Annotated in this window: 49 protein-coding genes, 1 other RNA gene and 1 pseudogene (1 of these 51 running past the window's edge); 19 read left to right on the top strand and 32 right to left on the bottom strand. The window is 42.1% G+C overall.

All coding sequences use genetic code 11. From position 1 onward, the window contains the following. From HWQ23_RS21620 to HWQ23_RS21600, 5 genes are all read right to left on the bottom strand, one after another. Positions 1 to 3,548, bottom strand: partial view of a DUF4912 domain-containing protein gene (locus tag HWQ23_RS21620; RefSeq protein ID WP_365742232.1) — the 5' portion only. Its footprint begins 793 nt before the window's first position; only the first 3,548 of its 4,341 coding nucleotides appear in the window; the start codon lies at positions 3,546 to 3,548; its stop codon lies beyond the left edge, outside the window. Positions 3,549 to 3,898: 350 nt separating this feature from the next. Next, positions 3,899 to 5,020 carry a precorrin-8X methylmutase gene (locus tag HWQ23_RS21615; RefSeq protein WP_292832734.1) on the bottom strand — a complete coding sequence of 374 codons (1,122 nt, stop codon included), beginning with the start codon at positions 5,018 to 5,020 and terminating at the stop codon, positions 3,899 to 3,901. Positions 5,021 to 5,133: 113 nt separating this feature from the next. After that, on the bottom strand, positions 5,134 to 5,757 hold the full coding sequence (locus HWQ23_RS21610; protein WP_292832567.1) for a hypothetical protein: 624 nt from the start codon (positions 5,755 to 5,757) through the stop codon (positions 5,134 to 5,136). 3 nt (positions 5,758 to 5,760) lie between these two features. Then, entirely contained in the window at positions 5,761 to 6,108 is a 348-nt protein-coding gene (locus HWQ23_RS21605; protein ID WP_292832564.1) for an STAS-like domain-containing protein, read from the bottom strand. Positions 6,109 to 6,123: 15 nt separating this feature from the next. Continuing rightward, a complete protein-coding gene (locus HWQ23_RS21600; RefSeq protein ID WP_292832561.1) occupies positions 6,124 to 7,035 on the bottom strand; it encodes an ATP-binding protein in 912 nt (303 codons plus the stop codon). A 198-nt stretch (positions 7,036 to 7,233) separates the two neighbouring features. Between HWQ23_RS21600 and HWQ23_RS21595 the strand changes: the two genes are divergently transcribed. The 3 genes from HWQ23_RS21595 to tnpB all read left to right on the top strand — a co-directional run bounded on the left by HWQ23_RS21595 (position 7,234) and on the right by tnpB (position 11,623). Further along, a complete protein-coding gene (locus HWQ23_RS21595; RefSeq protein ID WP_292832558.1) occupies positions 7,234 to 9,165 on the top strand; it encodes a heavy metal translocating P-type ATPase in 1,932 nt (643 codons plus the stop codon). Between the two features lie 669 nt (positions 9,166 to 9,834). Then, on the top strand, positions 9,835 to 10,161 hold the full coding sequence (locus HWQ23_RS21590) for a hypothetical protein (protein WP_292832555.1): 327 nt from the start codon (positions 9,835 to 9,837) through the stop codon (positions 10,159 to 10,161). A 232-nt stretch (positions 10,162 to 10,393) separates the two neighbouring features. Beyond that, entirely contained in the window at positions 10,394 to 11,623 is a 1,230-nt protein-coding gene (gene tnpB, locus HWQ23_RS21585) for an IS200/IS605 family element RNA-guided endonuclease TnpB (RefSeq protein ID WP_292832552.1), read from the top strand. 41 nt (positions 11,624 to 11,664) lie between these two features. Here tnpB and HWQ23_RS21580 read toward each other — a convergent pair whose 3' ends face one another. From HWQ23_RS21580 to HWQ23_RS21560, 5 genes are all read right to left on the bottom strand, one after another. Continuing rightward, positions 11,665 to 13,278, bottom strand: coding sequence for an efflux RND transporter periplasmic adaptor subunit (locus HWQ23_RS21580; RefSeq protein ID WP_334886157.1), 1,614 nt, complete (start codon positions 13,276 to 13,278; stop codon positions 11,665 to 11,667). A gap of 284 nt (positions 13,279 to 13,562) precedes the next feature. Next, positions 13,563 to 14,210, bottom strand: coding sequence for a TetR/AcrR family transcriptional regulator (locus tag HWQ23_RS21575; RefSeq protein WP_292832549.1), 648 nt, complete (start codon positions 14,208 to 14,210; stop codon positions 13,563 to 13,565). Positions 14,211 to 14,300: 90 nt separating this feature from the next. Next, positions 14,301 to 14,483, bottom strand: a complete 183-nt coding sequence (locus HWQ23_RS21570; RefSeq protein ID WP_292832546.1) for a hypothetical protein — start codon at positions 14,481 to 14,483, stop codon at positions 14,301 to 14,303. A gap of 345 nt (positions 14,484 to 14,828) precedes the next feature. Continuing rightward, complete coding sequence (locus HWQ23_RS21565) at positions 14,829 to 16,118, bottom strand: glycosyltransferase family 4 protein (RefSeq protein ID WP_292832543.1); 1,290 nt, start codon at positions 16,116 to 16,118, stop codon at positions 14,829 to 14,831. Positions 16,119 to 16,820: 702 nt separating this feature from the next. Next, the gene (locus tag HWQ23_RS21560; protein WP_292832540.1) at positions 16,821 to 17,411 is read right to left on the bottom strand and encodes a PEP-CTERM sorting domain-containing protein; all 591 of its coding nucleotides are present in this window, start codon (positions 17,409 to 17,411) and stop codon (positions 16,821 to 16,823) included. Between the two features lie 296 nt (positions 17,412 to 17,707). Here HWQ23_RS21560 and glyS point away from each other — a divergent pair, with 296 nt between their 5' ends. From glyS to HWQ23_RS21545, 3 genes are all read left to right on the top strand, one after another. Continuing rightward, on the top strand, positions 17,708 to 19,861 hold the full coding sequence (gene glyS / locus HWQ23_RS21555) for a glycine--tRNA ligase subunit beta (RefSeq protein WP_292832537.1): 2,154 nt from the start codon (positions 17,708 to 17,710) through the stop codon (positions 19,859 to 19,861). An 84-nt stretch (positions 19,862 to 19,945) separates the two neighbouring features. Next, positions 19,946 to 21,427: a UDP-N-acetylmuramoyl-L-alanine--D-glutamate ligase gene (murD, locus tag HWQ23_RS21550; protein ID WP_292832534.1), complete on the top strand. Its 1,482-nt coding sequence runs from the start codon at positions 19,946 to 19,948 to the stop codon at positions 21,425 to 21,427. Positions 21,428 to 21,552: 125 nt separating this feature from the next. Further along, complete coding sequence (locus HWQ23_RS21545; RefSeq protein WP_292832531.1) at positions 21,553 to 21,966, top strand: PAN domain-containing protein; 414 nt, start codon at positions 21,553 to 21,555, stop codon at positions 21,964 to 21,966. Positions 21,967 to 22,042: 76 nt separating this feature from the next. Here HWQ23_RS21545 and HWQ23_RS21540 read toward each other — a convergent pair whose 3' ends face one another. Further along, on the bottom strand, positions 22,043 to 22,267 hold the full coding sequence (locus HWQ23_RS21540) for a type II toxin-antitoxin system HicB family antitoxin (protein WP_292832528.1): 225 nt from the start codon (positions 22,265 to 22,267) through the stop codon (positions 22,043 to 22,045). Next, on the bottom strand, positions 22,267 to 22,458 hold the full coding sequence (locus HWQ23_RS21535; protein WP_229468885.1) for a type II toxin-antitoxin system HicA family toxin: 192 nt from the start codon (positions 22,456 to 22,458) through the stop codon (positions 22,267 to 22,269). The genes HWQ23_RS21540 and HWQ23_RS21535 overlap by 1 nt, the downstream gene beginning before the upstream one ends. Before the next feature lie 185 nt (positions 22,459 to 22,643). Here HWQ23_RS21535 and argS point away from each other — a divergent pair, with 185 nt between their 5' ends. From argS to HWQ23_RS21520, 3 genes are all read left to right on the top strand, one after another. After that, positions 22,644 to 24,407, top strand: a complete 1,764-nt coding sequence (argS, locus tag HWQ23_RS21530) for an arginine--tRNA ligase (RefSeq protein WP_292832521.1) — start codon at positions 22,644 to 22,646, stop codon at positions 24,405 to 24,407. Positions 24,408 to 24,553: 146 nt separating this feature from the next. Further along, positions 24,554 to 25,117 carry a Uma2 family endonuclease gene (locus HWQ23_RS21525; protein WP_196511181.1) on the top strand — a complete coding sequence of 188 codons (564 nt, stop codon included), beginning with the start codon at positions 24,554 to 24,556 and terminating at the stop codon, positions 25,115 to 25,117. A gap of 37 nt (positions 25,118 to 25,154) precedes the next feature. Then, entirely contained in the window at positions 25,155 to 25,622 is a 468-nt protein-coding gene (locus HWQ23_RS21520) for a cobalamin biosynthesis protein (RefSeq protein WP_292832518.1), read from the top strand. Positions 25,623 to 25,627: 5 nt separating this feature from the next. Here HWQ23_RS21520 and HWQ23_RS21515 read toward each other — a convergent pair whose 3' ends face one another. Further along, positions 25,628 to 25,981 carry a phage holin family protein gene (locus tag HWQ23_RS21515; protein WP_292832515.1) on the bottom strand — a complete coding sequence of 118 codons (354 nt, stop codon included), beginning with the start codon at positions 25,979 to 25,981 and terminating at the stop codon, positions 25,628 to 25,630. A 105-nt stretch (positions 25,982 to 26,086) separates the two neighbouring features. Here HWQ23_RS21515 and HWQ23_RS21510 point away from each other — a divergent pair, with 105 nt between their 5' ends. Further along, positions 26,087 to 26,317, top strand: coding sequence for a hypothetical protein (locus tag HWQ23_RS21510; protein WP_292832512.1), 231 nt, complete (start codon positions 26,087 to 26,089; stop codon positions 26,315 to 26,317). 23 nt (positions 26,318 to 26,340) lie between these two features. Here HWQ23_RS21510 and HWQ23_RS21505 read toward each other — a convergent pair whose 3' ends face one another. From HWQ23_RS21505 to HWQ23_RS21470, 8 genes are all read right to left on the bottom strand, one after another. After that, positions 26,341 to 27,435, bottom strand: a complete 1,095-nt coding sequence (locus HWQ23_RS21505) for a peptidoglycan-binding protein (protein ID WP_292832509.1) — start codon at positions 27,433 to 27,435, stop codon at positions 26,341 to 26,343. Positions 27,436 to 27,605: 170 nt separating this feature from the next. Continuing rightward, positions 27,606 to 28,877, bottom strand: a complete 1,272-nt coding sequence (locus tag HWQ23_RS21500) for a M16 family metallopeptidase (RefSeq protein ID WP_292832506.1) — start codon at positions 28,875 to 28,877, stop codon at positions 27,606 to 27,608. 358 nt (positions 28,878 to 29,235) lie between these two features. Then, positions 29,236 to 30,501, bottom strand: coding sequence for a M16 family metallopeptidase (locus HWQ23_RS21495; protein ID WP_292832503.1), 1,266 nt, complete (start codon positions 30,499 to 30,501; stop codon positions 29,236 to 29,238). Positions 30,502 to 31,039: 538 nt separating this feature from the next. Next, positions 31,040 to 31,223, bottom strand: a non-coding RNA gene (gene ssrS / locus HWQ23_RS21490) — 6S RNA. A 60-nt stretch (positions 31,224 to 31,283) separates the two neighbouring features. Then, complete coding sequence (locus HWQ23_RS21485; RefSeq protein ID WP_292832728.1) at positions 31,284 to 32,441, bottom strand: 5-(carboxyamino)imidazole ribonucleotide synthase; 1,158 nt, start codon at positions 32,439 to 32,441, stop codon at positions 31,284 to 31,286. Continuing rightward, positions 32,438 to 32,929, bottom strand: a complete 492-nt coding sequence (locus HWQ23_RS21480) for a pentapeptide repeat-containing protein (RefSeq protein ID WP_292832725.1) — start codon at positions 32,927 to 32,929, stop codon at positions 32,438 to 32,440. The genes HWQ23_RS21485 and HWQ23_RS21480 overlap by 4 nt, the downstream gene beginning before the upstream one ends. 332 nt (positions 32,930 to 33,261) lie before the next feature. Further along, complete coding sequence (locus tag HWQ23_RS21475; protein ID WP_292832500.1) at positions 33,262 to 33,414, bottom strand: lmo0937 family membrane protein; 153 nt, start codon at positions 33,412 to 33,414, stop codon at positions 33,262 to 33,264. Between the two features lie 95 nt (positions 33,415 to 33,509). Continuing rightward, positions 33,510 to 33,695 (bottom strand): hypothetical protein, encoded by a 186-nt coding sequence (locus HWQ23_RS21470; RefSeq protein ID WP_292832497.1) that lies wholly within the window; start codon positions 33,693 to 33,695, stop codon positions 33,510 to 33,512. A gap of 313 nt (positions 33,696 to 34,008) precedes the next feature. On the opposite strand from HWQ23_RS21470, the gene HWQ23_RS21465 reads away from it, so the two are divergent. Next, positions 34,009 to 34,332, top strand: coding sequence for a slr1957 family protein (locus HWQ23_RS21465; protein ID WP_229462178.1), 324 nt, complete (start codon positions 34,009 to 34,011; stop codon positions 34,330 to 34,332). Positions 34,333 to 34,494: 162 nt separating this feature from the next. Here HWQ23_RS21465 and HWQ23_RS21460 read toward each other — a convergent pair whose 3' ends face one another. The 3 genes from HWQ23_RS21460 to HWQ23_RS21450 are packed head-to-tail and all read right to left on the bottom strand — an operon-like array spanning position 34,495 to position 36,226. Beyond that, positions 34,495 to 35,040 (bottom strand): ImmA/IrrE family metallo-endopeptidase, encoded by a 546-nt coding sequence (locus HWQ23_RS21460; protein ID WP_292832494.1) that lies wholly within the window; start codon positions 35,038 to 35,040, stop codon positions 34,495 to 34,497. Positions 35,041 to 35,044: 4 nt separating this feature from the next. After that, positions 35,045 to 35,188, bottom strand: a complete 144-nt coding sequence (locus HWQ23_RS21455; RefSeq protein WP_292832491.1) for a hypothetical protein — start codon at positions 35,186 to 35,188, stop codon at positions 35,045 to 35,047. 42 nt (positions 35,189 to 35,230) lie between these two features. Next, positions 35,231 to 36,226, bottom strand: a complete 996-nt coding sequence (locus tag HWQ23_RS21450; protein WP_292832488.1) for a DEAD/DEAH box helicase family protein — start codon at positions 36,224 to 36,226, stop codon at positions 35,231 to 35,233. 219 nt (positions 36,227 to 36,445) lie between these two features. Here HWQ23_RS21450 and HWQ23_RS21445 point away from each other — a divergent pair, with 219 nt between their 5' ends. The 5 genes from HWQ23_RS21445 to HWQ23_RS21425 all read left to right on the top strand — a co-directional run bounded on the left by HWQ23_RS21445 (position 36,446) and on the right by HWQ23_RS21425 (position 43,583). Then, complete coding sequence (locus HWQ23_RS21445; RefSeq protein ID WP_292832485.1) at positions 36,446 to 37,522, top strand: hypothetical protein; 1,077 nt, start codon at positions 36,446 to 36,448, stop codon at positions 37,520 to 37,522. A gap of 24 nt (positions 37,523 to 37,546) precedes the next feature. Continuing rightward, positions 37,547 to 40,516, top strand: coding sequence for an RNaseH domain-containing protein (locus HWQ23_RS21440; RefSeq protein ID WP_292832482.1), 2,970 nt, complete (start codon positions 37,547 to 37,549; stop codon positions 40,514 to 40,516). Between the two features lie 212 nt (positions 40,517 to 40,728). Then, a complete protein-coding gene (locus tag HWQ23_RS21435; RefSeq protein ID WP_292832479.1) occupies positions 40,729 to 42,759 on the top strand; it encodes an FAD-dependent oxidoreductase in 2,031 nt (676 codons plus the stop codon). A 168-nt stretch (positions 42,760 to 42,927) separates the two neighbouring features. Next, a complete protein-coding gene (gene clpS / locus HWQ23_RS21430) occupies positions 42,928 to 43,254 on the top strand; it encodes an ATP-dependent Clp protease adapter ClpS (RefSeq protein ID WP_292832476.1) in 327 nt (108 codons plus the stop codon). Between the two features lie 5 nt (positions 43,255 to 43,259). After that, on the top strand, positions 43,260 to 43,583 hold the full coding sequence (locus HWQ23_RS21425) for a DUF2103 domain-containing protein (protein ID WP_292832473.1): 324 nt from the start codon (positions 43,260 to 43,262) through the stop codon (positions 43,581 to 43,583). A gap of 26 nt (positions 43,584 to 43,609) precedes the next feature. On the opposite strand, the gene HWQ23_RS21420 is transcribed toward HWQ23_RS21425, so the two are convergent. Together HWQ23_RS21420 and HWQ23_RS21415 are read right to left on the bottom strand one after the other, a co-directional pair. Further along, a complete protein-coding gene (locus HWQ23_RS21420) occupies positions 43,610 to 43,933 on the bottom strand; it encodes a hypothetical protein (protein WP_292832470.1) in 324 nt (107 codons plus the stop codon). A gap of 903 nt (positions 43,934 to 44,836) precedes the next feature. Continuing rightward, positions 44,837 to 45,322, bottom strand: a complete 486-nt coding sequence (locus HWQ23_RS21415) for a molybdenum cofactor biosynthesis protein MoaE (protein WP_292832467.1) — start codon at positions 45,320 to 45,322, stop codon at positions 44,837 to 44,839. A gap of 568 nt (positions 45,323 to 45,890) precedes the next feature. On the opposite strand from HWQ23_RS21415, the gene HWQ23_RS21410 reads away from it, so the two are divergent. After that, positions 45,891 to 48,335: a hybrid sensor histidine kinase/response regulator gene (locus HWQ23_RS21410; RefSeq protein ID WP_292832464.1), complete on the top strand. Its 2,445-nt coding sequence runs from the start codon at positions 45,891 to 45,893 to the stop codon at positions 48,333 to 48,335. Between the two features lie 206 nt (positions 48,336 to 48,541). Then, positions 48,542 to 49,141, top strand: a complete 600-nt coding sequence (locus tag HWQ23_RS21405; RefSeq protein WP_292832461.1) for a DUF1003 domain-containing protein — start codon at positions 48,542 to 48,544, stop codon at positions 49,139 to 49,141. A 444-nt stretch (positions 49,142 to 49,585) separates the two neighbouring features. On the opposite strand, the gene HWQ23_RS21400 is transcribed toward HWQ23_RS21405, so the two are convergent. The 6 genes from HWQ23_RS21400 to HWQ23_RS21375 form a co-directional block, all read right to left on the bottom strand. Then, positions 49,586 to 49,888, bottom strand: a complete 303-nt coding sequence (locus HWQ23_RS21400) for a hypothetical protein (RefSeq protein WP_292832458.1) — start codon at positions 49,886 to 49,888, stop codon at positions 49,586 to 49,588. A gap of 662 nt (positions 49,889 to 50,550) precedes the next feature. After that, complete coding sequence (locus HWQ23_RS21395; protein ID WP_292832456.1) at positions 50,551 to 52,230, bottom strand: alpha/beta hydrolase; 1,680 nt, start codon at positions 52,228 to 52,230, stop codon at positions 50,551 to 50,553. A gap of 153 nt (positions 52,231 to 52,383) precedes the next feature. Then, positions 52,384 to 52,941: a hypothetical protein gene (locus HWQ23_RS21390; protein ID WP_292832453.1), complete on the bottom strand. Its 558-nt coding sequence runs from the start codon at positions 52,939 to 52,941 to the stop codon at positions 52,384 to 52,386. 125 nt (positions 52,942 to 53,066) lie between these two features. Then, the gene (locus tag HWQ23_RS21385; protein ID WP_292832450.1) at positions 53,067 to 54,416 is read right to left on the bottom strand and encodes a cytochrome P450; all 1,350 of its coding nucleotides are present in this window, start codon (positions 54,414 to 54,416) and stop codon (positions 53,067 to 53,069) included. Positions 54,417 to 54,517: 101 nt separating this feature from the next. Beyond that, positions 54,518 to 56,410, bottom strand: a complete 1,893-nt coding sequence (locus HWQ23_RS21380) for a lipoxygenase family protein (RefSeq protein ID WP_292832447.1) — start codon at positions 56,408 to 56,410, stop codon at positions 54,518 to 54,520. A 177-nt stretch (positions 56,411 to 56,587) separates the two neighbouring features. Then, complete coding sequence (locus tag HWQ23_RS21375; protein ID WP_292832443.1) at positions 56,588 to 56,773, bottom strand: hypothetical protein; 186 nt, start codon at positions 56,771 to 56,773, stop codon at positions 56,588 to 56,590. 356 nt (positions 56,774 to 57,129) lie between these two features. Here HWQ23_RS21375 and HWQ23_RS21370 point away from each other — a divergent pair. Next, positions 57,130 to 57,671, top strand: a pseudogene (locus HWQ23_RS21370) (hypothetical protein); the annotation flags it as partial.

Raw genomic sequence — 57,671 nt, 5'->3', positions numbered from 1 at the left:
TGTACAAGCTGGGGACTTTGATAACTCAGGTCTATCCCAGTCACATCGTAGAGCCGCACTACCAATTGGGAGCCGCCTTGTTGGCGCAGCGCTGCTTTCTTGGTTTCGGAAATCTCCCAATAGACATGAGCCGATGTATAAGTATGCGGTGTCAGCACAATACTGCTCACTTCATCTGCATCTACCGAGCCAATATCTGTTTCATCCCGAATCGGCAAATGATCAACTGTCGGATCTGGATGCACAGGACTGAAGACACGAACCAGCGCTGAACGGGCAATAAATAACCAGTGTTCGCCATCAGCAATATAGCCAATTTCAGCGATGTAATCGCGATCGCTGACGGGAATATCCACAAAGCGATCGTCTGCTGTCTCTTGACATTCATACTGCTGTACAAGCTGGGGACTTTGATAACTCAGGTCTATCCCAGTCACATCGTAGAGCCGCACTACCAATTGGGAGCCGCCTTGTTGGCGCAGCGCTGCTTTCTTGGTTTCGGAAATCTCCCAATAGACATGAGCCGATGTATAAGTATGCGGTGTCAGCACAATACTGCTCACTTCATCTGCATCTACCAAGCCAATATCTGTTTCGGCTGCAATCGGCAAATGATCAACTGTGGGATCTGGATGCACAGGACTGAAGACACGAACGCTCGCTGAACGGGCAATAAATAACCAGTGTTCGCCATCAGCAATATAGCCAATTTCAGCGATGTAATCGCGATCGCTGACGGGAATATCCACAAAGCGATCGTCTGCTGTCTCTTGACATTCATACTGCTGTACAAGCTGGGGACTTTGATAACTCAGGTCTATCCCAGTCACATCGTAGAGCCGCACTACCAATTGGGAGCCGCCTTGTTGGCGCAGCGCTGCTTTCTTGGTTTCGGAAATCTCCCAATAGACATGAGCCGATGTATAAGTATGCGGTGTCAGCACAATACTGCTCACTTCATCTGCATCTACCGAGCCAATATCTGTTTCATCCCGAATCGGCAAATGATCAACTGTCGGATCTGGATGCACAGGACTGAAGACACGAACCAGCGCTGAACGGGCAATAAATAACCAGTGTTCGCCATCAGCAATATAGCCAATTTCAGCGATGTAATCGCGATCGCTGACGGGAATATCCACAAAGCGATCGTCTGCTGTCTCTTGACATTCATACTGCTGTACAAGCTGGGGACTTTGATAACTCAGGTCTATCCCAGTCACATCGTAGAGCCGCACTACCAATTGGGAGCCGCCTTGTTGGCGCAGCGCTGCTTTCTTGGTTTCGGAAATCTCCCAATAGACATGAGCCGATGTATAAGTATGCGGTGTCAGCACAATACTGCTCACTTCATCTGCATCTACCAAGCCAATATCTGTTTCATCCCCAATCGGCACATTGTCAATCGTAGTATCAGCTTGTCCTTGGGTATCTGATCCCAAAGTTGTAGCCCAGGCTCCAATCCCTGCGCCTGCTGTTAAAGCCGCAGCAGCAATGGAGTCAGCTTCAGCAACACCTTCCCCAACAGTCGGCTCTGCTTGAGATTGCAAATTTACGCTGGGTTCGGCCCCGTCCGCCACCAGATTCAATGCATCTTCTGGTAATTCGACCAGTGAGGCTGTTTGTGCCTCTGACGGTTCCACGTCGCCTGCCAGTTCGCCATCTGGTAAGGGAAATTCATCTATTGAGGCTGTATCTTCGGTTGAGGTGATACTATCTAGCCAGTTCAACTCTGCCTGAAGTTGCTCATCTATCTGCTCTTCACTGGCTTCTGTGTCCCAATATCCAAAATCAGATGTTACTTCTGGCACATCTGATAATTCCAGGAGTGGATCTGTCACGTCAGATGAAGGCAGTTCCAGATCAGATGCCTCATCTGGAATATTAGCCCGGTGAGGATATGAAGTATTTACTACAGCTGCTGGGGCTTCTATGTCCCATGCAACTTGATCTGACTCAGGAGGGTCTGCGTCCGTATAATTACTAAACCCGTTTGTCTCATCAATCGCATCTGTTTCTGTTTCTTTGTTGCTAAAGGCAGACCAGGTAGCCGTCCCGATGCCCGTTGCTAGAGACGCACCATTAGTTAAAGCTGCGGCTCCCAAGTTGCTATTTTCCGATCCATTAGCTACGCCTGAGGTTGTGCCTTCATAGATGCTAGAGCCGCCATTAGTTAACTCTTGTAGTAAATTTGCTGTCCCCTGAGTAGCGTTCTGGGTCAGGTCAGATTCTGTTTGAGCATAGATGTTGAAAGGAGTGCGATCGCGGGTTTCTTGCTCTTGGAAGTGCGGCACTGGCTGCTCCTCTACCGCTCCGTTGACGGAGGGATCTGTGCTGGCATTGAGCACTGCCGTTTCTCCATCTTCTCTGCTGGGTGGACGGGGATTTGATTCTGGTAAGTCGTCTGTTTTCTCAGTGGGCAATGGGCGTTTTATCAGAACCCACCATAGTAACCCTCCAGCTAGACTAATAAAAAACAAAGGTAGCAGCAACCACAATGGTGTTTGCTCGTCTACAATTGGACTCTTTTGTGGAGGAGCAGCCACAAACGGCTCTTTGCCAAATACAGAAGTAGTGGCACTAGGGGAAGGCGTAGCAGCAGGTGTCCTCTGGGCACTGGGGGAAGGTGTAGCAGGTTGTAATACGCTGGCTGCGATCGCCTCTGCTTCAGCAGTTCTAGCTTGTTCTATAGCTTGCTGTCCTGGGGGTGCCAGGGTAAAGCCGAGAAAATCTACTGTGGTTAAGCTGGGATTTTTTTTGTAAACGTAAACTAAAGGTTGGGAGAAAGGATATTTAGGATCATTTGGCAAGGTTTGATGTAATTGCAGAACTCGCACACCTTTCAACTTCGACACCTGATTAGCTAACACATAGCTGATGCCGTCTTTGCCCAGTTGTTTGATGATTTCTGCGCTATTATCCTCACTTACTTGGGTAGCATTAGAGCCTGTAGCAAAGTTAGCACCCTTGAAGGCTGGATAAGCACGGAAAGTATCACGAGTATCGCTGGTGTTAGGGCGATCGATGACCCGAATCTTCCCTGGAGGCCCTCCCAGTTGTGACCAATTTGTAATTGTTCCCCGGAAAATGCGGGCGAATTGCTTACTAGTCAAGCTTTGCTTGAAAGGATTATCTGCACCAACCACGATCGCAATCTTCTCACGGCGCAAGCGAACTTGCTCTAGCCCTTGAGCTTTTTCTGCTGGTGTCAACCCACGCCCGATTGCTGCTATGTCAATTTTGCCATCTAGCAAATCTTTCAGTGCCGTACCAGTGCCGTTAGCAGCAATTTCAACCTTTGTACCGGAAAACTGTTTTTCAAAACTGTTTTTCAGACTTTGGTTGATTGCAGCCAAGCTACTTGAACCGTCAATCCGCACTGTCGCCCCATTCTGCACTGTTTGCGGCAGTGGAAAAGAGGAAGTTTCAGGTCTAGATTCTGCCAGCATCGGTGCAGATACTACCATTGCTGCCATAGGTGTCGTAGCTAAAGCAACCCATAATACCAGCCTGACTATCGAAGTATCTTTTTTTTCTTGTTGCCACATATGCCCTTTATTAAAGTAAAAAATAGAAAGCCTGCCAATCCTAAATCGCAATCTTTTTAGAAATTATGGAGGAGACGCGCTAATTATACATCTGAGTTATCTTTACTTCTAATTCTTTCAGTACACTAGTATTTATTTATACTTATTATTGAGCGGATAGTATGATAATTTATACTCGAAATTGCCAAAGTCTGCTTCCGAGAAATTTTTAGGAGTTATGTTGTAATTTATACCAAATTAGTTCCTTATGGCCATAATTATGAATTATTGAATTACTAAAACTGGTAAAGTGTACCAAATTCAATATTATTTAACAATATTATTTTCAGAAACGTAGCACTACTACGTCTCTAAAAGGGTTCTACATCTTTGAGATAACAATGACAATCTGGCTTATCAATCAGTGACTCCACCAAGGCATTTAGGGCAGTTGCAGCTAAAGCGCCACCTCCCAAAGTCCCTTCAACTGTAATAAAAGGTATCCCTTGTTGCATCAGTTGTCGCTTGGCTGCGGGAGCATGGCTAAAGCCAATGGGCATTCCAATTACCAGTGCAGGCTGAATTTTCTGGTTAGATATCGCCTCACAAACTTCCAGAAGTACTGAGGGAGCATAACCAACTACTAGCACACAACCCTGACTTACTTGCTGCAATTTTTCTCGCCATTCTCGATGTTGCCAAAAGGCAAGTTCTGCTTCTGTAGCGGTGGTAATATGAGGATTATCAATCAAGGTTTCGATGTGGCATCCCAAGTGAAGTAATCGGGTTTGATCCAAAGCAGCAGCAACCGTTTGGGTATCGACAACAATTTGACAGCTTGAAGATAGGGCTTCTCGACTAGCTTTGATCGCATCTGGACTCAATTTAATAAAGGACACCAAACTGACATCGCCAGAAGCCAAAACCAGCTGAGATATTAAGTGTTGTTCAATTTCCGAACGGTTAGACAAATCAGGTAGTAAGCGTTGTAGCGATTCTGTAAAAGCTTCCGAGTGGGTATGAATTTCGGCATCCAAGCCACTCCAGAGATTTTCCAATCCCCCCAATCCGGCTTGAGTTTCGACATCGAGTAACTTGAGTTGTGCCAAAACTTCCGCCTGGATAATTTGACAATGGCGATCGCGCCCCAATAATCCTTCTAATGCTGATGCAGTTTGCCGCAATTGGGAAATTTGTTGCATCACCGCGCGATATTGCTGCTGGAGTTGTCCCATCAGGTTAATAGTTGTGTCGGCTTCTGGTTCCACTTCCAAAATATTGCGGATATGGTTTAGCTGAAACCCTTGCTGCTTGAGCGCTACAATCCGTTGCAAGCGGAGGACATCTTTTTTGGTATAGAGACGGTAATTGCTACGCGATCGCACTGGTTGCGGTAGCAGTCCTAATTGATGGTAATGGCGCACCATCCGCGGAGTTAAACCGCCACCTACCAAGTGCGTTAACTGCTTAATTGTCAACTCGCTACTTTTGATTTCCACGAATTACGTCTTAATAAAGGTTAATTATTATCGAGGGGGCGTTTATAAAAGGCGATGTCTGACGACAAGCCACTGCGTGTCTACGCTTTTAACCTAGCTTAGTTAAACTATCTGCTAACCAATAATTTTTTCTGTCTATTAGCTTGTTGGATAACGTTGTTGTTGCTCGTAAATACCTGAATATCTGGAACAACAGCATAATCCATGTCATGTGTAATAATTTTAATTTTTCCTGCTCCTGCTCTGCTAATAGCTTCGAGAAGTAGTAAGTCATAGCCATCAACAGCTTGAGTTTGTAATCTGTTTAGTGCTGCATCGGTTGTTGCGTCATCTACTGTCAGATCAACAGGAACAGCAAGCGCCTTAACCTGACTCCAAGCTGAGTGAACTTCGGCAACAACATTCATCCGTTCATTTGGATAATTATGACGGTATTCTTTAAGTGGCAAAAACCCATGCAATTTTTTATAAATCTCATATTCAGTTTTTTCAATGATATGAGCCAGTTCAGCTAAAATTAGCCCAGAGTAGGTCAGCGTGGCTCCATTTAAAAGAGCTTGATTAATATATTTGAGATAATTGCTGAATTTGGAGGTTTTAGTACCAAAACCAGCATTTGTATAAGTCTGCCAAAACCAGACGTTGGTATCTACAAGGAAAATATCACCCTGCTGAGGATTATCAGTTTTGATGTCGATGATATCAGCTTGAATGCTAAGGTTGACCGCCATGCTTTAAAAAGTTGCAGCCTGCTGTGCGATCGCTGCATCAACCGCATTACGAAATTGCTCATCGGAATAGTAATGCTTCGCATTGGCAATCACACGCTCAAGAACATTCCACCCTTCAGAACTTATAGCGCTGAACTCAACCAGCTGATTAAGGTTATCTGCTGGAATATCCTTTAAGAGATGACCGATCGCAAAGTTGAAAAAGGGAGATGCAAAGACCTGAACTCCTGTAAAATCCAATTCTACAGGGTTGCCAGAAAGCAGAACTGGATGAATCTGGTCATATACCTTCTGTCCACTCTCAGCGCTGATGGCGTATTTACCGACAACATCAAAAATTTTGTATGCCATTCCCTATCTCCCTCTTTAAAATAACCGCTTCTTAAGTTGATGAGCTTCAGTTGCTAGGCAGTAGCAAGATTCATCACACCGAATTGCAATATTAATCAGGGTTCCTCTAAAATTAGTACATTTGTTCTCATATATAATATTATCGCCTATATTGACATATCCGTCATTACTAAAGATTGTAAGGTTTCCATGATTTTTTACGATGAACTCCTGCAATAAATTTAAGCCTGCCCCACGGGAGATACTGTCTTGCTTAGTGCTATTTCCAGGCTCGAACGCCCACTGTAGAGCCTCATTAGCAGTCTTGTCTGAGTTCTGAGGTAGAGAGCGAACACTACTAGGGATACCAATACCAAAGTCGATGACTGTTAAATGAAGAAAACCAAGCTTGGGGTAGTGCTGACCGCAGCTGAACACCCCCACAGCAGATTGACTATGATCAAATGCATTGAAATATATCTCTAAGACTCGCCCTGTAATTGCATCTTGTAGTCTTGGACTGATGTTGACCCAACCTTTGCCCAGCCAATTATATTTTAGATAGTCTGCAATAGCACTCATATCCTGCTGAAGATCATTCCGGTAAGGTATTGAGTTGCCATCCCACGGTTTCGTGTTAAAACCGAAATTATACAAGAAGCCATTCTGAGCTAAGTTCATTCGAATTTTGTCTGGAAGTGTATTCCAATCGAAAGCGAGAGAGCCGCCACGAGCTTCGACAAGACGGAATAGTCCCCCCAAAAAAGCAACGCCGTAGTGTCCCAAGAATTCGCAGTAATGAAAATCTACCTTGATATTTAAGCAATCTTGGGGTAACTGCTCAATTTCATTTCTAAGTTTGAATAACTTATTAAAATGATGGGGATTGTCATCAATCTTGGTTACATAAAGAATTAAATTTGGCTGGTTTTTAGTCTCTAAGAGCAAGATAACTCCGACTATTACAGATATTTATTAGTTATTTATATCTTGAACTTTAACACTGGTATCAACAAGATTTAGCATTTTTTGCGATCGTGGAGCGTGCCAGAGGCGATTGGTGTCAGAGCATTTTTCAGGCTAAACCTTGACATTAACATCAATGTCAAGGTTTAGCCTGAGAGAGTCCCTGTTAATTCACCTCTGATGCTCTACCCCCAACGTTTCACCCAATTCACCAGAGAACACGCAGATAGTGTAGCAGCCCTTTTGTGTGGCTTACTGCTATTTCTCGGATGGTTCGCCTTACATCTTGGCGCTTTGGGATTGGCATTCCTGCTGCTACCTGCTGCTTATGTAATTGGTGGTTACGAAAGTGCGCGGGAGGGATTGACTACTCTCTTCAAAGAAAAAGAACTCGATGTAGATTTGCTGATGATTGTGGCGGCGATTGGTGCTGCTAGTCTCGGCTTATGGCGAGGAGAATATCATCTAATTATTGATGGGGCAATTTTGATTCTGATCTTTGCCATCAGTGGGGCATTAGAAGGCTATGCAATGGCGCGAACTGAACGGAGTATCCGCAGTTTGATGAGTTTGACACCCGATAGAGCAAGGGTTTGGCATCAGGGAAGAGAAGAGGAAGTTTCCATCAGTCAGTTAAAAGTGGGTGATGAGATTGTCGTCAAACCCGGAGAGCTAATTCCTACTGATGGGATAATTTTATCTGGTTACAGCACCCTGAATCAAGCTGCGATTACAGGCGAGTCTTTACCTGTAGAGAAAACAATCGGTGCAGAAGTATTTGCCGGCACACTTAACGGCTATGGTGCATTGCAAATTAAGGTACACAAACCAGCCCAAAGCAGTTTAATTGTGCGTGTGATTCGCTTGGTAGAACAGGCGCAAACAGAAGCACCTCCTTCGCAAGAGTTTATCGATCGCTTTGAAAAAGGATATGCCAAAGTCATTGTAGTAGCTGGAATATTACTGGCAACTTTACCGCCATTTCTTTGGGGTTGGGATTGGGAAACGACGATTTATCGCGCCCTTACCTTCCTAGTGGTGGCTTCTCCCTGTGCGTTGATGGCGGCAATTATGCCCACGCTGCTGTCAGGAATCGCCAATGGTGCAAGACAGGGGATTTTGTTTAAGAATGGGGCGCAGTTGGAGAAGATTGGTAAAGTCCGAGCGATCGCATTTGATAAAACTGGTACTCTAACAACAGGACAGGTACAGGTATTCCAGGTATTTCCAGCTAGTGAATACACTCAAAAAGATGTATTAAAAGCTGCTTCTAGTGTGGAATCATCTTCCGAACATCCCATTGGTAAGGCAATTGTGCAGGCGGCTGGTGATTTGGATTGGGTTGGTGCAATCCAAGTGCAAGCTATACCTGGACAGGGAATTGTCGGGATTGCCCAAGAACAACAGGTAATTGTGGGGAATGCCGTTTTTGTGCAACAGCATGTCACAAATTTACCTGAAGAATTGCGACAAATGGCTCAATCTTTGGAGCAACAAGGTAAAACTGTGGTTTGGGTAGCGAAGAACCCCATCCCGCTAGCAAACAGAGGAGGCGAGGTGATGGGTGTAATTGCGATCGCAGATGAAGTAAGAGCGCAAGCAGCCGCAACTATTACCCGGTTAAAGAAACTGGGAATTGAGCAAATTGTCATGTTAACTGGGGATAACGAGGAAACTGCTCACAGTGTCGCCAAAGCAGTCGGAATTGATCGGGTGTATGCTCAACTTCTACCAGAAGATAAGCTGGATGTGATCCGCCGTCTACAGCAACAATATCAAACTGTGGCAATGGTAGGCGATGGGATCAATGATGCACCAGCCTTAGCGCAAGCATCTGTAGGTATAGCGATGGGAATATCTGGTAGTGATGTGGCATTGGAAACCGCAGATATAGTACTGATGGCAGACAGGTTAGAAAAAATTGCCGTGGCGATGCATTTGGGTAGGCGATCGCAAGCCATAGTCAAACAGAATATAGTCGTAGCGTTGGGTTTCATTATGTTGCTTTTAGTGGGCAACTTTCTGGGAAATATTAACCTACCTATTGGCGTTATTGGACATGAAGGTTCCACAGTGTTAGTTACCCTCAGTGGTCTAAGATTGCTCAAATAAACCACTCACCGAATTTTAGATTTTAAATTTTGGAAAATGGAATTGTTGGGCGAAGCCTCTCGAAGAGAAGATTCTTGCGTTCCATTATTTAAAAAAGTCCCAGAGCAAGCTTTCTTTAAGCGTGAGAATAATTCTTTAATCCGTCTTGGAAAGTTTGCTCAAGTCAAGCCACTCCGTTGCGGTGAATCCAGCGCTGTAGTGAGGCAGTCGCTCAGAGGGGGTCTCCCCCATGAGGAACTGCCGAAAGGGTTTCCCGCCGTAGGCGACTGGTGTTAGCGTAGCGGTAGCGACTGTGCGTAGCGTCACCCGAAGGGGGGTTCCAATTGTAGGAAGTGGCGCGCCACAGCCGCAAGAGCAACTTTGGGCAAAATCTAAAATTAAATGACTTGCCCCTGGCGAGAGCGCTCTTTTCAATTCTTTAATCTAAAATCTAAAATCCAAAATCCAAAATTGATTGACGGGATGTGGAAAGTCAAAAAGTATCACAGACAACAAAACTTTTCTCAATCACCGCACCCAAGAAAACTTTTCGAGTTATTCAGCACTGATAGGATTGATTCAAAGATTTGTGGAATCTGCTCTTCCTAAACAGATTGGACTTGCATAAATTACTATCAACAACTTTCGACTCACATCATGAACCGCTTTACCTCTATTTTTCTGGCCGGCTTGATAGCATCTGCTTCAGCTTTGGCTATTTCTCCAAAAGCTGATGCGAAAGCACCAGTGTCTTATCTTGCCCAGTTAGATAGCTACGGCTATCATCGCAACGATTATGAGAACCACGAACGTGGGAGTCGTTACCACAGAGATGGTAATTATGACCGCGAGAACGACCTTCGCAACATTGGTGACAATAACCGCCGCTATGAGCGCGAAAATAACCGCCGCTATGAGCGCGAAAATAACCGCCGCTATGAGCGCGAAAATAATCGCCGCTATGAGCGCGAAAATAACCGCCGCTATGAGCGTGAGCGCGACTGGGGTCGTGGCTAACCCTCCGCTTTCATTTATAATGCTTGGTTCCAAGTGAACTGAGCATTGAGCTTCATTAATGAGTATCAAAGACTCATTAATGGAGTTTTTAGCCCCATTAAAATAATTCCTAATTGATTTCTGCAAGCCGCACACTCGTGACTTTTAGTCATGAGTTAGGCGCAAATAATTTCTATATTTAGATGCTTGGATATTATGGTAAAATCATCATAGCAAAATATCTCTTAGAGAAATGCAAAAAGCGTTTAAACTTACACTTATACCTAACCATAGCCAACAAGTCTTAATTAATAAGACTATTGGTTGTGCAAGGTTTGTGTATAACCGCTTTCTAGCATTAAAGCAAGAGTTATACCTCACCGAGCAGAAAACGTTAAACTATAATGCTTGTAGTCAGCGATTAACTCTACTCAAGAAAGAAGTTGAATGGCTCCAAGAGGTAGATAAGTTTGCCTTACAAAACTCACTTAGGAATTTAGAGACAGCGTACAAAAACTTTTTTGCTGACTTCAAGAAAATTAAAGGTAGAAAAAACGTAGGCTTTCCTAAATTCAAAAAGAAGCATGGGTGCAAGCAGTCTTACAAAACTAACCTGACTAACGATAACATTCAAGTAATCGAGAATTGTTTAAAGCTTCCCAAGCTAGGATGGGTGAAGTTTCATAAATCTCAGGAAATTACTGGAAAACTTGTAAATGTTACTGTAACTCGTACTTCCAGAGGTAAATATGTTGCTAGTATTCTGTGTGAAACAGAGATAGAGAAACACTTTCAAGTTGCTCAAAATATTGGTTTAGACTTGGGAATTAAATCTTATCTTGTTACAAGCGTTGGTGAAGTTGTAGATAATCCGAAGTATTATAAAACTCAAACTCGTAAGTTACGCGCATCTCATAAGAAACTATCCCGCACTGTAAAAGGTAGTAGTAATCGAGTCAAAGCGAAAATCAAGCTAGCTCGTACCTACGAACGGATTACGAATTTGAGAGATGACTTTTTGCATAAGTTGTCAACTCGCTTAATCAAAGAAAACAGCATTATCTGTATTGTTCGCGGAGCGTGTCGTAGACAAGATTTGCACGTTGCCAACATGGTGAAAAATCACAAACTAGCATTGAGCCTGGCTGATGCTAGTTGGTCAAAATTTGTCACCATGCTCGAATATAAAGCTTTGTGGCATGATAGAATTGTGCAAAAAGTTGGTACATTTTATCCTTCGTCTCAGAATTGCAATTGTTGTGGTTCTATGAATCCACTAGTCAAGGATTTAAAGTTACGTGAATGGTCTTGTCCTAATTGTAATAACTACAATTTGAGAGACATCAACGCTTCTTTTAATATTTTGAGTGAGGGGTTAAGACTAATAGCCGCCGTGGGTATCCCGGAGGCTCTAAACGCTTGTGGAGAACTTGTAAGACCTGGAGCAATTCAGGCTCAGATCGTTGAAGCAGGAATCGCGTGACTTCTAGTCATGCGAGGTTCAAAATGAGTATTAAAGACTCGTCAAAACTTCCCACTACCCACTTGATCAGGTGCAGGAGCGATGGGAGCGCCATTGGTGAGGCTGAGAATACCGGAAATAACAATTTTTTCCCCAGCTTTTAGTCCTTCGAGAACTTGATAATTATTTCCCTCAATTACTCCCAATTTCACGAGCTTTTGTTGAGCTACTAAAGATGGCGCTTCAGCTTTAGGTTTTTCCTGCGGCGCTTCAGCTTGAGGCTTTTGTGCTGGCGCTCCAGCTACAAACACAAAAGTCTCCCCACCCAAGCGAGTTACTGATGTAACTGGAATTAAGATTCCTGGACGTTCATTCCAGATTACTTTGGTTTGCACTGACTGAAGATTAAGCAGTCGATTTCTCAAATTGCCAAAGTTGGCTTTTACCAAAACTGTCTGCGAATCTAAACTGGCATTTGGAGAGATAAAACTGACCTTACCCCTTGCTATGGTTTGGCCTTGGGCATCCAGCATTTGCATAGGTAATCCCAAGCGCAACTTTCTGGCTTGATTTAGCGGAATGGATATATTTAGCTCTAAAGAGTCGTTTTTGGTCAATGTGGTCAGCTGATCCCCTTGTGCCACATACTGTCCTACTTTCACTGGGATGTCACCAACAATACCTGTGAAAGGAGCTAGGACTTTTGTGTATTGCAGTTGGACTTGAGCCGACTGGACTTGGGCGGCTGCTTGGCTTACTTGCGATCGCCCTTGGGCAATATCTTCTGGGCGGTTGCCATTCACCTGCTGCCTATAGTTTTGTCTCTGTTGTTCTAAGGCAGCACCTAGCTGCTGGATATTAGCAGTCCTGCTTTTGCGGAGTTGCTCTAAGTTTTTCTGGGCTGCAACCAGCGCCGCTTCAGCACTACCTTTGTTTTTAAGGTATTCATCTAGGGCATCTTGGGAAGTTGCCCCTTCTTTTGTTAATTGTTCGTATCGCCTTGCTCGTGCTTGTGCTAGTACTAAATCGGATTGGGCGGAATTAACTTGAGCTTCAGCCTGCTGAATTTGCTGTGGTAGCGATCCAGATACGGCATCTTGATATTTTGCTTCGGCTTGATCTAACTGGGCTTTGGCTTGCAAAACTACTTCTCTTCGAGTCCCGGCTTTGAGTTCGGCAAGATTTGCCTGTGCTTGTTCTAGCGCTGCTTGTTTTTGTTGTAGCTGGGCTTGGGCATCATCAATTTGTAGGCTAATAATTACTTGCCCTTGTTTAACAGAGGTACCCTCTTTGATGTAAATCTGGGTAATTCGCCCTCCAACCTGTGGCTTGATTGGTACAGACAGTGGTGCCTCTAAGGAGCCAATAAACACCGAACTATCCTGCACAGTTTCAGTTTTCACAGTTGCTAGCTTCACGGGAACTGGCGGTTGAGCAGCACCTGCTCCAGCACCCGATTCTGCATTGCTAGCATGACTAGTTTGCCACCAGCGCCAACCAAAACCAACACCTGCAATTAACAGGATGATTCCTAAGATTAGAGGCCAACGCCGCTTTTGAGGTGGCTTAGGCGATCGCTCTGGCAATGGTTGCGGCTCTTGACTAGAATCAGTAACAGCAGGCTGTTCTATTTCAACGGGAACGCGAGAGTCAGGGAGATCAGAATGGGCCATCATTTTCTCGTTTTGTGGATTTAAACTTGGGCAATCTATTTTTTTTTCGCTAAAAAAGCATTTGAATAGTTTTTTAGCCTTTTTTCTCTATGTTGGTGACAAATATGTATGTTTGGGTATTTCGGCGATCGCTCACAATGTCTAGCACCTAAAACGCACACATATTATTCAGCAGATTATGGTTGATTTATACATTTGTTAACTCCGAGCAATTTTTTAAAGTGTAATTTATAAAACCTTTTCAGTCAGTAGGAACCCAGTGCCTTAGCTCCGAGAGAAGGCACGGTTCATCTAGTTGCAGGCGAATCAACTGAATCTGCTGCCTCCTGCAATGGCAAAGTGCTAATACCGCGCACAAATAAATTGACGCAAGTTTCCATGTAGCATTCACGACTGTAGCCTAGTGTGGTAGGGATATCGCTAAAACGCAACATCCCGTGAAGCAACATACCTGTGAAACTATCCACAGATGCTTCCAAATTTATATCTGAAGACACTGTACCCTTCTGTTGGCTGTTCTGCAAGTAGACAACCAGCTTGGAGCGCCGCGATTTGTCAGTTTCGTATAACATCAGACGAGCGGCCTGGGGATGTCGCTTCGCTTCCCCAATAAATATCCGAATCAGGTCTTGATGCTCCTCTATCATCTGGTTGCAAAGCCTTGCATAATTCTTGAGGTCAATGTATAGGTTTTGGCTCCACTCGTCGTGATCGGTTAAAGCTTGCGACTGTAAAGCGATCGCTTCGGTAATCACAGCAGCTAATAGTTGCTCTTTGTTCTGGAAATGACGAAATAATGTCACCTCATTCACCGCAGCAACACGAGCAATTTCTCGCGTTGTCGCTCCGGTTAAACCTGCCGTTGCAAACACCTTAGTTGCTGACTTTATCAAGCGGGCACGAGTTTGTGCCGTCCTTGATGCTAAGTTTTCCATGAGCGTTTGCAAGCGCTTGCTTGCACATGTAAGTGCTTGCTTGCATTATAACCACATAAAATATCAGATTGGTATAAGTTACAGATGAGTTTATCGCTCTTGAATGGTAGTGAATACATATCTTAAGGAAGAGAAGGGTATGGAGCGATCGCTGATTAATTCAGATGAATAGCGGTTCTCAATTGCATGGAATACAGGAGGCAGTCGCGTGGGCGGGTTTGGGCAAACTGGCGTACCACTCGTAAATGTGCCCCTAGCATGTATTGCATCCATAGAGGCGTAGCAGCTACTCTACAAGTTCTCTAACGGAGTACCCGCAAGCTACAAGAACTGTTTTAAGCTGTTCCACATTTAACTTGCATAATTAGGGCGGGCATCTTGCCCACCCCACAAGATTTTAATTAAATTTAGATATGTAAACTAGATGTGGAACAGCTTATTAATCAAAGTTGCGAGTTTGATCAATCAGTATTCTCTATAGTCCTATTTTTCAGCAGTCTCAACTTCCTACACTTAGGTCACCCGATCGGCTGATTTTTAACTCACCCGAATGGGTGATTTAATTTATCCCAATCAGGGTTTTATCTGTGCCGCCGAGTCAGCAATCCCCAATCCCCTTCAACCATCCACAACTGATTTTTTAGAATTCAATTTCCGTAAAATACCCACAGTTGATTTTCGATTAGCACCAATATGAGAAAAGAGCCACTCATACCGATCAAGTGCTTGCTCCAAAGAATAGTTTTCTTCGGCAAATTGTCTTCCTGAGTTACCTAGCCTCGCCCCTAGAGTCGGATTAGCATATAAATCATGCACCGCAGCGGCCATTGCATTGGGTGATTCTGGCTCAACAACTATCCCACCACCACTGAGTTGGATTGCTTTAGCAGCAGTACCAGTGGCGGGAACTGAACCCACAATTGGGCGACCACTCGCCAACAGCAGTGGTATTTTTGAAGGCATATTGAAGGAAATCACATTCCGCTTTTGCACAATCAGCCCTACATCAGATGCTGCTAGCATTTCGGGTAGTTTTTCTCTCGGCTGCAACGGTAGCAGCAAAACATTATCTGCTCCATTTAATAGACAATATTCATGCAACCTTTGCAATGCTATTGATTCGCCAACGATGACAAAGACAATATCTTTGATATGACGTAAGCAAACTGCTGCTTCTATTACTGTCTCTAAACCTTGGGTTAGAGCAATATTGCCCGAATAAAGTACTACAAATTTTCCATCCAGCTGATGGCTAGATTTCCAAGAGTTCTTCTCTTTCGGTAAGGGGCGGATGAAATTTAAATTTACCCAATTGGGAATACAAACGATTTTATTAGCAGGTACTCCTTTATTCACTAAATTCTCACGAAACCCATCGGCGATGACGCTAATAGTGTGTGCAGTCCGATATGCAAATTTCTCTAGGGCTGCAAGAGTTTGAATCATCCACTTATTTTTCAATAGCCCAATACGCACGGCAGCATCTGGTAGAATATCTTGCACATTCAGAACTACTGGACAGTTATATAACCAACCAAACATTGTTGCTGGTAACGTACCTAAAAGAGGCGGAATTGTTAAGAGAATCACATCTGGACGTCTGCCTTTAAAAGCTTGGGGTAAGCTCGTGAAAACAAAGCTCAATTCCAATAAAAGCCGATCCACGAGGTTGGGTTTAGACTGAATCCGCAGGTAACTTCGTTGAATGGTGACGCCATTTTTTTGTTCATTAACGTACAATTTACCCCGATATCCATCGTAAATCTGACGCTGAGGATAGTTGGGCATTCCGGTAATCACCCGCACTTGGTGACCTCGCTTTACTAGCCCTTCTGCCAATTCAGTCATTAAGGGAGCAATTCCAATCGGCTCTGGATGATAGTTGTAGGAATAGATCAGAATGTGCATGAGCTATTTATGAATTTCGTGAAGACAGCATGATATGAGCCGATTTATTAGTAATTTAAGTAGGCGCTCTACTTTTATTATTTAATTTAGGTTGTGAGCAATTTATGATTCTTTGAAATCACAATTGCAATCAAGGCTGTTTAGGACTTTTCTAAGTGGATCTTAACAGTTAATCAGTTATTAATTATTTAGCTATCCAGTTATCAATTACCAGTGTTCACTGATAATTGATAAATAATTTAAGGTTCCTATCATCCGCATGATAAGTTTTCATTAATTTAAAAGGTAATCTAATGCTTAAATTTACACTTAGTGGATTGTAACATCATATTTAATCTCCTGCATGAAACCCACATTCCAGCTTGTAAAGTGGCACATGAAGTATTTTTAACCAAGTCATCAGTATTAGGTTCAATGGTGAGCATCTTACTTTTTAGACTAGTTAAAAGGCACGAACTTTTTAACACTAGCGTCCTACGCAACAGTAAAAGTAGCACTGGTTGCTGTGCTCAGGGTGATTTTGGCGAAAATCTTTTTCATTGTTATCACTCGAATACTTATTGACACAAGTATTCGAGCGATCGCGAGCCGATAAGACCGATAAGGTTCAATGATCAACTCACCAGTTCAGTGAACTATTGAGGCTAGAATAGAGATTCATTAAACTAAATTTGGCAACCTCTGACTAGGAAGCCCTACTTTCTAGCAAGAGGCTTGCTTTTTCTTCAGAGTTGAACCTAAACCCAACATCCCAAGTGCCACTAAACCCACGATAGAAGCAGGTTCAGGGACTTTGGATACCTGAATAGAGCCAGAATTCTGATCTAGTGTTATTGACGTTCCGTTTTGATTGACATCCTGACGTAAGAACAAAGAATCGCCAACCGTTCCCTGAAGGAAATATTCTCCAATTACACCTGTTCCTCCTGCTATATCAAAGGGGCCAAACAATTTCTGAGTGGAAGTATCAAAGTTGAAAGCGAAGAAATCAGATTGTGACACCCCACCACTAACGGTGTTATAAGTTCCAAGAGGATTATTAGATGGGTCTAAGAAGGAGACATTCAAGGATTGTAAAAATTTGGTCGCTCCACTACCACTTTCGGAAATAATTGTCGGTGCTGTAGCCTCGTCGTAGCTGAATGAACCTACTGCTGAATAACCGCCATTACCTAGCCAGTTAAAGTTGAAATCAACAGCTTGAGCTGAGTTGTTAGCACCAGCAGCGATCGCAACACTAAGAGCAGTACTGGTTGCTGCGATAGTGGCAATTTTGGCGAAAATATTTGTCATTGTGATCACTCCAAAGTTGATTGAAATCATGCAGATATCAATCTATAAACAACACTAACTTTATGATATAAATATGTATAAGTAAATACTGCATGAAATTACGGGAGTGAGTGTAAAAACTCAATGAAGAAAAACACTTTTTTGTGAAGTTTTGGATAAAATGTCAAATCTATCTAACAAACCTCAGCTCGACTTTATCGATAAAGATGTATCTGGCAAAGCTGACTAAAAATCACGAGCGATCGCCTGAGAATAACTGATAAAGTTGAGCTACGCAAAGTTGAAAACAGTATTTTATGCCTGGGTTTCTATTAGAAGTTGGTACAGAAGAACTACCTGCAAGTTTTCTCAGTCATGCTTTAGTGCAATGGCAAGAGCGCATTCCCCAAAGCTTGGAAGCAAACAGCCTCAAGGGCGAAAGTGTGGAAGTATACGGTACTCCCCGGCGTTTGGCGGTAGTGATTAAAGGTCTACCATCTGTGCAAGCAGACAGAGAAGAAGAAATTAAAGGGCCCCCTGCCCAAGCCGCCTTTAAAAATGGTCAGCCGACACCAGCAGCAGCAGGCTTTGCCAAAAAGCAAGGTGTGGAACTGGATGCGCTGTTTGTTCGCCCCACTGACAAAGGGGAATTTGTATTTGTGCAAAAAAGAATTCTTGGTCGTTCTGCGGCGGAAATTTTGACAGAACTTGTTCCCCAGTGGATTTGGGGTTTGGAAGGTAAGCGGTTGATGCGTTGGGGGAATGGGGATGCAAGGTTTTCCCGACCAATTCGCTGGCTGGTAGCTTTATTAGATGATACGGTGCTGCCTTTAGAATTAGTTAATGGTTCTAAAACGATTCAGAGCGATCGCATTTCCCAAGGTCATCGTGTCTTGCATCCTAAACCTGTGACAATTGCCCAAGCTACTGATTATGTTACCGCCCTCAAGTCTGCTTATGTCAACGTTGACCCAGAAGAACGGGCAAATATTATCAAAGAGCAAGTAAATGCAGTAGCAGAGAATTTAGGCGGGTATACAGTAATTTACCCCGATTTGTTAGCGGAAGTAACCAACCTTGTAGAATATCCCTCCGCAGTTGCCGGTAAATTTGAACCAGAATTTTTGGAATTGCCAGTTGAGGTAATTACTGAAGTCATGGTAACTCATCAGCGTTATTTCCCTGTATTCAAACCGGATAGTTCTCAGCAAGAATTATTGCCCAATTTCATCACCATTTCTAACGGTGATCCCCAAAAATCAGATATTGTTGCCGTCGGGAATGAAAGGGTAATTCGTGCCAGATTAGCTGATGGCAGATTTTTCTACGAAGCTGATTTAACTAAGCCTTTAGAAAACTTTTTACCACAATTAGAAAAAGTTACTTTCCAAGAAGAATTGGGTTCGTTGCGTGCCAAGGTAGATAGAATAGTTAAAATTGCCGAGCAAATTACTAGCCAATTAAAATTAGAGGAAAGTCAAAGCCAAAAAATCCAACGTGCAGCTTTATTATGTAAAGCAGACTTGGTTACACAAATGGTGTATGAATTTCCCGAATTGCAAGGGATCATGGGAGAAAAATATGCCTTAGCCAGTGGTGAAGATGCGGAAGTAGCCAAGGCAATTTTTCAACATTATTTGCCAACCGGAGCAGGTGATATTTTACCTGGAACGCTCACGGGAAAAATTGTCGGTTTGGCAGATAGATTAGATACCTTGGTGAGTATCTTTGGTTTAGGTTTAATTCCCTCTGGTTCCTCTGATCCCTTTGCCTTACGCCGTGCTGCTAATGCTGTAGTAAAAATCACTTGGTTTGATAATTTACCGATAAATTTAGATGATTTATTGGCACAAATAGGGACAGATTTTGCAGCAAAATATCACAAAGATCAGGGATCATTAACCGCAGCATTACAAGAGTTTTTCTTACAACGCATCCGCACTTTACTACAAGAAGATAAGCAGATTGATTACGACTTAGTAAATGCAGTTTTGGGAGAAAATGACCCAGAATACACAGAACGGACGTTAAAGGATTTATTGGATGTCCGCGATCGCGCCTTATACTTACAACAAATCCGCAACGATAGTACCTTAGATAACATCTACGAAACCGTTAACCGTTCCACACGATTAGCCGCACAAGGTGATTTGGATACAAAACAGCTAGAACCAACAACCGTAGTTCGTCAAGAATTATTTCAAAAGCCCTCTGAAGTAGCTTTGTATAATGCGCTAATCGAATCAGTGCCTCAAACTCAAGCAGCACAGCAGACACGAAATTATCAACTGTTAGTAGTAGCACTAACAAAAATTGCTCCAGCAGTTAGTAACTTCTTTGATGGGCCAGATAGCGTTTTAGTTATGGACTCCGATCCAGAAGTCAAACGTAATCGATTACATTTACTTGGACTAGTTCGCAATCATGCCCGTGTTTTAGCTGACTTTGGTGCGATCGTCAAAAATCTGTAGCGTAAGTTAGTAAAAACTTGTGTAATTTTTGCCAAGAAACGCTACTATAGGGAGTGCTTAACCAGGGACACTCTGCTGCAATCTATGCCTAGAGCTACTGTTATTGGATTGGGAAAGTCCGGTGTTGCTGCGGCGAGATTGTTGAAACGGGAAGGTTGGGAGGTAGAGCTAAGTGATAGCAACACCTCCCAAGCCCTCCTACAACAACAACAAGAACTCGCTGCCGAGCAAATAACCGTAAAACTAGGCCAATCCCTAGAATTGAATGGTGCTAATTTACCCCAATTAATAGTCGTTAGTCCTGGCGTACCTTGGGATATTCCCGTATTAATCAAGGCACGCCAATTAGGTATTGAAACCATTGGGGAAATGGAACTGGCTTGGCGAAATTTGCGCTTGCTACCTTGGGTAGGAATTACTGGCACTAACGGCAAAACTACTACCACAGCTTTAATTGCTGCCATTTTCCAAGCAGCAGGCTTAAATGCACCCGCCTGCGGTAACATTGGCTACGCCGCTTGTGATGTTGCCCTATCTTGGAGAGGACAGGAGGGTAGGATAAGAACAGAGGAAACTCAAATCCAAAATCCAAAATCTAAAATCCAAAATTGTATTGATTGGGTGATTGCGGAAATTAGCAGCTATCAAGTAGAATCTTCGAGTTCTCTTGCACCCCGTATCGGTGTTTGGACGACTTTCACGCCGGATCATCTTAGTCGCCATAAGACTTTAGAAAACTATTACAACATCAAAGCCAAGCTGTTGCGTCAGTCCGAGTTGCAAGTGTTCAATGGCGATGATGCCTACTTGAGGCAGCAAGGTTTAAGTGCTTGGCCTGATGCCTATTGGACAAGTGTAAGAGGAAAAGATTTCCTGATTAGCGAAAAAGGCTTTTACATCGAAGACGACTGGGTTGTGGAAAAATTGACTGCAACCTCTGCACCAAAAGCGATTGTGAAAGTATCTACCTTGCGGATGGTGGGAGAACATAACCAACAAAATCTCTTGATGGCAGTAGCAACGGCACGGTTAGCGGGAATTAATTGTGATGCGATCGCGCGTGCTATTGTTGAATTCCCAGGTGTTGCCCATCGTTTGGAGCATATCTGCACATGGGAAGGTATTGATTTCATTAACGACAGCAAAGCCACTAACTATGATGCTGCTGAAGTTGGTTTAGCATCTGTAAAAAGTCCAGCGATTTTAATTGCTGGTGGAGAAGCTAAAGCAGGTGATGATACCGCTTGGCTAGCAAAAATTCACTCCCAAGCTGCTGCTGTGTTATTGATTGGCTCTGCTGCACCCACATTTGCCAAACGTCTGCAAGAGGTGGGGTATTATTCTTACCAGATTGTGGAAACGATGGAAAGGGCAGTTCCCAAGTCGGCGGAATTAGCCAAGCAGTATCAAGCGCGTGTGGTGTTGCTATCTCCGGCTTGTGCGAGTTTCGATCAGTACCCGAATTTTGAGGTGCGGGGCGAGCGTTTCCGTCAGTTGTGCCTTGATTGGGCGGAAGTAGAGAAGCTTCAATACAACTCAATTCTTTCATCTCCTCTGCCTAATTAATTCAGGTGTAACTTGCAGCCACACAGTGAATTAATTATGTAAAATTATTAACAATTTTTGTATTTGGTAGCAAATAACTGTAGTGTATACAGCTATTAATAATACTGTGTACCCAAGAGAGATTTATGAAATTCAAAATGGTCGCAGCTTGGCAATATGCAAAGAAAAATTTTGTTTTACCAAAAAATATTATATTTTTTGGGTTGGCACTTTTACTGATTTTAGGTTTTAGTACGGCTGTAAACTTGATCCCATTGGCTCAACCTGCCATAGCTCAAGAGGCTCCACTCTCAACCACTATTCCACGTTATGCCGTAACTGCTGAATTTGGTAGAGATAGAGGAGGTAGCGATTACATATCTTATTTTACCTTACCATCCGCTTCCATTTGCCAGCAGTATTGTATTAATGATAATAAGTGTAGTGCTTATACCTATGTTAGACCAGGAGTACAAGGTGGTAGTGCTGTTTGTTATTTAAAATCTGTAGCACCACCATTAACACCAAATGACTGCTGTGTATCCGGTGTGAAATTGTAAGCTAAAAGTGCGGTGCGAACTTCCGCCAATCTGTACTAGAAGGATTGTTTAGAGCTAATTTAGTGGTTTCCTATAATTATGTTTTGGTGTAGTTTGCAACTTCAACCTCATGAGCGATGCTTGTAGGTTGAGGAATAGGTAAACCATCTTCTAGCATTCCTTCTAGATGAAATTCAATAGCTTCTGTAATCATCTGCTTGACTTCTTCTAAAGTTTCACCCACAGCTACACAACCGGGTAAATCAGGGACATAAGCACCGTAGCTAGTTTCTCCCTTTTCAATCACAACTGTATAATGCATTAGTCTTCCTCCAATTGAGCTTGTCTCCAAATATTTTTAAGAGTACCAATTGGCACATCTACATTTGGTTTACCAGACACTGTTACAGTACTGGATTTATCTGGATGTTTGAACTGTCGATGACTACCTTTAGTTCTAGCAAGATACCAACCATCAGCTTCTAGTCGTTTGATAACTTCGCGTACTTTCATGCTAGCGCTTATCTGTATAGGTGAAATTTATATTACAGATAGAGTGCCTTATTGACAATTCTTAAAGCAATCACTCAATATAGTCAAAATCGCTTCATGAATCGAGTGGCTCAAAATGAAATGCTAAAGTTAATAATCAAGCTTTTCCAGAGCTACATTCTCTCTCTCTCAGATAATATTTATATATGAACGCTACACAAGAAAAACTAAAAGTTCAGCTTGAGCAGGCTTTAGTCGCGGCTTTTGGCACTGACTTCGCTGGAGTAGATCCCATTTTGGTTTCTGCTAGCAATCCTAAATTTGGTGATTATCAGGCGAATGTGGCTTTATCCCTGAGTAAAAAATTAGGAAAGCAACCAAGAGCGATCGCAGGTGCGATCGTTGAGAAATTAGATGTATCCGAAATCTGCGAACCGCCAGAAATCGCTGGGCCAGGATTTATCAATCTGAAATTGAAAACGGCATACTTAGAAGCACAACTTAACGCGATTCAAGCTGATCCCAGACTAGGAGTTCCAGCCGCAAAAACGCCCAAGCGGGAAATTGTGGATTTTTCCAGTCCGAATATTGCCAAAGAAATGCACGTTGGACACTTGCGTTCTACGATTATTGGTGATTCCATCGCCCGGATTTTAGAATTTCAAGGACACGATGTCTTGCGGTTAAATCATGTAGGTGATTGGGGTACGCAGTTTGGCATGTTAATCGCCTATCTGCGGGAAGTTTACCCAGACGCGCTTACCACCGCTAATGCTTTAGATATTGGTGATTTAGTCTCTTTTTACCGCAAAGCCAAACAACGCTTTGATACAGATGCAGGTTTTCAAGAAACAGCGCGGCAAGAAGTTGTCAGATTACAAGCAGGTGCAGAAGATACACTTCATGCTTGGAAACTGCTGTGTGAACAATCACGCCAAGAGTTTCAAGTAATTTATGAGTTGCTGGATGTCCAAATAATTGAACGCGGAGAATCTTTCTACAACCCTTTACTACCAAAAGTTGTAGAAGATTTAGATAAATCTGGGTTACTGGTAGAAAACCAGGGGGCAAAATGCGTTTTCTTGGAAGGGTTTACAAATAGAGAAGGTGAACCTTTGCCTTTAATTGTGCAGAAATCAGATGGCGGCTATAACTACGCCACAACTGATTTAGCATCCCTCCGCTACCGGATTCAGCAGGATCAAGCAAAGCGGATAATTTATGTAACAGATGCTGGACAAGGAAACCACTTTGCTCAATTTTTCCAAGTTGCACGCAAAGCTGGATGGATTCCCGATGATGTGGAATTAGTGCATGTGCCCTTTGGGTTAGTGTTAGGAGAAGATGGTAAGAAAATCAAAACTCGTTTTGGGGATAGTGTGCGGTTACGGGATTTATTAGATGAAGCTGTTTCTCGTGCCCAGGCTGACCTAAAAACAAGATTACAAGAAGAAGAACGTCAAGAAACTGAAGAATTTATTAATGAAGTTGCTAGGGTAGTTGGGATCAGTGCAGTTAAGTATGCAGACTTAAGCCAAAATCGCACCAGTAGCTACATTTTCAGCTACGACAAAATGCTGGATTTCAAAGGTAATACTGCGCCCTATATGCTGTATGCTTATGCACGCATTCAGGGGATTAGCCGCAAGGGTGATATTAACTTTAAGGAGTTGGGAAACAATGCTGTTTTGTTGGAGCATGAAACAGAATTAGCGCTGGCGAAATATTTACTTCAACTGGATGAAGTTATTAGTAGTGTAGAGCAAGACTTGCTGCCCAATCGTTTATGTGAGTATTTGTACGAACTGAGTAAAAAGTTTAATCAGTTTTATGACCGCAATCAGGGAGTTCAGGTGTTGGAAGCCGAGGAACCGCAGCGAACATCTCGCTTGATTCTCTGTGATTTGACTGCTAGAACTTTGAAGCTAGGATTGTCTTTATTGGGAATTGAGGTATTGGAGAGGATGTAATTTTTTTAACGCAAAGGAACGCTGAGGTAGCGCAAAGGTACGCAGAGTAAGAGTTAAGCTGATTTTTTCTTTGTGTACTTCTCTAACGAGACGCTGCGCGAATGCGGTTTTTTAATCAGAATTGCTGGACTTGGAGGCGATCGCAAATGGTACGTACACCATCAAAAAGCATAACTTTGGCAGAGTTTCTGAAGCTACCAGAAACTAAGCCTGCTAGTGAATACATCGATGGTCAAATTATTCAAAAACCTATGCCACAGGGAAAGCACAGTATAATTCAAGGTGAAATGGTTAGCACAGTCAACTTAACGGTCAAGCCCAAGCGAATTGCTCGTGCTTTTCCAGAATTGCGGTGTACTTTTGGTGGAAGGTCAATAGTGCCAGATGTTTCTGTGTTTACTTGGCAAAGAATTCCTCGTGATGAAAATGGTGAAGTTGCCAACGTATTCCAAGCAGCTCCCGATTGGACTATTGAGATTCTATCACCTGACCAAAGACAAACGAAAGTTACAAAAAATATTCTGCATTGCCTGAATTATGAAACACAAATGGGTTGGCTGATTGATCCAGAAGAACAAACGGTATTTGTGTACATCCGCAATCAACAGCCTGTCATGTTGGATGAATTAGAAGCTTTACTCCCTGTGCCAGATTTTGCAAGTGAGTTGAGGCTGACAGTTGGAGATTTATTTGGTTGGCTGTTGGAGTAAACTAAACCCTGACGAATTGAATCAGGAAATACACCAAGTGCAACAGGTTTTATGGGTAGGAATCGGTTGTAAACGGGGAACCTTATGGCAGTTGATTGATCAAGCAATTGAGCAAGTATTTCGAGAAAATCAACTTTTTCAAAGTGCGATCGCGGGGATTGCTACGATTGACACCAAAGCCTCGGAAGTTGGCTTAGTAGAATTTTGCCACCTCCGCAATTTCCCCCTAAAAACTTTTTCTGGGGAAATGCTTCGCTGTGTCTGTGTCCCCAACCCTGCCACAATTACCGACCAGAAAGTGGGTACACCTAGCGTAGCAGAGGCAGCTGCTATTCTTGCAGCTACTCAAACCCCCTTATTGACTGCTTCCCCTTTTACCAGCACAGAAGCATTGGGAGTGAGGTTTTTAGTTCCTAAACGAATTTTTCAGTTACAAGGGCAAGCAGGAGCGGTAACGCTAGCTGTTGCCCAAGCCTCAAATATTATGAGTATTACAATTTACTAATTTTTCTAGTCAACAACTCTCAACAAATAGTTAATTATGCTAGAAACTATTGCTAGCACAATTGAACCTAACAAAGCAGGTAAAAAGCCCTGAATCTCAAAACCATAACCAGGAGTTAGGGCACTTGCCAACCAAAGGGTTAAGGCGTTGATCACTAATGTAAATAAACCAAAGGTGAGTAAGGTAATCGGAAATGTCAAAATCTGCAAAATTGGTCTAATAAATGCATTAACCAGACCAACAACTAAAGCAGCGATCAAGGCAGTCACAAAATTCTTGATAAAGAATCCCGGAACGATATTAGCAGTAAGAAATAACGCCACCGCACTACCGAGCCAAGTTAATAAAAAGTGTTGCATAAGTTTTTTTAGAGGAATTAGCAGTTTAATTAATTTGACTATTGCCAGTTGTAATATGTAACACTATCAGGTGTGCTTGTACTTAGCTTATATTGCTATCATCTTTTGTTAGCCCAAAAACATGTGATTTTTCAGCGATCGCATAGAGATATTTCCAATCAGGATATCTTTATCCTATTGCAGGATGTACCACGAATTAAATTGATTAAAAATGATCTGAACAGCAAAACTCCTACAGAGGTTGCTCTCAGTCGAGAAACCTCTGTATCTAAAACAGAGTATCTAGCACTAGCAAGTTCCAAAGTCATTAAGGGAACTAGCAAAATTACACTATAGTGGATGGCAACTTTAATATCAGCCTAACGCTGTTGGGGCGATCGCCGCAAAAGAACCTCCCAGGTAGAACCACCAACTACACCGTCAGCCTCTAAACCATAGCGCTTTTGTGCAGCTTTCACAGCTTCCTCGGTTGTTACGCCAAAGTCTCCATCGGCATCGCCTTTCAAGAAACCAAGCTTTTTCAGTTGTTCTTGCAACTTCACAACTTCAGAACCACGTAATCCTATACGCAAAATTGGCAATCCTTCTGAGGTGTATTGAATACCAGGGGTTTGCTTAGTAGTTGATGTAGTACGATCCGGTGTTTTCTGTGTCCTTGAAGTTGTAGCTTTTCTTGGGGTAGCAGGTTTTGGCTCAGGGCTGGTCGCAACTTGCGTTACAGCTTTTTTTGGGGTAGCAGGTTTTGGCTTCGGGCTAGTCGCAACTTGTGTTACAGCTTTTTTTGGGGTAGCAGGTTTTGGCTTCGGGCTAGTCGCAACTTGTGTTACAGCTTTTTTTGGGGTAGCAGGTTTTGGCTTCGGGCTAGTCGCAACTTGTGTTACACCTTGTCTTGGAGGGTTAGGGTTGGGATTTGCAACGTTGCTGAGGTTGCTAGTCTGGGTTGGGACAGGAAAATTTCTAGCTGAGTTAAATCCTGGCTGGGATGAAGGGACGGTTGATGCTGCTACCGGTTGATTAGGGAAAAGTCGTTGCCAAGTGCTGGCATCAACAACGCCATCTGGATTTAAGCCAGCTGCTTGTTTAAACCGGGAAACAGCACTGGCCGTATCCTCACTATATACACCATCTACGGCACCAGAGTAATAACCCAAAAGTTTTAGAGCTGCTTGAAGTTCAGACACGCGTTCGCCTTGACTACCAACTTTTAGGGTAGGGCGGTTGACGTTATCTCCAGGATTTACTTGGGCAATCTTTTGAGGTGCAGCTATTGATACTACAGCCGTTGAGGCAATCAACACAGGTGTAGTGGAGAACAAGAGTATTTCAATAGCTGATAAAGATTTAAAGCTTTTTGTCCACCAATTTTTTTGCCGTTTTTCCATCCTACAGCGATTTACAGTTGGCTCTAGTAATTTTAAGTAACTCAAAATACTTGCTGTCAGGCTGCTTTGCATGGAATCTACTCCCAGAATATTCTCATGCTAATAGTACGGCCGCTTGGTCTAAAAAACAGCTGCATTTACGATGTCTCCGACGGGCGTAGCTGCGGTACACAATCCAATATCCTTGGGTTCAGACTTGCTCCTTTCTAATCGTTCTCAAAAAGGAGAGAATTAAAGTAAAGCTATGCGATCGCTCGATTAATTGCTTCTTCTTGACCAACTAAAGACAAGTAAGGTGATTTTAAATACTTACAAGCTGAAGCGATCGCATCTTTGGCACTCACAGCCGCAATCAATTCTTGGAACTTTGTGTCAAAATCAATACCTAAGCCCAAAATCTCATACCAGCCGTATATCTGAGCAATTTGCCCGTTCGTTTGTTTACCCAATGCATACTGCCCCAGGATCTTGTTTTTAGCAGCTTGGAGTGCGCTTTCGGATACTTCGGCGGTACACAATAAATCTACTTCTGTACGCAGTCCTTCTAAGGCTATGCTGGTATTCTCCGGTGCTGTACCCATATAAACCACAAATGAGGCTGGAAATAGCCTTGTGGAGTAAAATGCAGATACTTCGTAAGCTAAACCTCGTTTTTCGCGCAATTCCACAAACAAGCGACTAGAAAGCCCATTTCCCAAGTAGGTACATAGCAACTTCAGTGGGGCGTAGTCAACAGAACTCACCGATGTTCCCAAATAACCGAGCATCACGATTGATTGTTGTGTCTGTACTGGTTTCACTCTTACCTGCGGTTCCACCTTAATTTCAGCTAAATTCAGTATTGGCAATGCTTGGGCTGGCGCTTGCCAATCACCAAAAACTTCTTCCACCAATGCGGCTGCATCTGTGGGTGTGACTCTCCCAGCAATACTAATTACTAGATTATCTGGACGGAAATAAGTTTGGTGATACTCGACTAAATCCGCACGGGTTAAGCGGCTCATCGTGGTTTCATCTCCCAGCACTGACATAGCATAGGGATGATTTTGGTACATTACCTGCCGCATTTGTTCAAAGGCGACAGTGAACGGCTGCTCTTTTTGCGAACGAATATCTTGGAGTGCTAAACGTCGTTCTAGTTCCACTTGAGTTTCGGGAAAAGTAGGCGAGCGCAAAATCCGCCCTGCCAATGTTAAAATTTCTGCAAAATCGGATGTTACCGTTTTCAGAGATAGCAAAAAATAATCAGTACTGGCATCTGCACTCAAACTCGCCCCTACAGACTCGACAATTTCGGCAATTTCAAAACTAGAAAGACCATCGCATCCCTTTGTCATCACTGCTGATAGCAAATGTGCCAACCCTGCTTGCTCCCGGCTTTCGTTACAACTACCGGCACGCACAAAGATTCGCGCCGCAACAATGTCCGCAGCAGGATTTTCTGCCACCAGCACGACAATGCCATTATTCAATACGGTGCGATGGATAGGTGATTTTTGCAGCAAGGTTGTCATTTGTAATTTGTCCATTGTCGGTTATCACTCAATTTTAGATTTTGGATTTTAAATTTTAGATTGCCCCACAAATAACTTTGCTTGCTCTCAAACAATTAAATTATTTGATATCATTCCGCTTGAGTGCTAAACCCCAAGAACCCCAACCCCTAGAGCAGGCTCTTAAGGGAGCCAAAGCGTAGCTTTGTCTCTTTGGTGGGGTTCTTATTTTGGATTTATGCAAGGGTCTATTTTATTTGTCTCCACGGCTCAATTCAGGCTATTCAAACCAATTTTTTAGATTTTTTCTTAAATCCAAAATCCAAAATCCAAAATCCAAAATTGGCATGGTCATTTGTCTTTTGCTAATGACTAATGACTAACACGGTTTAAGTACAGTAACCGCATAATTCTGCGGCGAAAGATACTGTTGAGCTAATTTTTGCAGTTCTTGGGCATCAAAAGACTGAATCTGCTGGGGATATGTCACAGCTAATTCAGCTTGGGCGATGGTATTGTAATATCCATAAAGCCCCGTCAACTGATTTGGCGTTTCGGTAGCAAACGCATACTCATTACACAGCAGCCTGCGTGCGCGGGCAAGTTCCTGTTCGCTAATTCCTCTAGTCTGCAAATCATCCAAATGAGCGCAAATCAAGGATTCAACTTCCTGCAAATTTTCTGGTTCCAACCAGGCAGTAATTGTAAATAAACTTGATTCCAGTTGTAAAGAAAAACTACTGCAAATTCCCTGTACCAATTGCAAATCTTCTCGCAAATCACGCACTAAACGCGAAGTCCGCCCTTCTGCCAATAACACCGACAACATATTTAAACCATAGCCAGTGCGGATTTCCTCTACCCCTGGTACGAGCCACGCCATCAACAATCGTCCTTGCTCTATGCGTGGTAAACACAGTTCTTGACGCTGAATTCCTGTTATTACTGGCTTTGCTACTTTCTCAAATTGCGGACAATTCGAGCGTTCGGCAAAATCAGCAAATGAACGATTTACCATTTCCCAGGCTGGTTGCTGGGCTATACCCCCTGCAATTACCACCGTCATGTTTTCCGGCTGATAGTGAGTGCGGTGAAAACAGCGCATTGCTTCTGGCGATTGCTGCATCAATTCTTGCTCAGTACCCAACACCGAACGTCCGTAAGGGTGATGCTGATAGATACTTTGAATCAGAGTTTGAAATCCTATCCAGTCGGAATCGTCCTGACAAGAGCGAATTTCCTCTAAAACCACGTCCCGTTCGCGGCTAAATTCATCTTCTGGAATTGCCGCATTCAGCAGTAGTTCTCCCAAGTAGGGCAGAGTATCTTTTAAATAAGGGGCAGCTGTGGTGAGTGAATAATGAGCATAATCATAGCTTGTTGCCGCATTACTCACACCACCCCGGTTTTCAACTTTGTAATCGAACATTCCAGGCGGTAGTGTCGCCGTACCTTTAAAAATCATATGTTCTAAAAAGTGCGCCATCCCAAACCACGGTTTTGGCTCTAGGCTTGCTCCAGCACGCACCCAAACATCCGCCACAACTACAGGGGTAGTGGGAATTTCTTGATGAATAAAGGTTAAACCACTCTCTAGTCGGAAGACCGAAGCTGGAAATACGCTATTAGTTAGTTGTTTTAACAATTTTTTGTAGCTTTAACCACAATTTCAGATAATTTTGTTATCTTAACTCTGAACGATACCTAATTTAGAATCCAGTTATACAGATTTTGTTTTTATCAGCAGTTATTGCTAACTTCTAAGCACATCCGTCGTAGGGGCACAGCAATGCTCAAGCGTGTCAATTTAAGCCAAAACCCTTTTAAAACCTGATTGCGACTCTGCCGCGAGTAAAGGAGGTGGAGCCTCCTAAGCTGAAAAACATCTAAATTGCATAACCTAATTAAACTTAACTCTTGTGGGGTGGGCCGGAAAGCCCGCCCTAATGGGAGCAAGTTAAATGTGGAACAGCTTAGTAGGCATTAAGAGTCAGAAACTCGGAACGAGACAATCTCTAAAAGCTGGTTCTAGACTAACTTTGACGTTAAGTTGATACCAATGAGCTTTTTCTGTGCCCCTACCGCGTGGCCTCTTTACCTGAAAATAGCTGTAATGGAGATTAAAAGTGATTCAAATAATTAAAGCTCCCAAATTCTAACTGACTTTGGGAGCTAATAATTTTAAGTTCACCGCGACGCCGTTTTACCTAAGTTTATGACCTGGTTTAACCAGGTGGGAACCTAAATTCCTCGTTTAAAGTTTCCGGGTACATGCCCGGTTTACTGCCACGAGAACTGTTTGACTCCCTTGTCTTTAAAGGCATAGATCAAAAAACTTGATGGCAGTCACCAACGTCGTAGTGCAACTCACTCATTATAGCTTTCAAAAAGATGTTGTGTGTTCAATATCGAAAGTTTCTGATCAATTTACCTGGGATACCAGATAGATTCTATGGTGTGGGCGATCGCTGCGCCGACGCCGTTGCCATACGCACTTCCCGACTCTATATTTTGATTATCCAGCAAAACGGTGACATGTCCTAACTTTCGCCCCGGACGTGATTGAGTCTTCCCATACCAGTGAAGGTGCGCTTGGGGAATCTCTGCTATTTGTTGACGCTGGCTTTGGTAGTCGCTGTGAGAATTTTCATACCCCAGCAGGTTCACCATCACAGCGCCAGCGCACTGCAAAGCCGGATTTCCCAAAGGTAAGCCACAAACGGCTCTGAGGTGTTGCTCAAACTGAGAAGTTTCACAAGCGTCTAGGGAAAAATGCCCAGAATTGTGAGTACGAGGCGCAATTTCATTTACCAGGATTTTGCCATCAGCACTAAGAAATAGCTCAATTCCAAAAATTCCCACTACTTCTAGGCTATTTAATAGAGTATGTGCGATCGCTTGGATTTCTGCTACTTGATTGGGCGTAATCTGGGCTGGCGCAATCACCCGGCGGCACACTTGTTGTTCTTGTTGGGTTTCTACTACTGGATAAGTTACAATTTCTCCCTCCACAGAACGCGCTGCAATTATTGCTAGTTCTCGTTCAAATGGGACAAATTCTTCTAACAAGAAAAGTGATTGATTTAAAGTTAGCTTTTGCTCTAAACTAGCAAAATCCTGAATTATGAAAGTACCCTGACCGTCATAACCGTGGCGTCGGGATTTGAGAACTACTGGAAAACCTAGATATTCTATTTTTGATTTGATATTTTCCGCCTCGTCAAGGGCAAAAAATTGAGGAACTGGTAATCCCAAGTCCCTTAAATAGCAGCGCTGATGATATTTATCTAAAAGAGGAGCTAAAGCTTCTAATCGGGGGCGGAAAGAAACGCCTTGCTGTGCTAAAACAGATAAAGCTTGCAGGTTAACAAATTCGTTTTCAAAGGTGATGACATCGCATTTTTGAGCTAAAATTCCTGTAGCACTGGCGTCATCTACCGGGGCGAAAACGATTTCTTGGGCAATTGACACAGCCGGGTCGTCTTCACTAGGAGTTTGTATGATCAATTCTACTCCTAGCTTCTGTGCTGCATCCGCCATCATCCAGGCAAGTTGTCCGCCACCAATTACACCAACACGCTTCATTGACATCCTAGAGATTCACGAGTTTGCACGCCTGTTTTGGAATTCACACCACTGGCTTTGCCGCACAGTTCTTTGATTTGCGCCCTATCCAAAACTGCATCTGTAAAATCTGCACCGTCTATATTCACATCATTAAAGATGGCGCGGAGCAAAAGAGCTTCTTTGAAAACTGCATCGCTCAAATCTGCCTTAGTTAAGTTTACCTGATCAACCATTGCATTAGTTAAATCTGCTCCGTGGAGATTTGCTTTTGTCATCACTGAAGCGCTCATGACTGCTCCCCGCAAGTCAGCGTTTGTAAAGTTAGCCAGTTCCATATTGGCGTTAGAAAACTCCGCAGCTTGTAAACTTTCACCAGAAAAATCACGTCTTGACAACTCTGCATTGCTAAATGACAGTGGATGAGTCCAGTCTACTGCCAGTGCGGGATCAGCCACGCACCAGATAATAATTCCTAGAAGGAACGCCAACCCTTGCCGCCAAAACATATCGAGAGCCGATTTGGTGTCTAATTGCTGCATTTAATTACCGCATTTGAATATTAGCAAGACTGGCTTATCCTAATTGAGACTCGCAGCCTTGCTACCGGATTTGGGGAATGTGTATTTCCTTGCTTAATATTTTGTAACGCAAAAAGAGCTTAGGCATAGCCCGTCGTAGACATTCCTTCTCACGTTTATCTAAAAGAGCGGCAATATAGGAGCGTTTGTACTCACACTGAATATATAGCGTTTCCTAAGCAACTGAGGTACACCCAAATCTTTTTTACCAAAGTTAGTAACTTTGAAAACCTACCTTACCAGATATGGAACCACTATATTTACACATCACGCGCTTTGAAAAAATTATAGATAGCAAGGGCGATCGCTAAAAGCAACAGTGCATGAATTAAATTTCCGGCAATATGAAGTGCCAGTCCTAATCCCCAAAAAGCAATCAGTACAACAACAATACCCCAAAGTATACTCAACATATATTTGCTCTGAGTCAACTCAGTTTTAATTTGTTCATAGATTTTACTCCTAGCTTCACTTTGATTCTATTTACCCTCCCAGATGTATATAAATTTTAATCATCTTTCCAACCACTCCTATTGTTGTCGAAGGCGATCGCGATTAAGGCAGTGCCGTTATGCGATCGCTCTTGTTGAAGGTAAAACTTGAAATTCCTAACTCTAAAGAAATGGTTTAGCCGGATGAAGCAATGTCTACATGGGCTACGCCTATGTTTATTGATTTGTTCACAATTCTTCATTTTTAGATTTGAATTTGAGGATCTAAAGAGCGCTATTGAGTAGTAATGCTCATTGAGTTATTTACAATACTTTACTTTCAATTTTCTAAGTAAAGTTTATTGTCTTTTAAAAAAAACAGCCCCGCTCAACTGTTAATGTTTTAATTAATGAAAGTAAGGTCTGAGCGTAATTATAGGCGTCTCAATTGCTTCACAAAGCTTAAAAGTTGGATAATTAGCGTTAATTTTATAGCGATAAATTAGTTCTTCAGGAATCTCTAAGAGTTTACATTCACCAAGTACACAACTTTTGCAAACCGAACTCCCAAACCCGATGATGAATCATTACTCACTTCAATGGATTGAGGCATGGTGCCAAGAAAATGGCTGGACAGATTTATTTGTTGAGCGACGTAACAACTTCTGGGCTTTCCCTCCGGGTGGGGTAATGCCAGAACCAATTCCAGTTCATGTTCTCAGAGTGATTAAAGCCGAGAAGGGATTGACTTTTGAAGAACGATTGTGGTCGATGTCCGCAGTCATTGGCACAATCCTAGCTGTTCTTTTTACCTTTTGGTTGCAGTCTCCGATGCCACTAGTTTTGGCTTTCGCTTTTAATGCGGTTACGGTGGCTCAATTTGAACTTGAAGATGCCTAAATTCTTATTTTGGGCTTTGCTATTAAAAACTGCTCTTGTCTACTTTTAGCAAGAGCAGTTTTTAATTTCACAAAAAGAGACGAAATCACTACAGTTTCAGCTAAAGATTACTAGTTATTCATTAATGAATTCTGTTTATGGCAGAGCAAATATTGTAATACATTAGCATTTGACAGACACTTCAGTTACATTGCTGCGAAACTTCACCATCGCTTCACTAGCGCCAAAATGTGCTGCAATCTGAGGTAACAGCATGTTTCGTTGTGTCGCCCATAATAAACCACGTTTGGGAATTTGAAGGCATCCCCCTAAATAAGTTGCTTCATCTTCGTTGTTTTGTTTACGTTTTGGTAGTCCAGTTACCGAATCAAAGCCAACAGGCTTATGATTGAACAACACATGAGCTATTTCATGCATCAGATTTGATTCATACCGTGCAGGTGCATGACGCGGGTTATATACAATCCATAGTGGGTTATAGCGTATAATCCCTGCTGACCACCCATCGCTAGTAAGTAATACTGCTACCTGCTCTGGCTCTAAATTCGGAACCTGATCGGGTGTAAAAAGTCTTGCTCCTAACTTGGTTGCTAGAATGTCTGCGGGTAACGGTTCAAACGATCGCACTCGAAGTAAGCTTCGTTGTTCAGTTGCGATCGCCTCACAACGTTGCCTAAATTCAGGCGATAGACTTTGAATTAATGACATATCTTTAGGGATCTTGCTTCAATTCGCCATCATTTTGAGACAAATCGCGATACGCTGCTTTAACTAAAGATGCTAAAGCATTAGCGATCGCTGGATCAAGGTTTTTGTCAGCGCGTAGTTGAATAGCGATCGCTTCAGGCGTATCCATTTGATTCTCAACTGTTGTTCTAAACAACTCAGCCGGTGCCACTTATAGGCAGGGCTGTTTCATTCTAAGCCATTGCTTATTTATTTTTTCTTCTATTTCGATAAAGTGTTCAAGATTACGATCATGGTTTGGATCTTCTTTATCTAAAGCTTGATAACCGATGTAGGTCTGAGGAATACCCGCATCCATAAATTCAGACTTCCATTGCCTTTTTACTAATTTGGGGCCAATAATCAATACATGTATAATTTTATCTGCTCTAAAAAGTTTCAAGGCGATATGAGTAGCAACAACAGTCTTTCCAAGACCTGTTGAGGCAACCAACATAACTCCGCTGTGATCGCTTATTTTCTGTAAAGCTTCAGCAATCATTGCTCTTTGATAATTTGTTGGCGGAGTATACTTGTTATCAATTTCTACATCCTCAAAAGCAAGTAAGGTTTTGAGGTAAATATCCCACGGAGAAGCAAGTTTCAACCAATCTTCGAGAGCTTTAAGTAGCCTCTGAGTTAAATCTACTGCTTCAGCAAAATATCCATCAAATTCCTTGACAAATTTTATAACTTCATCATTCTGATCCAGTATATTACCAGCTTCAACCTGTTCTATTAACCCATGTTTAGTTAAATTTGCTGAAGTTACGATGGCAACCTTACAGTCAACCAAGTAAAGTTTTGCATGATGCTTCATAGCACGTGCATCTACGAGCCGAAATTCACCTCTCCGAATTTTCTCAACCAAATCTGCTACAGCTTGACGGCGATTACCTGCTGATGATGCTGTTGCTAAATCTTTCGTGATTTCTTGGATCAGAAGACGCTGTGCGTATCCTTCGTCTTGTCTTTTAGTTCGTTCGTTAATTCCAACCAACAGATCAACATACTTTCCTTTTACAACATCTCGAATAAGATCCCAACCGTTTATAGTAAAATAGCCAGATGCAATACGAATTTTTGATTGACACATTGGGAAGTAGTATTGGATTTGTTCATAGATTATCTTGGGAGCAAACCAGGATATTGGCAGAGAATCAGTCATAACTCGGTGCTTATATTAAAGATGGCTTAGATTGAAGCCAGATTAGACAATAGTACATTTAAACTATAAAAAATAATACATTTGAACTAAATTTGGTTAATTGTGTTACTGTTTGCCAGTTATTAACGAATTTAGTGGTTCTAATTTGCAGACTATTTCTGGAAAGTTCTACTTTTGAGATTCGCCTGTTTCTAAGTTGGTAATCCGCAAGGGGTTTTAATGCCAGAACAGGGGGCGAGAGATGCGATCGCTCAAAGTAATTTCAAATTTCTTCCCCAGTTTGACCAAAAGAAAAAACCCCTCCGCATTTCTGGTATGTCCGAAGGACGCAAAATGAGCTTGTTTCAGGAAATAGCGCGATCGCTTGTTGGTAGTAACGGTACAGGTCATTTGGAGCAAGAACTTGGGGAATTAAAGCGCCTTGGAGAAAATGATTTAGATAACCACTGGAAGGATCGCGATCGCCTTTTGTTACTCGTCAACTCATACGATCAAGCTCGTTGGGCGGCAAACGAAATTCGCAATTGCTGGTCAAGTATGCAGAATTTTGTTTATCACTTAGTTCCTGACAATATAGAGACATACACCGAAGATGATTTTGATGAGCTAGCGAAATTTGTCAAGCCACCTGATAAGGGTGCCCTCAATCGTGCAGATATTGAAACTTTTGGGCAAATTAAAGGAAAAATTCTTGTTGCTCCGATGAATGCGATCGGGCGTGGTTTCAATATTTTGAATGCAAATGGTAAAGCTGCATTTGGTGCTGTTTACTTTCTGACTCGTCCATATCCACATCCACATGATACACAAGCGATCGCCCAAGAAATGAACCGTCGTGCTTTAGAGTGGGCAGATAGAGCAGACTTTCTAGCATGGCAACAAGGAGACGGAATTGTACAACGTGCTGAAAAGGTGCGCCAATTGGCAGCGCGTTACTGGCGATCGGTTGAACAGCGTTCTTATTATAAAACCCTGCGCGATAATCAGGAATTACTTGCCTTTCCCCGGTTTGATCTTGCTGCAACTACTGCTGGGTTAGTTATTCAAGCCGTTGGTCGTCTTTTGCGTGGAGGTGTCCCATTTCGTGGTTATTTTGTCGATGCGGCTTGGGCACCCAAGAGTGCTGCAAGGAAAGCTGATCCAGAATTATCTGAACTAGATACAGAACAGACAAGTCTTCTGGTTGCTATGCTTCTACGAATTTGCGACTACGCCAGCGAGGAAAACACAGTAGGGAATGCGCTTTACAAGCCTCTAGCCGATGCACTGGAAAGAATCGAAGACCTAGATTGGTAAATTTTTTGTATAAAGGAATTCATAATGCCTAAAAAAGACGTGCAACCTCCTATTCTCTTACCTGCCAGAATGAATCTTGCAGAAGATGCTCTTACAGATTTGGAAATTGCGGTACTTGAGTTTCCATTTGCAGAAATTGTTGCGGGCTTTCGTAACAGTATGGAAGAAGTTCTCTCACCTAATCGCAAGAAAAAGGTCTGGATACCATATCGACAGTTAAACAATGGATTGCTTGCCTGTGCATCAACATTGACACATGGTTTTGAATACTTTGATACAGGCGATTATCGAGCATTAGCTGTAGGAACGGTTGAAAATCCGTTGCGAGTTCCAACTCCTGAGCAAATACATGAGTTAGTGATTATTTGGGCGCAGGAGTGGACAAAGCAATTTGATGGTAAGGGTAAAGCAGATCAGGTGAATAGTGTTTGCGATCGCTTTCTTGAAAACATGGACATAATTCCTACTAATTGGAATTGGCAACCTATTACTCCAAAAACGCTCATTCAAAACATCAATGCTGAAAAAGGACTGGGATACCAAGCCATTCCTAGTTTCTTAGCAACATTGCTGCATGAAAAAAAATGTGTTATTCACTCTGGGCAAAGAGAGCAAGAAATTCAGTGGCGCAAGGTACAAGGCGATGGCTCAGGTCGTACTGGACTATTCCTAGTCAGTCAAGCATTTCCGGCACTGTACACAGATGACTATGGCAAAGAAAGGGAAGGCTATTTTGTCTATCGCTTGGATTTTCGCGTTCAGACTCAAGCAGGGCGATTTAATCAAAATGACAAGCTTAAACCGTGGATTTTTCTGCATTTAAGTTGTCAGCGATATGCTCATGAGCCATTAATTGAAACTAATTATGGTCGTGACATTTCTGTACTGATGGGGATGAATGAGGAACGTTTATCTGGTTACGAAGTAGATTCAACGTTAATACGTCTTACCATTGAGAACAATGGAAGAGAAGATAGTAATTTCTGGAAATTTCAATTGCCAAATCTGTTAGCTGCATTCAAAGCGCGTCCCCTTGAAACAACCGATAACATTCGTTGCAACCCTGCTAGATACGGCGATTTAGATAATCATCCTAACTGGAATAGAGATGAATATTATTTAGTTCATGCTGAAGGATATAAGTATGAACATGAAAACCATAAAAGAGGACATAGTATTAAACCAGGATTTAGTTTACAGGAACGTGGTGATATCGTTGCTCAAGTGTTAGAGCTTCTAGACGGTGTTTTAATATCAGATAATGCAATGCAATCTGATATTCCTGCTCCATCTGGTCAAAAAACACCCTTGGCTATGCGCGATTACGAATATATTTCTCAACCTTCAAGTTTTACAAAACAACAAAAAGAAAAGCTGACTGAAAAAGAAATTAAGCAACGTGTAGATAACCGTCGTCAAGAAAGACAAACGATCATTGCTGATGCTATTGAGCAGGCATTGCAAGGAAAACCCATACATCTTTTTATTCTGTGGCGCGAACGAGATACCTATGATGTAACTTGCGAGACATTGCGTGATGCTTTCCTGCTCAATAAAGGAGAAGATTTTCCAGAGCATATCAAAGTATCATCTGTGTGGATTGATGATCCAAATCTTTTGAAACCCCTCGACACAGCCGGACTTGCACCTAAAGATGGTCAAGAGTTTGACAAACAGATCCGCAAGCAGCATCAAATGAAACTCGATGCATGGCGCGACTTTTTGAAACATAAGGTTATTGCTTCAAGTGACTCTACTACTAAGCCTTACTGTTTTGCAATTATTGAAATTGGACAAACAAAGAAGAAGGGAGTTCATCCCAAACAGAGCATCTATAGAGTAGTTCGTGAAGCTTGTGTGTTAGAAAAAATCGGTTCCCAAATGGTGCAAACAGTTAGACCAAAATCATCTGACAAAGAAGATGAAAGCACAGATACATCGCCATCTTACAGCAAGAAGACAGAAGGACGTATTCTGAATGCTGTACTGGATGTAACGCTACGCCAGCTTGGGGCACTCTATGGACTGCCCTCAGAAGTCTACGAACGGGCAGGGATACCAAAGGAAATCGCCCAAAACTTAGACGTAATTGCCCTTTGTCGCCAAAAAACAAATCAAGGTCAAGAAAATATTCACTATGCCTTGGCTATTCGTCTGCGGGCAACTGGTGCGGTTGATGTCTTATTTCCCGATCGCAACAATTGGATTCCTTACGCACAGGCGGGGATTGAACTGGGACAGATTTTCTCACGAGTACGCCGCGATCGCAATTACAAAACAGTTCAGTTAAAGGGAATAGAGCTTGCAAAATTTGCGGCGGATGTACTAACGCAAGTAAGCGAAAAATCTACCCTTGTCTTAATCGAAGCTGATGTATGGCGTAACGAACGTGGTGAAGAAAACGGAGGTCAAGCTTGGTTCCAACTAAAAAATGAATATCTTCTTGCAAAACGGGATATTTTAGACTTCCAACACGTTCCAGGTCATGCTTGTGTTTATCCTCGTGACCATAACCAACTTAGTAACCTGCTGGGAATAATTCGCTTCCGCACTGGCGATGAGACAACTCAATACATCACTAATCGACAAGCTTGGAATGAGAATTCTCCAGCACGAGATTTAATTCGCTTAAGTGGTTTTTACGATACCTCTGTACCTGAGTTGCTCCATTACTTCTCTATTGGAAGATTACCAAAAACACAGAAAGCTCAAGATACCCCAACAGCACGCGAACTCTATATGCTCGACTCCCAAAATGACGAATCCGGTGTAAATATTGCATTCAAGCACCAGCAGATGTTAGAAATGCTTCCCTTCTTCATTCGTTCGGATTTTCAAAAAACAGAAGAAAGCCTAAAATCACTTTGCCGAGTGCCACACTACTTACGAATCTCACCAGCGTGGTCTATGGGTAATATTCATTCACCATATCCAATGCATTTAGGGAAACAGCTAATAAAAGATCACTTATGCATCCTTGGTGTAGAAGTCTGAATCAATATTTCTCATAGATGAAGGAAAAAGTACTCAGCAATCAGCACTTTTAACCCTGCTTTAATAATTTCAGGTAAATTTAGCCTAGATACTCAGTATTTTAGGTGTAAAAATTGTATTTAAATATATTTACTCTTATAAACTTGTGATGATCATTTCTCGGATGCTACCTTCTACAAGGTGACACAGGATTTGGAGCAGTTTTTTTAATCATGAAGGGTAGACACAAAGTAGCTTATAGTTTGACATCGCTGATCAGTCTCAATTTAATATCTAGCTTAGTTGCATTTGATGGAGCGAACGCCACACCACCAAGAACTCCAGACAAAAGTATCAACTGTGAAATTTTAGTTGTGGGTGGTGGACTATCTGGCGTCGCCACAGCTTACGAAGGATTACTAGCAGGACGAACGGTTTGCCTCACGGAAATTACTGACTGGCTGGGAGGACAAATTTCTGCTCAAGGGACATCTGCGTTAGACGAACGGCCAACTCAACGTGCCCTAAAATTCTATTCTCGCGGCTACCTAGAATTGCGAAACCGGATTGGGCGCAAATACGGTAAACTTAACCCAGGTGACTGTTGGGTAAGTGAATCTTGTTTTCTTCCCCACGATGCTCACAATATTTTGACCCAGATGCTTAAAGATGCCGAAAAGCAGGGCAAAGGGAAGTTGCAATGGTTTCCCAACACGGTAATTAAGGATTTGGAAATCGCTGCTGATGGCAAAATAATTAATAGTGCGATCGCTATCCAACATCAACCAGCAAAAGGCGCACCACCTCTCAATACTTTTACTTTATCTCAAAGTATTGAAGATTCTTATAGCTACGAAAACTCATCTCGCTTTACTAAAACTATTCTCCGTTTCATCCCCAAGGCAGAGAAAGGGGATGCTCCTAAATGGTATGTCGTAGACGCGAGCGAAACTGGAGAAATTATTGCCCTTGCTGATGTTCCCTACCGATTAGGCATTGATGCCCTTTCTTACCTAGAACCTTCTGCTTCTGGCACCAACAATAACCCTTATTGCCCTCAAGGCTTTACCTACACCTTTGCAATGGAGGCAACCAAGGAACCACAACCGCAGACGATGCCCCCATTTTATTCACAATACGCCCCATATTTCAGCTATGAATTAACGCGACTGGCTAACTTTGATTTAGTTTTCACCTATCGTCGCATTTGGAGTCCAAACAAAGGGAAACCAGAAAAATTCGGTGGTGTAAGTTTTACTGCTCCTACACCAGGAGACATCTCCATGCAAAACTGGACTTGGGGTAACGATTACCGCCCTGGAACTGCCCAAGATAACCTAATTTACAGTCGCCAACAGTTAGAAAGTACTGGGCAATTAAAACCAGGGGGCTGGATGGGAGGACTACGGACAGAAACCCTCCGCAAAGCTGAGGAAAATGCCCTCTCTTTCTATTACTGGCTGGTAGCTGGGATTACAGATTCCCAACTGGGGGAGGGTGTAAAGCAGCTGCAAAGCAATAACCGCTTGTTGTCAGGGCCAAATTCGCCGATGGGGACAGTGCATGGCTTATCAAAATATCCCTATATGCGCGAAGGGCGGCGCATCATTGGCCGCCCCAGTTGGGGACAACCTGCTGGCTTTGGTATTTGGGAAATTGATATTTCTCGCCGAGATTACAATGATGAGTATTATTCCAAGACTCTGCCAGCAGATATGTATCGGAGGCTACGAGCAGCACTTGCAGGTTTGGAAGCAGTATCAGTAATTGAAGGTAAAGTCCCACCAGAAAAAGCAATGCGACGGACTCGTTCTACCATCTTCCCCGACGCTGTGGGTATTGGTCACTACGCTATAGATTTCCATCCTTGCATGGTAAATAGTCCCCCAGAAACCCCTGGTAACACAGAACGTCCAGGCGAAAGACGTGGTGCTGGGCAAGCTTATCCTTTCCAAATTGCTTTGAGGGCAATGATTCCTCAGAAAATTGATAATTTGCTGGTAGGAGGCAAAAGCATTGCTACTAGTCATATTGCTGCTGCTGCCTATCGAGTCCATTCCTTTGAATGGTCATCTGGCGCAGCTGCGGGAACTGTTGCTAGTTTTGCCCTTAAAAATGCGATCGCACCTTACCAACTAGTCGATGACTTACCCAAACAAGAACCACAACTAGAAGCGCTTAAACGGCTTTTGCAACAAAATGGCAACCCTACCGCTTTCCCCGATACATCTATTTTTAACGAAAACTGGGATAATTGGAAATAGGGCATGGGGCATGGGGCATTGCTTATTTCCCTTGTCCCCCAGTCTTTTTCTTCAATGCGTGAATTTTGAATTTTGAATTGATTTCTCCCTACTCCCCACTCCCCACACAATGGACTAAACTAGTTACTTATAGTGTAGTTTTGTAAAATTATCTTGCTTAATTGTTCTATGGTTACGACACTTTCAGCAGATGTTTACGGGATGGCCACAGCACCAACTAAAGCTCCTGAACGGTCTAATCAAGTTACCCGTAAGACTTATCCGAATTACAAAGTGATTGTATTAAATGATGATTTTAATACATTCCCACATGTGGCTGAATGTTTGATGAAATATATTCCAGGGATGACTGGCGATCGCGCGTGGGATCTTACTAATCAGGTACACTATGAAGGTCAAGCGATCGTCTGGGTTGGTCCCCAAGAACCTGCGGAACTCTATCACCAGCAGCTGCACCGAGCAGGTTTGACAATGGCACCTCTAGAAGCAGCTTAATTATCATGGGTAAACCCACCGTAGATCCCCTCCGGGCGGCTTCGCAAAAAGCTGCCAGACTGGTTTGGAATCACTCGACACACCTTTCTGGTCTAATTCCCATTTTAGAACGTCTTTGTCAGCAAGATGGTATCCAAACCGTAACGCCTGGGGTAATTGGGCGGGCAAAAGGTCATTGTCCGAAAATGCAACTGCGTGTCTCAGTACCGATTCGCGGCGGCTATAAAGTAATTGCACGCCAGGGTAAGACGGTGCAAGAGGTGTTTATTTTAACCCCTTTGGCGCAGTCAGAACTGGAAACGGCATTAGCGATCGCCATGAAATCTTAATCATGCCCATGCCCAATCCCCAATGACTATTCTTCAACACGGTGTACTGCAAATTTGTGTAGTGGCAGACTAACAATGCAAGAAAAAGTTAAGAAATATGACAGAGCCGCAGTTATTCTCAAAGCCATGAGTATAGATTCCCAGTCGGGTAAAGCTATTTTCTCTATACCAAAGGCTAGACAGTAAACTAGCCAGTAAGTAAAACTCATTCTAAACAGAATCCGCTCTGTTTCTTCTACATCATTATTTTTTTGCTGCTTACCGTCCCACAGTAACACCAGCCCAATAATGCAAGCGACAAAGGAAACAGCAACTACAAATTCGTGGCAAAATATATTTAACGAATGCATTTGTGTTTATTCCCACATTTTTCAGTTAAAATTCAGTCTAAAGGAATATTCCTTATAGAAATACAAAACATTTACAAACCTCAATAGAGTCATGCAATTTATGTAAACAAATGCAACAAAAATTGTTGTTTTGCAAATTTAAATATTTTTAATAAAAATTAAATATTTCTGTTAAGTAGGTGTTTGGGAATTAGAGTATTATTAATTAATTTAGATTTTGGACAAATAAAAAAGGTCGCGTATTTTTTAGGCAAACTCTAATGCTGGTGCTGTTAGTGGAGGCGTGCAATGTCTAGTTTGGGTTTGATTGGGGCACTTTATTAGATATTGCGATCGCCAGCGTTAACACTTTACTGGGGAATAGTGCGATCGCTCAAATTGCTTCAGATGGTACTCTACCCATAAACGTAGGTTAAAGAACTGTCAGCCAGCAACTAGCGCAGCTTATATCTTGCACCAGGCGACTGGAAGTCGCGGCTACACAGTCAAAACCCACCTCCGTGGGTTAAAAACTCTTGATTTCCTCTTAGTCCACGGAGGTGGACTTTGTTTGTATAGCCGCGATTTCTAATCGCTAGGGCTAGGTGCAAGATGTGAAGCAGCACACATCATAGTTCGCTAATTGCTGAATGAATTGCTGCGTGTTCAAGAAATTGCACTTGTTTAGGACTTACGCACTGTACAAATGCATCGTGATCTGCGATAAATTCTATTGAGGAAGTTTTCAGGCTTTTGTTAATTATCCTGCGATGCCTACGGCGGTAAACTACGTAAATAGATCATGCTGTAGGGGCACAGCATTGCTGTGCCCTTACGAAAGATATGGTTTTTAACCTTGATTCATATTTGGTATTTCTTCTCAATGCGTAAGTCTTATTGTTTGAAGACAATAGCTCAGAAATCTTAACAATTTTCTCCTGATGTTTCACAAGCGCCAATACTTACCCAGCGACTAGAACCATCTTCCCAATGTTCTTTTTTCCAAATGGGTGCATTGTGTTTAAGGGTATCAATAGCATACTGGCAAGCTTGAAATGCCTCACTCCGATGAGGACAACCCACTGCGACTAAAACGCTAATTTCTCCAACTTGCAAACGTCCGGTGCGATGATGAATTACTACCCGATTCACATCAGGCGTAGATAAGCGAATATCAGCAGCAATTTGATAAAATATTTGCAATGCCATAGGTTCGTAAGCTTGATACTCTAGAGCAATTACAGGTTTACCATCAGTTTGATTGCGAACCACGCCACTCATCACAACCACAGCACCGTTGGCTGGATCGTCAGACAAGGCATAGATTTCTTCAATAGACAATGGTGCAAAGCTAATGGCAAAACTATCTTCGGCTCTTGGTTTAACAGCAGAGGTAAGTGTAGTCGTCATAATTGCGTTGGTATTATGTGGGCTTTTTCTATTGTCTCTGAACAAAAGGCTGCTGGTGTATATTTAGTTGCTCTTGCTATGCTTTTGGGCAAAACAAGGATTTTTTAGGTTGATAATTTTATCTGTTAACAAAAAATTATCCGGGTGTAAATCTTCTAAAATTTACTTAAAATCACCAAAATTCTCGATCATCTTCCTTAAAGGAGGTTAGTATAATTAAAGTCATCAAGTTATATGCTTGATTAGTTATTTAAATAATCTGATCGTGACTTCATTGAGCTATCAAGTGCAGTAACATCTGAATTGACCAAGAAGCAAATTTCCGATTTCGGCTACCAATTATTAAGTGTATATTATAATACTTAAAATCTGATTTTTAGTAAGTAGCGTTTTAGCGCTGCTACCCTTATAAGCGTTGATTCACAAAACTTCTGCTTAGTAGGTGCAGCGTTTGAGTACGTAACGCATCTTAATAAAAGCTGTAAGTTATTACAACGCTTTGCAAATGATTAGACCACAAATCGTAGGGTGGGCAAGTTGTCATTCAGCAATAGTTAGGAACAATTTCATGAAATCTTTAGCGTGTAAGAATGAAGCAGCGAGGGTTGAGGCTCTGCGTCAGTACCAGATTCTCGACACTCCACCAGAAGAAGCATTCGACGATCTAGCGTTCTTAGCCGCACAGATTTGTAACACGCCGATCGCCTTGATTAATCTAATTGACGCTAACCGTCAGTGGTTCAAAGCCAAGGTGGGGTTAGATGTACAGGAAATGCCACGAGATACCGGGTTCGGCTCGATTTGTATGGAAAGTGGCGAAGTTTTAATTATTCCCGACACCTTAGCTGATGAACGATTTGCAACAAATCTTCTAGTTACCTCTGCTGAATTGTCTGCAAGATTTTATGCAGGCGTACCTTTGTTAGCACCAGGAGGAGAAGCGATCGGGACTCTGTGTATAGTCGATCGCGTACCACGCCAAATCAGTCCCCAACAGGTGGAAGCACTACAAACTCTTAGCCACCTGGTAGTTAGACAACTAGAGATCCGGCAGAACTTAGCTGAACTAGCAAGCATTAAACAGCAGTATAAAGAGGCACAAGAAGCATTACACCAAAGCGAATCTACTTTGGGCAGCTTCTTTAAGAGTTCGCCGATGATGATGGGAATTACCGAGTTGGTAGATAATGACATCCTACATATTTCGGATAACCCCATGACAGCAAAATTCTTTGGACTCACGCCAGAAGCAATGCAAAATTGCCTAGCGCGAGATATGGGTGCAACAGATAAGCATGTGTCCCAGTGGATTCATCACTACCGTCAAGCGGAACGCACCCAATTACCCGTCAAGTTTGAATATTCTGACGATACTCCTCAAGGTGAAATATGCGTGTCAGCGACAGTCTCAGCAATTGCAGTAAGTTCCGGTAGTCGTCCGCAATTCGCCTATGTGGCTGAGGACATTACCGATCGCAAACAAGTAGAACAAAAAATCTGCGAACAAGCGGCATTGCTGGATATTGTCACTGATGCAATTGTTGTGCAAGATTTGTCCAACAAAATTTTATTATGGAACAAAAATGCTGAAAAACTTTATGGCTGGAAGTCAGAAGAAGCTATAGATAAGAAGTCAGATGAACTTTTTTCTACTGAATCTTTGTCGCAACAGCTAGAAATTTATCAGAATGTCTTAAAGGATGGATCTTGGCAAGGTGAGTTATATAAAACCAGCAAATCTGGCAAAAAAGTCATCGTTGAAAGTCGCTGGGCGCTGATAAATCATGAACATTCTCAAGCCAAATCAATCCTTATAGTTGATATTGATATTACCGAGAAAAAACAACTAGAGAAACAATTTTTACGTGCTCAACGCATGGAAAGTATAGGCGCTCTTGCTAGTGGCATTGCTCACGATTTAAATAATGTGTTGTCACCAATTTTGATGTCAGTGCATCTGCTCAAAGCTAAAAGCTGCGATCAACAGATTAACCAGATGCTGTCAATAGTAGAAAGCAATGCCAAACGTGGTGCTGATTTGGTAAAGCAAGTGCTGTCATTTGCTAGGGGAATTGAAAGCGATGTCCAAGGACAACCCGCTACGCGTCAACACACCGTGCTTCAAGTCAAACATCTGATTTTAGAAATGCAGCAAATTATCTCACAAACATTTCCCAAATCAATCGCACTGTACACAGAAATTCAGGAGGAATTGTTACCTATTTGTGCCGATAGTACCCAACTGCATCAGATACTAATTAATTTGTGTCTGAATGCGCGGGATGCCATGCCTACAGGTGGAACTTTAACAATATCTGCCGAGAATATTTGGATTGATGAAACTTATGCCAGTATGCATATAGAAGCTACAGTTGGTGCTTACATTGTCCTGACAGTTACTGATACGGGGCTTGGAATCAACAGTGAAATATTAGATAGAATATTTGAACCATTTTTTACAACAAAAGAGTTAGGTAAAGGTACAGGACTTGGGCTATCAACAGTAATGGCGATTATTAAACAACACGGTGGTTTGATCAACGTATCAAGCTGTGTAGGCAAGGGGACAAAATTCAAGGTGTATTTACCAGCAGTTAATCAAGTTCCAATCCAGTTGTTAGAAGATACGGAAATACCAGCTGGATCTGGAGAATGTATTTTAATTGTAGATGATGAAGCTGCCATTCAGGAAATTACTAAAACATCCCTAGAAAACTATAATTATACAGCAATTATTGCTAGTGATGGCATGGAAGCATTAGCAATTTACGCCCAGCATAAAGATAAAATTAGTGCCGCAATTATTGATATGATTATGTCCAATATGGATGGAGCAACTACCATTCGCACATTGCAAAATATCAATCCCTTATTGCCGATTATTGTTGTCAGTGGACTTGCAACAAGTGAACAAGTACCAATCGACAAAACAGCTGAACATACAGCCTTTTTACCCAAACCTTACACAACGCAAGAATTATTGAAAACCCTACATGGAGTTATTAGTAAATAGTATAATCTTTTTATTATCGCAGAAAAACATCAGGGATGGGAGCTTATGGCAATTATTGGCACAAGAATGCAATAGCTTTGGCACATTGACTTCAAAGTTTGAGTTTATAATACAGGACGACTTCTTGCATTCTGAGTTCGCCCTAGCAAAGTATGCCAGTTAATCTAATTTTTTGAAGGTGCTATTAACAACAGGACATCCAAATTATGCAGCCAGATGGCATGAACGAAGAGGAGAAAGAATACTTAGACTATCAAGAAGAAAAGCGAGCATTATCTAAAGTCATAGAACGGAACATTCGCACTATCATCCGCCTTCGGATCAAGGCTGCTAATAAGCGAAACTTGCAAGACCGAATTGCCGACGCTATTACCTCTTTTTCTGGGCATATAGTTTTTGTTTATGTTCATATTGTCTGGTTTGGTGTTTGGATTATTGTGAACACTGGCAAATTAGGCGTGCATCCTTTCGATCCATTTCCATATGGATTGTTGACAATGGTGGTATCTCTGGAAGCAATTTTTCTCTCAACATTTGTGTTGATCAGCCAGAACCAACTGAGTGAAGAAAGTGAGTATCGCACCAACTTAAATTTACAAATTGGACTACTGACTGAGCATGAAGTTACACGGGTATTACAAATGCTCGATGCGATTCAAGATAAAATGGGCATTGAAAACGATCAAGATAGTGATCTTGCAGATTTAGAAATGGAAACCAAGCCCGAAGATGTTCTAAGTGAAATTGAACGGCTTCAACAGATGGCGCTTAAAAGGAAAAAATTCAGAAATCGTAATCAAAGATAATGACTGCGATCGCATGGGATAACATTGATACTTGGCCTAAGTCCCACTTTGGCAAAAATATATTAACCAAAGTTGCAGATTATCTTAGGTTATCAAGCAAAATTGCATTTATTCAAGTTTAGGCGCAAGGAAAAATTGCAGCTAAATAAAGGGTGCGATCGCACCCTTTATTCGATTCTTTCCAGGTTGTTTAATTGGGCGGGGTTTGTTTATTCATATAGTATGCTTGCTAGTTTTTGCATACAGGCTTACTTTTCTTGAGTCATCACCTTGATGTGCGGCTTGATATGTTTCCCTCTATTTTGCGATGCCTTCGGCGGGCGCAGCCATCGCTAGTAAATCTGCTTGCATTGAGATGCTCCCGTGAAAGTTATCTATCTCGATGAGTCTGGGATGAATAATCAGACGAATATGGAGGTTATCGCCAAAGATATATAACTTTGGTTAATTACTCAGTCCGTTATAACTAATAATTTTTGATGCGATAATACCAACTAACACCAATGCACCTAGCGCTCTGCGAAAATAATTAACGCCTTGAAATAATTCCAGCCAAGCCCAAGTAAACAAGGAGCCATTTGCTACTACGTCTAACACTGTATTTATTTTGCCACTTGTAAAAATTAGAGCAAGTGAACTGGTTACTATCCAAACAATGAGCGGTAGGTTTGGCATCTGAGCTAAAACAATATTGCCATCGCTATCACGAAAGGTTTTATCAACTAATGTATTTTGTGTATTTTGCATGATTTGGAATTACCACTTAGCTAAAAATTATTAATTTACAATAATTACTGGCTTGCCTATTAAGAATAGGCTGACAGTTAATTGTAAATCTTTTAATATCATTAAAACACTCAGGCAAATCTCTTTCCAACCATCTAATTGCTGAGATGAGAGCGATAAAGCATATTCATATATGAGTATATTGAAAGGCATACTCACACGAAATCTGCCAATTGTCTGATATACCGATAGTAGTATAACGAGAAAATTGAACCTACTATTTACACTTGCAGGCAGAGGCAATTTTAGTCCAATAGGCTTGGTGTTAAGGCTAAAATCCTTTGTCAAGGTCAATTTTTTTAACGTAGACGCATTCGCGTAGCGTCTCGTAGAGAAGCGGCTTGCCGCAGGCTACCACAGAGGCGCAGAGAACACAGAGAGAAGAAAAAAATGGTTAACTCAACTGTATTGAATTTTAGTCTGTGTATATAGGAAGCACCCCAACCCAGTGTGGCTGGGATTGCTTCTCTTCTCTACGAGAGGCTGCGCCAACGAGACGCTGCGCGAACGTCCTCCCTCCTCTCTACGAACGCGAATAGCGTGTCGCAGACAGACCGGAGGCGAACGCAATGGCGGAAGATTGTTAGATTTTACACTCATTGGGATGCTCCCTGTTGGGTAGTCTAATCTTGAGCCTTTCGTTGATAAATTTGCGGTGCAAGAATGACTTGAATTTGCTTTTCCTGGCATTTTTGAGAAAAAGCACGAATTTGAGCTTCCTCGTCTCCCTGAATTGACAAAGATTCCAAAAATCCCTGAAATCCTAAAAAAGCTAATTCGTAGATAGCTTTTTGACTAAAACCACCTTGAAAATAGCCACTGTGGGTATCAACACCTTGAGGATCTCTATTGTTAATAGACTTCCGAATAAATGCCAAAGTTAGTAAAATATAATTACCAAAATTTATCGCTGGCTTTTGTAGGGCAGAACTAACAATTCCTATCTGAACATTCGGATTATCTTTATAATCGGTACAGTCAAAATATGTAAATAAATCTGCGGGTATAACCTCATTTTCGGGAATTTCAGTTATCTCTTCAAGTTTTCTATGTTCACTACTAGAAGAACGAATTTCTAAATAGTTGTAAGGTTTATCGAGTGTGTAATCTGTCTCATAGTCTTGTTTGTGTAAATTAACAACTCCATATCTGGGTGTGTGACCAACTGTATCATTTTTGTTGTTGAAATGCTTAACTGTGATATTACCAAGCCTGTAGCCACTAATCCGAGTTCGTGCGGGGAAACTAAAGTAATTTGCCGCAGTGGAGGTAATTCGTAACGCTAAGTCTCCCTCATTACAAAAGATATAAGCTTCTTCACATCGACGTAAAGAAGAACGAAGAAAATTAGCTCGTCCTGGCAAGATAGTTTCTACAGGAATATCAGGTGCAACTAGCACAAGTCTCCCTAAGCGAAATACATTGCCAATATCTGAATTAGGTTCTTTATTAATAGATTTAACGTCAAAAACATCAGAGAGGATACGAATTACATCTGTAACTACAAAACACCCCATACTATGACTAATAAATGACAATTTAATGCGTTTATTAGGGGGTAAATTTACTGTAACATCAAGCTGTCTTATTAATTCAACTAAGTCTGTTACACCATAATTAGTCCCTCTATAAGTATCACGAAAATAAGTAGATATTCTGAGAATAATTAATGTAAAAATAATTGAAGATAGAATGCCAGATAGAATTAACAGCACTGTGAAAAAGTGGACAGCGCTATTACTCAAAATATTTAGGAACAACAAAACTATGGTAGACCATATACTAATTGTTAGTCCGACAACTAAATTGATAGCTAGTAAAGTTGGTAGAGAATACAGTGCGTTGATTAGCTTTTGCCCAAAAGAACCAGACTCATCTGTTTTTATGGGGTTTTCAGAAGGCCATCTATATCCTATAAAAATATACTTATTTGGTTGCTGAATATGTGTATTAACATATTCATAAATCTTTTTGCAGCCTGTCTCTGTATCAGATGGTGTAGAACTATATCCATGAATATTTATAATAATTTCTGGTTCTGGGCTTGATTGCAAAGTATCAGCAATTTTATCAATCATCTCTTTGGCTGAAGGTTCAGCTTGTCCATAATTGATATTAAAAAAGTTTTGATTAACAACTGTTGATAAATAGTTGTTAGAATTATTTTCTTCTGTCTCAACATTCAGTTTGGCAGTACTAACTACGAAATAACCAGGGATTTTTTCCTGGTTATTTTTATTAAATTCGTAAATTTGATACGGTTGATTGTCTGCCAGGTTATTCTTATCAGGAGAGTTGATCATGTCTATTTTCCTTTACAAATTAGGTGAATTATAAGTAATAGTACTTAAAACTTGCTGGAAATCAGGGTCGGAAACACAATTTTTTGTCAAGATTATTACTTCACTTTTTTACCTAAAAAACTGGTTGTTACTAATATTACTAGAGGCGTTGTCTTATGAGCTTATTGCAATCACTAAACACTCATTTGGAACCCTGAGAAGCATATCGTTAAAAGCAGGAGTATAACGACCATCTTCATCAACAACCTTACGGAGAGTATACTCGCCAGCCCTAGAAAGCCCGCCGAACCAAACATTTTTTCTGTGCCAAATATCTCCATTGAGAGAATTTTTGTCTTGGGACATTGTAAAATTTACAATCGATGTTGAAATTGGTATTCCCAGTAAAATAGGTATGATTTGAGCTTGCTGCAAAGTTTCATCTTCAAACTGAATTTTGTAAGTTAACTCAAACCATTGAACTAAACGTAATAATATCCAGCCAGGAATCGAGTTATGAAAAGTCCACTGTAACGGTGCAAATACTGGTAAAAGTAAAGCTCTGTTCTGTGTATCCCATTCTAAATTGTACATCGTGATGCAAGTATCTGGCAGTGGATTGCCATCCAAAAAAAACACACCCTTAAGAACAGATGGTAAGTTTGTTTCTTTGATTGGAATCATCCAGGTTGCAATATTATTAAGTTGCTTTTTCTCGATTAATTCAGCCATACTAATTTGTAATTCGTAACTACGACAAACTTAAAAAGCCTTGAAGAAGAATTTAGGAGCGGAGCCGGAGACACTCCGCCTCCAGTCAGAATCAAGACGCTCTCTGAACTTCGGTGACTCACTACTCACAGTCGTTGAGCAAAACCTTGTAGCACTAAATTATTCGGAGTAACGGCAGTCACTTTTTCAAAATCCCATTTGACTTCTGTAATTGAGTCCCATTGATAGTTTTTAAATAGATGTAAACAGAAAATCTTGATAAAGCCAATTGATAAGGATTTACCAGGACATGCTCGCTCATGCCCTTCGCCGTTCCAAGATAAGATATCTGAAAAATCCCGCGTTAGATCAAAATCATCTGGATTTTGGTATCTATTGGCATCCCGATTAGCTGTAAAAATAGAGCCAAGGAAGCGAGTACCTTTTTGGAATGGACATTTTTGTTCTCCAATCTCGACTTCACCCGCTTCAGTGGTGAGTTGGCTAACAAATCGCACAGGTGGATAGAGACGAGCCGTTTCTAGAATCACTTGATTGAGGAGTGTTGACTGTTCTAGAGCGTCTGAATCTAAACTTTTTTTGCCATTCCAAACTGCATTGACTTCTGACACTACATTATTTCTCAAAGTATTATCCAAGCATAAAACACCAATAACAGATCCCAAAAGCGCACTCGTGCCGGCAGTACCGGCAATATGAATCATATCGAAAAGGGTATTAGCAATTTGGTGTTCGTTCAACTGATACTGAGCGCCTGTTTCAAAGTAAGATGCCCATTTGGGAGATTGTTGATATCGCTTGGTTAAATATTGACGATGCCGAATTTTTGGCGCTGTTAATATTGCTAGCAGATACTTGCTAATAAAATTTGGCAAGGATGCGAGAACCAAACCTTTAGTGTAACCACTCGATGCTGTGATTTCTTCCTCAGATAAAGATATCTGAAAAACCAGTTGGTGCAAAACCGAGAGCATGATCTTTGGCAAATCGTTGCCGATGTGTAATTTGCCTTGTTTAGTAGCCTCTAACAGTCTTTGCTCAACTAAATCCCCTAAAAAGTCTATCTGCGCTGACGGTTCTGGTAAGGCTTGTAAGATCACAGTACGTACTCCTGTGTGTTCGTTACCATTCGTTCCCAAGCTCAGAGGATTATCGAGCAGGTAGCTAGGAGCTAATATTCTGATGATGCCTAAATCATTTCCTCGCAGTTGTGGTTGGGTTTGGATTAGTTCTCTCACCTGAGTGTGAGAGGAATGCATAATTGCTTGGTCTACTGCAAAATACTTGTCTCCAATATTATCTTTACGGATGTAGAGAAAGTCCCGCCATGCCTTGAGGATGATTAAGGCATCCGTATAATAGAAAATCAAACGCAGAAACTTGCCGATCGCAGTGTCATAACCTACTTTGGCTAGTATAGGTGCAAGCCATAGCTGGCGATCGTGACCTTTGAGAACTTTATCTTTAAGTGTCATAATATTTACTTTGGTGTTTTAGTGGGCATTGGGCATTGGGCATTGGTTACTAATTCTTCTCCCTCACTCCCTCATCTCCCTCATCTCCTTCACTCCCCAATTCAGATATTGATGCTCTGAGGAATTTTTGAAGGAAGCAGATACTCATAACTTGGACGGTGCAAATTACGTTGCTTGATGGTATCTTCTACCTGCTGAAGATTATTCTGGAATGCCTGTAACAATGGTTTTACTTTCTGGTCTGTAAAGTATCCTTGCTGATATTCGCCGAGCTTGTTGTAGTATACAGACCCCAATAAGCTGAGTAGGTTATATTGCCGTTGCGCCTGATCTAAGGGGGGGAGCAAATTAAGGTAGTCTTGCTCAGTAACTTCTCTTTTGAGAGTTGAGGCTGGTAAATAACCTGCCAATGGTATGGCTGCGGCGTAGCCCATCAAATCTTTTTGCGGAAAGTTAACCGCAGCATGTTGGGCGCTGGCAGTGAAAATAATCAGCGTAGTGGCATCAATCAGGTAATTCAGCGTTTTGATGCGACCATCTTCGCCAAAATCGGAGATACGACCACCATCGTAAGCTGAAATTTCGGCTGCCCAAGTTTGCAGGGCTGTATCTTTCTGAATGTCTTCATCCGTGGTGTAATAAAGGTTCAGGTAGTCCCAAACCCATTGATGAATAGCATCCCAGACTAATAGTGCATCATCCCGGTAAGGATAAACAGGCAATAAGTTGGGATCATCCACACCGCGCTGTTGGAATTGCTTGGGTAAGATGGCACTATTGAAACCATAACTTTGCAACCCTCGCACTGCTAAAACGCGAGAGTTATCGATTGATGGTGAGAGCAATCTATCCACGCCACCACCAGGAGCAATGAGAATCCGTTGGGCGGCATCGTTAATTGCTAAGGTGCTGTCAAAATGCGGGCGCAGCAGTATTCTTAGGGGATGGGTGAGTGGCAGTTGTCGATAGGTAGCGATCGCAAAAGCCCCGACAAACAGGTGAGTTCTTGCTAGGTGAGTAACAGCTTCGTGAATGTTGGTATCTGCTATTTGGACAACTGTTTTGGCAAATAGCCAAGCGTATTTACCGGAATTAGGGGTAATAATCGGATAATCTGATCCTGGGGTTTGACCGCATTGAATGGCGATCGGACGCAATAGACGGGTGGGATCTGAGCCTTTGGGTAAGGCAAACAATGCTAAAGGAGCATAAACATATTTTTGCTCATGTGGGAATGTACCGTTGATCGCGCCGGATAAAATTTTATAGTCAGCTAAGTAGAGCCTTCCTTCAAGTCCTGCTGCTGCTAATGAATCGTCAGTTCCCATCACTGCTTGGTAATCTTCGTCTGTGACTGGGAAGCGATCGCCTGGAGTAGTTACTCGCTCGATCATGACGGGATTGTAGCCAGCTACTCGCATGTAGCCAAATACTTCATCTTCCTGGTAAGTTTTGGCGATCGCTGGTACACTAATCACCGGAAACAAATTTTCGTAGTCTTTGAGACTGGTTGCATGTCCTGTGGGCTGTCCTTCATAGAGAAGGTTAATTACCCGATTTAGAGTATCTCTAAGGATTACCAGCCCGTTTTCTTTAAGAATATGAAAGAAAAGATCGTCGAGTTCTCTAACATCCTTGGATATCCCTTTAAGTAAAAGCTGGGGAATAATTTGCAGAATTCTCGCTATAATGCTGATTCGGGCTGGGATTGCTCCCTTGAGCAAGGCTTCTAAAATAAACTTTTCGACATCATCACGAATCGATTTGGAACCCTGATTGCCTCGGTTGACAATCAAGGTATTGAGAAAAATAACTCGTAACTGCTGGGCTAATAAAAAATACCAATTGGTGGTGAACTCTTCCGCAACAGAAAGCTGATCCACCATAGCAATAGATGGAATATGGGTGTAGTTATATTGATACTCTTGCCTAGCTATATCTAAAGTATGAGCGCTTGAGGAACTGAGCAAATTATCTGGTGATGAAGCAGTCATTGACCCTACTCACTTGTAGTATGGGGAACTTTAACAGATAAACAGATTTGAGTTAGCTAAACGTATTATCGCAATCAAGTTTAAAATTCTGATTTTTCTCAAAGAAATTTTATGCAATTTCGGTTTCTGAACACAGGGTAAGTGCATCTGCCCCTACCGCGTGTTGCTAAATGTAATTTACACTTCGGCAATTTTGTCAATCTGCCAACAATCAGAAATAATCGCAGGCGCGGGATCAAATTGGCTGATGGGAGCGGGTTTCATGTCGCGATAGTCCAGCAGTTGGACTAGGATGAGGTAGGCGATCGCTAAAATGATAGAAATCGCACCTGTAAGAATGGCAACTATTTTCGAGCGGTTCATTAGTAGTTCCTGTAATGCAAGTTATTGTACTGTGCCTATATCCACATTAATACTTGAAACACACAACAGACACTTACTGATGTTTTCAGGAGTGGGGAGTGGGGAATGGGGAGTGGGGAGTGGGGAGTGAATTAAAAATAACTCAATACTTATGTACTTGGTACAGAAGCTTGTACCCTGTAAATAGACTGTTGAAGCTGTTATCTATCACGCGAAAGCACAATAATATGGCTTTTTCTCATGAATTTCAGCGCTATCGGAGTGTACGCCCACGGCAGATCCTCCAAGGTCTAGTTATTTCCATCCTCCTACACTCTACTTTATTGATTGGGAGCAAATATTGGCTCAGAGCTTTTATGCCTGAGTCTAAGCAAGAGATTCCAATTGAGGTAGTTGAAGTTGATCCTAATGAAACACACACACCCCAAAAAACCTTATTCCGGGCTACTAAAGATTCAATTGCAGGTGGCAAAGCTTTACCGAAAAGACCTGTTTCTGCTGTGAAGTCAGCTAATTCCGATGTACATAAAGCTTCTAGCAAGAGTCCTTTTGACTTAACAGCCTTATCTCCAGCAAAGGTATTCCAGCCAGAACCAAGGCAGCAAAAAGCGGAATCACCAAATTTATCTGCTCAACAACCTAAACCAGAACCAACAGCGATGTCTACGACGGGCGTAGCTGCGACACCTGCGATTACATCACCAGTACCCAAACCAGAGCCAACAGCGATCGCACCTGCGATTACATCACCAGCACCCAAACCAGAGCCAACAGCGATCGCACCGACTATTAGATCACCAGTACCCAAACCAGAGCGAACAGCGATCGCACCTGCAAATATACCACCAGTACTCAAACCAGAGCCAACAGCGATCGCACCTGCAAATATACCACCAGT

The sequence above is a fragment of the Nostoc sp. JL33 genome (assembly GCF_017114985.1).
Lineage (GTDB): Bacteria > Cyanobacteriota > Cyanobacteriia > Cyanobacteriales > Nostocaceae > Nostoc.
The sequence above is the reverse complement of the archived record's forward strand: the minus strand, read 5'-3'. Positions and strand labels throughout refer to the sequence as shown.

Excerpts from the sequence above, each read along its gene's own strand:
- HWQ23_RS21610 (WP_292832567.1), bottom strand. The coding sequence starts at position 5,757 with ATGGCGGTCAACCTTAGCATTCAAGCTGATATCATCGACATCAAAACT.
- HWQ23_RS21605 (WP_292832564.1), bottom strand. The coding sequence starts at position 6,108 with ATGGCATACAAAATTTTTGATGTTGTCGGTAAATACGCCATCAGCGCT.
- HWQ23_RS21595 (WP_292832558.1), top strand. The coding sequence starts at position 7,234 with ATGCTCTACCCCCAACGTTTCACCCAATTCACCAGAGAACACGCAGAT.
- tnpB (WP_292832552.1), top strand. The coding sequence starts at position 10,394 with ATGCAAAAAGCGTTTAAACTTACACTTATACCTAACCATAGCCAACAA.
- HWQ23_RS21580 (WP_334886157.1), bottom strand. The coding sequence starts at position 13,278 with ATGATGGCCCATTCTGATCTCCCTGACTCTCGCGTTCCCGTTGAAATA.
- HWQ23_RS21575 (WP_292832549.1), bottom strand. The coding sequence starts at position 14,210 with ATGGAAAACTTAGCATCAAGGACGGCACAAACTCGTGCCCGCTTGATA.
- HWQ23_RS21570 (WP_292832546.1), bottom strand. The coding sequence starts at position 14,483 with ATGGATGCAATACATGCTAGGGGCACATTTACGAGTGGTACGCCAGTT.
- HWQ23_RS21565 (WP_292832543.1), bottom strand. The coding sequence starts at position 16,118 with ATGCACATTCTGATCTATTCCTACAACTATCATCCAGAGCCGATTGGA.
- HWQ23_RS21560 (WP_292832540.1), bottom strand. The coding sequence starts at position 17,411 with ATGACAAATATTTTCGCCAAAATTGCCACTATCGCAGCAACCAGTACT.
- glyS (WP_292832537.1), top strand. The coding sequence starts at position 17,708 with ATGCCTGGGTTTCTATTAGAAGTTGGTACAGAAGAACTACCTGCAAGT.
- murD (WP_292832534.1), top strand. The coding sequence starts at position 19,946 with ATGCCTAGAGCTACTGTTATTGGATTGGGAAAGTCCGGTGTTGCTGCG.
- HWQ23_RS21545 (WP_292832531.1), top strand. The coding sequence starts at position 21,553 with ATGAAATTCAAAATGGTCGCAGCTTGGCAATATGCAAAGAAAAATTTT.
- HWQ23_RS21540 (WP_292832528.1), bottom strand. The coding sequence starts at position 22,267 with ATGCATTATACAGTTGTGATTGAAAAGGGAGAAACTAGCTACGGTGCT.
- HWQ23_RS21535 (WP_229468885.1), bottom strand. The coding sequence starts at position 22,458 with ATGAAAGTACGCGAAGTTATCAAACGACTAGAAGCTGATGGTTGGTAT.
- argS (WP_292832521.1), top strand. The coding sequence starts at position 22,644 with ATGAACGCTACACAAGAAAAACTAAAAGTTCAGCTTGAGCAGGCTTTA.
- HWQ23_RS21525 (WP_196511181.1), top strand. The coding sequence starts at position 24,554 with ATGGTACGTACACCATCAAAAAGCATAACTTTGGCAGAGTTTCTGAAG.
- HWQ23_RS21515 (WP_292832515.1), bottom strand. The coding sequence starts at position 25,981 with ATGCAACACTTTTTATTAACTTGGCTCGGTAGTGCGGTGGCGTTATTT.
- HWQ23_RS21505 (WP_292832509.1), bottom strand. The coding sequence starts at position 27,435 with ATGCAAAGCAGCCTGACAGCAAGTATTTTGAGTTACTTAAAATTACTA.
- HWQ23_RS21500 (WP_292832506.1), bottom strand. The coding sequence starts at position 28,877 with ATGACAACCTTGCTGCAAAAATCACCTATCCATCGCACCGTATTGAAT.
- HWQ23_RS21485 (WP_292832728.1), bottom strand. The coding sequence starts at position 32,441 with ATGAAGCGTGTTGGTGTAATTGGTGGCGGACAACTTGCCTGGATGATG.
- HWQ23_RS21480 (WP_292832725.1), bottom strand. The coding sequence starts at position 32,929 with ATGTTTTGGCGGCAAGGGTTGGCGTTCCTTCTAGGAATTATTATCTGG.
- HWQ23_RS21475 (WP_292832500.1), bottom strand. The coding sequence starts at position 33,414 with ATGTTGAGTATACTTTGGGGTATTGTTGTTGTACTGATTGCTTTTTGG.
- HWQ23_RS21470 (WP_292832497.1), bottom strand. The coding sequence starts at position 33,695 with ATGAAGAATTGTGAACAAATCAATAAACATAGGCGTAGCCCATGTAGA.
- HWQ23_RS21465 (WP_229462178.1), top strand. The coding sequence starts at position 34,009 with ATGATGAATCATTACTCACTTCAATGGATTGAGGCATGGTGCCAAGAA.
- HWQ23_RS21460 (WP_292832494.1), bottom strand. The coding sequence starts at position 35,040 with ATGTCATTAATTCAAAGTCTATCGCCTGAATTTAGGCAACGTTGTGAG.
- HWQ23_RS21455 (WP_292832491.1), bottom strand. The coding sequence starts at position 35,188 with ATGGATACGCCTGAAGCGATCGCTATTCAACTACGCGCTGACAAAAAC.
- HWQ23_RS21450 (WP_292832488.1), bottom strand. The coding sequence starts at position 36,226 with ATGACTGATTCTCTGCCAATATCCTGGTTTGCTCCCAAGATAATCTAT.
- HWQ23_RS21445 (WP_292832485.1), top strand. The coding sequence starts at position 36,446 with ATGCCAGAACAGGGGGCGAGAGATGCGATCGCTCAAAGTAATTTCAAA.
- HWQ23_RS21440 (WP_292832482.1), top strand. The coding sequence starts at position 37,547 with ATGCCTAAAAAAGACGTGCAACCTCCTATTCTCTTACCTGCCAGAATG.
- HWQ23_RS21435 (WP_292832479.1), top strand. The coding sequence starts at position 40,729 with ATGAAGGGTAGACACAAAGTAGCTTATAGTTTGACATCGCTGATCAGT.
- clpS (WP_292832476.1), top strand. The coding sequence starts at position 42,928 with ATGGTTACGACACTTTCAGCAGATGTTTACGGGATGGCCACAGCACCA.
- HWQ23_RS21425 (WP_292832473.1), top strand. The coding sequence starts at position 43,260 with ATGGGTAAACCCACCGTAGATCCCCTCCGGGCGGCTTCGCAAAAAGCT.
- HWQ23_RS21420 (WP_292832470.1), bottom strand. The coding sequence starts at position 43,933 with ATGCATTCGTTAAATATATTTTGCCACGAATTTGTAGTTGCTGTTTCC.
- HWQ23_RS21415 (WP_292832467.1), bottom strand. The coding sequence starts at position 45,322 with ATGACGACTACACTTACCTCTGCTGTTAAACCAAGAGCCGAAGATAGT.
- HWQ23_RS21410 (WP_292832464.1), top strand. The coding sequence starts at position 45,891 with ATGAAATCTTTAGCGTGTAAGAATGAAGCAGCGAGGGTTGAGGCTCTG.
- HWQ23_RS21405 (WP_292832461.1), top strand. The coding sequence starts at position 48,542 with ATGCAGCCAGATGGCATGAACGAAGAGGAGAAAGAATACTTAGACTAT.
- HWQ23_RS21400 (WP_292832458.1), bottom strand. The coding sequence starts at position 49,888 with ATGCAAAATACACAAAATACATTAGTTGATAAAACCTTTCGTGATAGC.
- HWQ23_RS21395 (WP_292832456.1), bottom strand. The coding sequence starts at position 52,230 with ATGATCAACTCTCCTGATAAGAATAACCTGGCAGACAATCAACCGTAT.
- HWQ23_RS21390 (WP_292832453.1), bottom strand. The coding sequence starts at position 52,941 with ATGGCTGAATTAATCGAGAAAAAGCAACTTAATAATATTGCAACCTGG.
- HWQ23_RS21385 (WP_292832450.1), bottom strand. The coding sequence starts at position 54,416 with ATGACACTTAAAGATAAAGTTCTCAAAGGTCACGATCGCCAGCTATGG.
- HWQ23_RS21380 (WP_292832447.1), bottom strand. The coding sequence starts at position 56,410 with ATGACTGCTTCATCACCAGATAATTTGCTCAGTTCCTCAAGCGCTCAT.
- HWQ23_RS21375 (WP_292832443.1), bottom strand. The coding sequence starts at position 56,773 with ATGAACCGCTCGAAAATAGTTGCCATTCTTACAGGTGCGATTTCTATC.